This window comes from Trichocoleus sp. FACHB-6 (genome assembly GCF_014695815.1).
GTDB lineage: Bacteria > Cyanobacteriota > Cyanobacteriia > Cyanobacteriales > FACHB-T130 > Funiculus > Funiculus sociatus.
Genome location: NZ_JACJOY010000026.1, coordinates 115,343 through 170,236, shown reverse-complemented (window position 1 = coordinate 170,236; position 54,894 = coordinate 115,343). Strand labels below are relative to the sequence as shown.

Here is a 54,894-nt window from a genome sequence, read left to right as displayed (position 1 = left end):
TATCAGCCTACTCCTGGAGATTTTCCGGCGCTCGCATTGCTTGTTTTTTCACTTCTCAGACCCCAGATTTATTGTCAAGTACAATTTATACCAAATTAGATGAGCTTACCCTGAAAAGAATTGGACAATTACATTGATAACCAGCCAGTCTTCTTGGTTTTCTTTAATAGCGATCGCCTCGATAGCGTTTCTCAGTAAGGTGGAATATTTATATCGCGGTTCTTTTGTTTTCGCCACCTTGGTAGGGACATGGCAATGCCATGTCCCTACAGATGTATCGCACCAAACCCTTGAATTGCTGCCGTCCTAAATGATTCGTGAAGGCGAGATACCCGACTTCTCTTACGAAGTTGGGTATCTGAAGGGTTAGCATCTTACAACTCAAATAGGATTGCTATACCTTCTTCGTAGCATAAAATTTTTCTTACCACTCAGGATTAAAGGGAAAGTTAGAATGTAGCTTAACGCTCACCTTTGTTAATTCCTTGAGATTCTATAAATTAAATTGTCCTTTTTTAGGAAGATAACCGCCAAATCTTGATAGTCTTGTCCTCACTACCACTAACTAAAGTTTGCCCATCTGGGCTAAAAGCCACGGAATAAACTCCCCATGAATGCCCCGTCAGAGTACAGATTTTCTCTCTGGTATCAAGATTCCACAGTTCGATGATTCCGTCTTCTTTACCATCTTCTAGGCTTTCAGAATCAATGCCACCACTGGCCAAAATCTTCCCGTCTGGGCTAAAAGCTAAGCAATTTGACGAGTTAGGGTTCTGTGTAAGAGTATAAATTTTTTCGCCAGTTTTGATATTCCACAGCATAATGTTTGGGGGATAAAAAGTCGCAAAAGTTTCTCCCTCTGGGCTGGCGGCGATGGAAAAAACGCAATCCATACCCTGTTTCCAACTCTTTGCCCAGATTTCCTCACCAGTGGTTAAATTCCACGCTACGGCGTTTAAAGATACAGCATCATCCCCACTACTACTAATGAGAGTATGTCCATCTGGACTGAAGACAAGAGAAAAACCGTAATATACTTTTACTTGCCACTTCAGAGTGCGGATTTCCTTCCCAGTTCTAAGATCCCAAAGTTTAATAGTTGTGTCGTCACTGGCACTTGCTAGAGTCTTCCTATCAGGGCTGATAGCAACGGAAGTAATGTAGTCTGAATGACCAGTGAGGCTGTAAATTTCTTCTCTAGTGCTGAGATTCCATAACTTAATAGTTTTGTCACGACTACCACTTGCTAGAATCTTCCCATCAGGGCTGATAGCAACGGAAGTAATGGAGCCTGAATGTCCCGCGAGGGTGTAGAGTTCTTGTCCAGTGCTGAGGTTCCATAGCTTGATGGTTTTGTCACTACAGCCACTAGCTAAAGTCTGTCCATCCGGGGTAATGGCAACGGAAAGAACGGAGTTGGAATGTCCGGTGAGAGTGTGTATACATTGCCAAGTGGGAGTGTGAGACATAAATAGGACTTGGGATAGGTCGGAGATGCGATCGCATTCTCCCCATCCAACCACAAAAAAAGCCTGCGATCGCAGGCTTCGTTAGCGTAGCCGCACCCTTCGAGGATGCAGGCATAATTAATTAAATTAAACCTTAGCCAACTCAGGAGTCGGACGCTTACTATTACGAATACCTTCAATTGCTTCAGCGTAATCCTTCGCCTTAAACACAGCAGAACCCGCCACAATTGCATTAGCGCCAGCTTCCAAAACCTGCCAAGTATTGTTACCCTTCAAACCCCCATCCACTTCAATCCAGGGATCTAAACCGCGTTCATCGCACATCTGGCGCAGCTTCCGGATTTTCGGCACCATCTCTGGGATAAAACTTTGACCGCCGAAACCGGGGTTAACGCTCATAATTAATACCAGATCGCAAATCTCCAGCACATACTCAATCAAATCCAAAGGAGTAGAAGGATTGAGAACGACACCAGCCTTTTTGCCCAGTTCCTTAATTTGTCCTAGAGTCCGGTGCAGATGCGGTGAGGCGTTGTGTTCCGCATGAACGTAGATATGATCAGCCCCCGCCTTAGCAAAATCTGCGACATACTTTTCTGGTTCCACGATCATCAGGTGGACATCCAGGGGCTTTTGTGTAACAGGACGAATAGCTTCTACAATCAGCGGGCCAATGGTGATATTGGGGACAAAGCGACCATCCATCACATCAATGTGAATCCAATCTGCACCAGCGGCATCTACCGCCCGGATTTCCTCTCCCAGCCTACTGAAATCAGCTGATAGGATTGATGGAGCTACAACAATCGGCTTCTGGCTCATGGCTATTTATACTCTTTTGCGTCCTTGGGTTGTAATAAGTTTAACAAAAGATGTCGCAAGTCTTAAAAAATTGTGAAGTAATGCAATGCGTAATTTTATAGATTAGAACGCAGATTCAGAACCTCCCTAAAAAAGGGGGGCAGTGGGGATCAAAACCTAAGTTCCATCATGTTATATCCCCCACATCAGAACCCCCCCTTTTTTAAGGGGGCTAAGAAAAAATTGCACCGAAGCGTAAGTATCAATCAACCCTTCACACATTCATTGGAGAAGTTTCCTTGACGCAGCAGCAAATTGTCAAAAAACTGGCATGGCTTGTTTGGGGAATCAGTATTCCACTGATTACTGCACCTTCCTCACTGGCTAAAGATACCTCATCACTCGGAGAATCTGGCATTGATGTCCGCAAGCTGCACGCCCCTCCTTATAATTTATTGGGCCGAAAGATTGCTATTGGTCAGGTGGAAATTGGCAGACCGGGGCAATTTGGGTTAGATAAAACTGCGTCCAAGAAGCGAACTTTCTCCCTAATGCGAGTCTTTTATCGCGATACCCCAGCTAAAGCTGATAGCAACGTCGATGCTCATGCGGCAATGGTAGCGGGTGTGATGATTAGCTCGGATAAAGCATTACCGGGAGTGGCACCGGAGGCACGACTATATTCTTCTGCTGTTGGCTCACCCCAGAAAGCAGGACAACCGGAGGAGTGTTTATCTGCTCAACACGTAGCAGTGCAAAATGGGGGCGATGTCCGAGCGATTAATTTTAGTTTTGGCGAATCTTTGGAACGAGACTCGCGAACCGATCCGGTTTTGGATGGCAATGCTTTGTTAACACAATGTATTGACTGGTCTTCGCGGGTTCACGACGTGATTTATGTAGTTGCTGGTAATCAAGGCAACGGCGGCATCCCCATTCCCACTGACAATTTTAATGGTGTGAATATTGCTTACACAACGCGCCGCCAGGATGTTTTTACTAAAGTAGACTTTGCCAACTTGAGTGCTGCACCCGTTGGTATTGGCAGGCGTTTGATTAACCGCGAAATTAATGTCGGGCCCCGCCGTTCGATTAATTTAGCAGCACCGGGGAGCAATATTGATTTATTGAATCTGGAAGGAAAGGTTGATAGTGTCACGGGGACGAGTTTTGCCGCTCCCCATGTTACAGCGTCTGTGGCTTTGTTACAAGAATATGGCGATCGCCAGCTGCGAGCAAAACAGTCTAACTGGAGTCTAGATTCCCGCCGCCACGAAGTGATGAAAGCGGTGCTGTTGAACTCGGCGGAGAAAATCAAAGATAATGGCGATCGCTTACGCTTGGGGATGAGCCGCGATATCTTGACCAAAGATAACCGCAATTGGTTAGAATCTGATGCCTACAAAGACCAAAAAATCCCGTTAGATTTCCAAATGGGTACGGGACAATTGAATGCTTTTCGAGCTTACCAGCAATTTAGTCCTGGGCAGTGGAAACCGGATGCTGCACTCCCGCCGATAGGTTGGGATTACCGGACTGTAAAGGAGTCATCATTTCAAGATTATGTGTTAGAGCAACCGCTGCAAGAACGCAGTTTTGTCTCGGTTACGCTTGCTTGGGATCGCCTGGTGGAGTTGCAAGATAAAAATAAGAACCAGCGGTATGATGTTGGGGAAAGTTTTAGCGATCGCGGTTTAAACAACCTTGACATTTACTTGATGCGCGTCGAAGACGATGACATCAGCAAAAGTATCTGGTCTTCACAAAGCGATGTTGACAGTGTAGAACACATTTTTCACGAAATTCCCGCCACTGGTCGCTACAAAATCCGCGTCCAGTATCGTCAGAAAGTTAATGAAGATACCCAGCCTTACGCTTTGGCTTGGTGGACTGTACCGAAAAAATAAAAAGGATAAATTGTGCTCAGTCTAAATGGCGCTACGCAAACAAAGCCCGGATGGTGTGCGGATTTTATTATAGTCCGGATGGTGTGCGGACTTCGTTTGTGTAGCCGCCATTTCCAATCGCCGGGTAATAATGCTTGGTTTGTGTAGCCGCAATTTTTAATCGCCGGGTAATAATGCTTCTCAATCAGTTACTAAAACGGTAACAGATGGAACGTTTGTGTTTCTTCCCCGTCATTCTAGATATAAAGAATGTTATGGCAAAAAAGCAACACAATGAATCCGCAAATATTAAATCAGCTAAAAGCGATCGCATCTGCAAGTATCATCGTTTTGGGTTTAGTTGGATGGTCAACACTCAAAAATCCTAATATAGCGATCGCTCGTCCCAATCAATTGCAGGCACAGGTGTCTAAGAATAGTTCTGTAGATCAAAAGCTGGTTGCTGCTAATACTAAATTTGGTTTCAAGCTGTTCAAGCAAATTCTGAAAAAAGACAGCGGTAAGAACGTTTTTATTTCGCCTTCTAGTGTAGCGATCGCTCTTGCCATGACCTACAACGGTGCCAGCGGCAAAACTCAACAAGCAATGGCGAACACCCTGGAAATCCAAGGAATGAGTTTACAGGAAGTAAACAGCTCCAATGAAGCTTTAAAAGCAATCCTAGAAAATCCAGACCCCCAAGTACAATTGACTATCGCGAACTCCCTTTGGGCAAGACAAGGAGTTTCTTTTAATCCGGAATTTCTCCAGAGAAATCGCCAATTTTATCAAGCAAAAATTACCGATTTAGATTTTAATAACCCTAATTCCCCATCTGTTATGAATAATTGGGTGAAGGAGAATACTCGCGGCAAAATTAATGAGATTGTAAATGGTTTAAGCTCAGATCAAGTGCTTTTCTTAATTAATGCTATTTATTTTAAAGGCATCTGGACAAATGAATTTGATAAAGCAAATACACTTAATAAACCTTTTTACTTAACAAATGGCGCTCAGAAACAACATCCAATGATGTCGCGAACCGGAAAATATAAATATTATGAAACAGACCAGTTTCAGGCAATAAGTATTCCCTATGGTCAAGAAAGACTGAGTTTTTATATATTCCTGCCAAAACAAAAGTCTAACCTGACAGCTTTATATCAACAACTCAACACTGAAAACTGGGAGCAATGGATGAACAAGTTCACAATGCGACCAGGATTTATTCAAATGCCTCGCTTCAAAATGGAGTACGAAACTTCCTTAGCAGAGTCCCTAAAAGCGTTAGGTATGGAGTCTGCTTTTGACTCAAAAGCCAATTTTACTCAAATGAGTTCTATCCCACTCCAGCTTAACCAAGTCAAGCATAAAACCTTTGTAGAAGTAAACGAAGAAGGCACCGAAGCAGCAGCAGTAACTGCCGTAGGCGTAGTGACCTCATTGGCGCGTAGGCCAGAAGAACCGTTCCGAATGATTGTAGACCGCCCGTTCTTCTCTTGCATTAGAGATAATCAAACTGGAACCGTTCTATTTATGGGGTCTATTGTGGAACCGCAATGAAAGAAATTGACTTGTTGGACAATAAAAACATCAGTAGGGACGAGCTGGAAACCCCACTCTACCAACTATTTATTTATTTGATGCCTGTGGTTGGCTTTTTCCCGGCGCTGTGGACGCTTTACCGACGGGAGGGTAATCGACAACAACAAACCGTGAGCCGACTTTCCGTGACCCTGGCTATGGCTTGGCTGATGGCATACATTTTGGTGGGTGCTGGAGTTGCCCAAACTTCCGAGTTTTTGACCTTGCGCTTATTATTTATCAATAGCCTGCTGACATCGGGTTACTTTTTAGTCAGTTTATGGTTGATGGTGCGTCTATGGCAACGTAAATCGGTGCGTCTTCCGGGTATTAGTCAAATCGCTGAGGGTGTTGTTCGCAAACGCTTATCCTAAATAGCTTTTAGCCTCATTTTGGAATCAAGCCACCTCGCTCTTTTCGTTTCCAACCAGAGACTGGGGATGAAAAAAGTAGAAGCGATCGCCTGCTTATTATTTACTTGGAATCGGGTTATTCTGGTAGCCTAAGTATCTCAAGGGGACAAATTTGAAACTCTTGCCAACCTTTGCCTGATTTATCAACAAATCGGTGGAAAAACTGCTATGAGTGTTCTAGTGCAATTTGCGTAGGAACGGTATTTTTTTTACCTAAATGTCCGCCCCCCAGATTGCTCGATTATGCGCCCCTGTATTTATGGCAGATTTGTGCTAATTTTTTAGCGTGTGTGAGGAAGTCAGTGTCAGCTCGAAAAATTCCTGAAAACCGCCCTTGGGGGCAAAAAAACGGTCAACCAAGCCCAAGAAAGCCAGCTCCCAAAGGGAATCAGGTGAGCTGGCTTTGGCTGGGGTTGGGTTTGAGTGGGGTAGCAATGTTGTCAGCGACTGCGGGAGCAATGCTTGCAGTGTCGCTTTCAAGTACGCCTTTGCTGCAAAGCCAACTGAGTCCTGATGAAGCGGCTGTATTTGATGGCGATCGCATCTCCCGCACCAGTATGCGATTACCAGAACTAACCCGCCCTGTCAATATCTTAGTTATGGGAATAAAGGTTATCTCTTCAGACCTGGATAACCCTCCCCCAGAAACCCAAAATTTGGGATACCACGCCTTAGTAAACTCTTTCGAGGGTCTGTCGGATACGATGCTGCTGTTGCGGTTTAATCCGGAGGCGCAAAAAATAGCTGTTCTCTCCATCCCACGGGATACCCGCACCTATGTGGAAGGAGTCGGCATGACCAAGATTAATGCTGCTAATGTTGAAGGGGGGCCAGCGCTGAGCGCTAAGACAGCCAGCGAACTCCTTAGCGGAGTCGGAATTGATCGCTACATCCGAATTAACGTTCAAGGGGTAGAAAAACTGGTAGATGCCTTGGGTGGTGTCACCGTTTACGTTCCCAGAGACATGAAGTATCAGGATGACTCCCAGCACCTTTACATCAACTTGAAGGCGGGAAAACAACATCTCAATGGCAATCAGTTGCAGCAATTTCTGCGCTTTCGCTATGACAAGTATGGGGATATTGGTAGGATTCAGCGACAGCAAATGGTAATGAGGGCGCTGATGGAACAAGCACTCAATCCCACCACTCTCGCCAGGATGCCAAAAATTCTCTCAGTTATTCAGTCGCATATTGACACCAATTTGACTGTGGAGGAGTTGCTGGCGCTAGTTGGTTTTGGCGTGAAGACAGAACGTTCCCAGGTACAAATGTTAATGGTTCCTGGTGATTTCAGTGGGAACGGACAGCGTGAGGTAAGTTACTGGTTGCCAAATCGCCGTCGCATTCAGACGATGATGGCGCAGCACTTCGATCAGGGTTTGGACGGCGGCGAAGCAAATGACCCTGCTTATACGCGAGTGGCGATTCAAGATAGCACCGGTAATAGGAGGGCTGTCCAATCCTTAATCGAAAAGCTCCGGGAAGCTGGCTACCAAAACGTTTATGTGGACGATCCTTGGCCGGAACCGTTGCGGGTGACGCACCTAGTGGCGCAGCAAGGAGACGGCGACAGCGCTCAAGCTATCAAGCGATCGCTTGGATTCGGAGAAGTGCGCGTAGAAAGCACAGGTAACTTAGTTTCCGATATCACTATCCAGCTGGGTGAAGACTGGTTACAAAGGCAATCTCGTCGGGATTCATATTAATTGGGGACTGGGGATTGGGAATTGGGAATTGGGAATTGGGAATTGGGAATTGGAAGGACTCTTAGCCAGTCCCTAGTACGCAGTCCCTAGTCCCCAATCCCCAGCCTCTAGTCCCCAGACTCCATTATCCAATCCAGCAAAATCGGATTAACCAACTCTGGCGCTTCATCTTGTGGACAATGCCCGACACCTTCTATAGGAATAAACTTTTCCACTTTGGGATAATTAGCCAACTCTCGCCCCAACTCTATAGGCTCCCAAGGGTCTTCCGTTCCCCAGAGCATGATCGCCGGACAAGGCAAAAGCGGCAGTAAATCTTCAGGTAGTGGCCCTTGGGAATAGCGCGTAAAGGCTACAAAAACGTCCACAGCACCCTCATCAAAGGCAGGAGCCATAAGCATATCTACCAGTTCATCTGTGACGGCTTCCGGATGCTTATAGGCTTGCAGGAGAACCTTACGCACTACCTTCGGTTTGGCAAGTTGACTAAAGAACAGTTTGCCAATCCACTTTACTGACAGCAGTTGTTGAACTATCGGTGCGCCAAAGCTGCGATACCAGGGCAGTTGAGCGCGTTTGCGATCGTGTAGCAGTCGCAGGGAACAGTTAAGTAAAGCAATTTTTAAGGCAATATCCGGATTATCCACTGCTGCTTGCATGACAACAATACAGCCGATGGAGTTACCGATTAAATAAGCCTCTCCTCCCACAACCTCGCGGCAAAAATCAGCAAGTTGCTGTCCCCAGGTTTCAAAGGTGTAGGAAATTGGATTTCCTGGTGTGGGTTTAGCTGAACCCCCAAAGCCAATTAAGTCAATAGCATAGACGCGGCACGTTTGCGCTAGGACGGGGATGTTTTTGCGCCAGTGTCCCCAAGATGCCCCAAAGCCATGCACTAGAACAACAGGCGGCCCTTGGGTTCCTTGGGTTTGGTAGCAAATGGGAAAGCCCCGCCAAGTCCAAGTTTTAGTGACGATTTTGGCTTTGGTGGGTGCGATCGCGCTAGGGTCGGAAGATAAGGTCATGGGAGGCGTATCTTTAAATTTCCATCTCCGATCGGGATTTATCGGCTTCCTTTATTTTACTTTCTTCAACTCTTCTATGTACTTACGCACTTTTTAGCAAATAAATAAAAAAGATCCGTAAAAACTCTGATGCTATGTGTAGACACAACTGATAATTATGCGGTGTAAGAAAGCAAAGGGGAAACAAGGTAGAGGGAACAAGGCTTTTACTCTTTTGTCTTGTCTCCAATCCCCAATCCCCAATCCCCGATCCCCTAGTCCCCAATTTTTTCGCTGTGGATGCAGTTAAAGCGGGGAGTATGTCAGTATCTAGATTGGGGAATCGTTGACGCAATTTATTTTGTTGATGAATATGGTGCAAACTTCTACCTCTGTTCTGCCATTCCTGGGCCCTGATGTAGCAACAACCTATGATGCTGCACAGGTGGTCATTCTCCCAATCCCCTACGAGGCGACAACAACCTATCACCGGGGATGCGAAAACGGGACAGATTCCATTCTGGAAGCTTCTCAACAAGTGGAATACTACGACGAGGAGCTAGATGCGGAAACTTGCCAAGACATTGGAATTTACACTTACGAATCTATCGCGGACACACGCAATGGTAGCTCGGTTTCATCCGAGGCAATGCTAAAAGTCACCCCTGATACCGTGTCTAAGCTGATTGCGGATGGTAAGTTTGTCATCGGTTTGGGTGGCGAACACAGCATTACTACTGGCATTGTGGAGGCATATCGAGATTTCTTTACCGATGAACCTTTCACGGTAATTCAAATTGATGCTCACGGCGACTTTCGGTTTTCTTACGAAGGCTCAATTCACAATCATGCTTGCGTGATGCGGCGGATTGTGGATATGGGATTACCTACATTACAGATTGGTATTCAGGCTATTTGCAAAGAAGAAGCTGACCTGATCAAAGAGAAGAATTTGGCGGTGTTCCGGGCGCGAGAAATTGCCACGCAACCGGATTGGATGGACAAAGCGATCGCTAGTATCCCCACCCAACGAGTTTTCCTCACCATCGACTTAGATGGCATCGCTCCTACACTAATCCCCGCCGTTGGTACTCCCGAACCTGGTGGATTAAATTGGTACTCCCTCCTCACTTTTTTGCGGCGAGTATTTGATGGTTACGAAGTCATTGGCTGTGACGTAATGGAACTAGCACTCATCGTAGATTCCGTAGTATCCCAATTTACGGCAGCCAAATTGGTCTATAAACTTATAGGTTATAAGGCATTGCAAACCGGCTAGAAGCTACTGCTAACTAGCTACATTCCTTTTCTAATCTGTTGTGTTCCAATTGTTGATTCATTAAGGCTTGTGCAAATGAGTGTGATGGAAAAAACTGGCACTCCCATTGGTAGTTATGCTCCGGATTTTGAACTGCCAGGGATCGATGATAAAGTACACCATTTATCCCGTTATTTAGAGAGATATCGGGCTATATGTGTCGTTTTCATGTGCAATCACTGTCCTTACGTGCAGTTGTATCTCGATAGGCTAATAGAGATTCAAGCCGAGTTTCAAGAACAAGGATTTACGCTGATTGGCATCAATGCTAATGATGCTTTCCAGTATCCTGAAGACAGCTTTGAAAACATGAAAAATTTAGCAGCAGATCAGCTGAATTTTCCCTATCTGCGCGATACAACGCAGGATGTTGCTCGTTGCTTCGGAGCAACAAAAACACCGGAAGTTTACCTGATAGACAATGCAGGTATACTCCGCTACAGCGGGGGAATTGACGATAATCCCCAAGAGCCAGAAGCAGTACGGGTGCATTATTTGCGAGATGCGATCGCCTGTTTGCTGCAAGGCAATACAATTACTCCAGAGTCCACTGATGCCGTGGGTTGCTCGGTAAAGTGGCGTAATTAACACCCCACTGCCGGATTGGTGGTAGTAGCTAACAAGAGTTAAATTTGCCGAATCATATCCCAAACTACTCCGCTACTGCTATCTTATGGTGGAGGTAATTGGAGTGAGAAAATAGTGTCTGCATGGGGATAACTTATCGACGAATTTTACTCAAGCTTTCCGGTGAAGCTTTGATGGGCAACCTGGGCTACGGAATCGATCCGATGGTGGTTCAGGAAATCGCGACCCAAGTCGCAGAAGTCGTGGCAAGTGGCGTTCAGGTAGCTATTGTCGTCGGTGGCGGCAATATCTTTCGCGGCGTGAAAGCAGCATCGGCGGGGATGGATCGGGCGACAGCAGACTACATTGGCATGATTGCCACAGTGATGAATGCGATGACCTTGCAGGACTCTCTAGAGCAAATTGGGGTGCCAACGCGAGTGCAAACCGCGATCGCTATGCAAGAAGTCGCAGAACCTTACATCCGGCGGCGTGCTATTCGCCATCTCGAAAAAGGACGGGTGGTGATTTTTGGGGCTGGATCGGGAAACCCCTTTTTCACCACCGACACCACAGCTGCCTTGCGAGCAGCGGAAATTGATGCGAATGTAATTTTTAAGGCGACTAAAGTAGACGGGATTTATGATTCTGATCCCAAGCTGAACCCGCAAGCTCATCGCTATCAGAGCATTACCTACGGACACGTTTTAGCTAACGATCTGCGGGTGATGGATAGTACAGCGATCGCCTTATGTAAAGAAAACAATATCCCGATTATGGTGTTTGATTTATCGGTTCCGGGAAATATTCGCCGAGCCGTTATGGGAGAATCTGTCGGAACAATTGTCGGAGGTTTTTGTGAAGTTATCTGACGCTGAAAGCAACATGAAAAAGGCAGTTGAATCAACTCAACGGTCTTTTAATACCATTCGGACGGGACGAGCCAATGCTAGTCTCCTCGACAAAGTAATTGTGGAATACTACGGTTCCCCAACTCCTATCAAATCCTTGGCAAACATTAGTACGCCGGATGCGACTACGATTACCATCCAACCTTTTGACCGTAGCAGCCTTAACTTAATTGAAAAAGCCATTTCGCTGTCGGATGTAGGCTTAACGCCAAACAACGATGGCTCCATGATTCGGCTGAATATTCCGCCATTGACAAGCGATCGCCGCAAAGAATTGGTGAAAATAGCAGCAAAGTATGCCGAAGAAGGCAAAGTCTCTATTCGCAACATCCGCCGCGATGCCGTTGACTCGATTCGCAAACAGGAAAAAAATAGTGAACTTCCCAAGGATGAAGCGCGAGATTTGCAAGAAAGCGTTCAGAAGTTGACTGACAAGTACATCGCCAGAGTTGACGAACTACTAGCAGAAAAAGAGAAAGATATCACCACTGTTTAAAGTGATTAGTCATTAGTCATTAGTTATAGTGAAGGACTAAAGACTAAATTTAATTAGTCAAAAGTTCTAGCAAAAAACTAAGGACTAAAGACTAAAACTTATGCAGGCACAAACACTTGTCCATCTACGCTCGGACGGACAAGGTAGGCAACGTGCATGGGGTAGCCTTGGGAATAAATCGCATCCACGTACCGCAGGGCAGTTTCTCGGTTCGTGCAGGCGCGTAAAATTTTCTCGTTACCGTTGGCGTATTGGATGCGTACTTCCCACATAAGTCTTGACCTCACAGTAGTAAATGCACAGCTTTATCTTGTTTTTAATTTTATGAAGCTTTCATGAACCAATCCTATAAATTATAGGCAATTTTGCACTCAGTGAAATTGATGAATTTATTAAAGATGGCGATCGCGTTGTCTATCGGCAAGTTTAAAAGCAATTAATCGCTTACGTAGTTGAAAACACGGAATTGATTGGGCAAATAAAAGCACAATATAATATCCACACAGCGATCGCTATGCTAAAAAGCTTGAAAGCATTAGATTGCAGGCTTTTTACTGGAACGGGGAAATTACGCAAATAGCCAGTTAGCACCCAAAGCAACTAAGCTTTAAACCAGTGAGTACAAGAGTGAGGATGAGAATTCCATTGCGTGCCAATATACTCCCACGGGCTAAGCCAACCAAGTCTGCGTAGGCAGGCTAAAATTCTTAAGACCGTGCAGGCGATATTTGCTTGCCTAGCATCGGCCCTTTAGAGTGTCCAAAAGTGGGATGCACCTATGAGAATCTAAATTCTCCTTCCAGCCTCAAATTCAAGTGCGTTCAGGAGCAAAAATTAATACGATGTTTGACTGTATTATTGTCGGCGCTGGCCCAGCAGGCGGAACCGCAGCTTATCACTTAGCGAAGCGGGGACGCTCAGTTTTAGTTATAGAAAAAGAATCTCTGCCTCGATACAAACCTTGTGGAGGTGGCGTTTCGCCAGCAGTTGCCGAGTGGTTTGATTTTGACTTCTCCCCCGCCATTTCCCTGAAGGTGAACACGATTCGCTGCACATGGAATATGAAAGATCCGGTGGAAACAGAACTGAATACGCCAGAACCAATATGGATGGTACGGCGAGACGTTTTCGACCACTTTCTTATCCAGCAGGCGCAGCAACAGGGCGCAGAACTTAGAGACAATACGGAAGTGACGGGAATTGAGTTTAAGAACGACGCTTGGCAAGTCAACACGGCAAACGGCCCGGTACAAGGTCGTTATTTAATTGCTGCCGATGGAGCCAAAGGGCCAATGGCTAAGTGGCTGGGCTTTAAAGAGCGCAAACGCCGTCTGGCTGGCGCTTTGGAGGCAGAACCAAAGGCGCAAGTAGAAAACGGTCACATCGCTCATTTTGAATTTGGGATGGTCAAAAATGGCTATATCTGGAATTTTCCCAAAGCCGACGGCTATTCTATCGGGATTGGCAACTTCCGAGGCAGCGAACCGCAAGACTTTAAGAGCCTCCTAGCTGAGTATGCCACGCTGTTTAATGTTGATGTCAAAACCAGCAAGCAGTACGGTCATCTTTTGTGCTTGTGGGACGGCGATCAAAAGCTGCATACCCAAAATGCAGTTTTAGCTGGAGAAGCTGCTTGTGTCGTCGATCCGTTTACGGCTGAGGGAATTCGTCCCTCGATGTTTAGCGGTTTGAAGGCTGCGGAAGCAATTGACAAAGCTGTGGGAGGCGATCGCAATGCTTTGGAAGGATACACCAATGCGATCGCTCAAGAATGGGGATCTGACATGGTGTGGGCGCAACGTTTAGCAGGAATTTTCTACAGAATTCCTGGTATCGCTTATAAAGTTGGTGTTAAGCGCCCCGGTGCTGCTGAAAAAATGGGTCAACTGCTATGCGGGGAAAGCCGTTACTCAGAAGTGGCTGATCGTGCCATTAAGCGACTGAGTAAGAGTATGATCCCCGGTATGGGCGGCTAATTTTTTTTTCCGGTCGTATTTTTTATGGCTGATGGTTTGCTATGAACTATCAGCCATAAACCATGAATAATTTCAATTTGTTCTTGTGTTATATTGGGGCTTTCCTCTAGAAACTCGATAGTTATGTCTTCTAGGACTGCAAATTTATCCAGGTTTGGGCTTTCGATTGCGGTAGCCGGATTCGTAGGCTTCCTGATGGTGGGTTGTGGCAACTCACAGGCTGATGCCAAAAAGTATGTAGACTCAGGAAATGCTCTTGTTGAGCAAGGCAAATTATCGGAAGCGATCGCTGACTACAATAAAGCAGTCGAAATTAATCCCAAAGATGCAGAAACTTACGATAAATTGGGAACTGCTTTGGTTCAAGAAAATAAGTTACCAGAAGCTACAGAAGCTTTCAAAAAAGCTATTGAAGCAAATCCAAAAAAAATAGAATTGTATAGTAAATTGGCATTAATTCAGGTCAATGAAAAGAAATTAGATGAGGCTTCTGCCACTTTTCAAAAAGCCATCGAAGTTGACCCTAAAAATGCAAAAATTTATAATAATTTAGGATTTATTCAAGTCAACCAAGGGAAAATACCTGAAGCGACTGATTCTTTCAAAAAATCCCTAGCAATTGACCCGAATAATGCCAAAACTCACAAAGACTTGGGAGTTGCTTTAGGTGTCCAAAACAATTTAAAGGAAGCAACTGCTGCTTTTAAAAAATCAATTGAGCTTGACCCAAAAAGTGCGGATGCACACTACTTTTTGGGGATTGCTTTAGTCAAACAAGGAAATTTGCCTGAGGGAGTGGCGTCTCTGAAAAAGGCGACGGAGATTGAGCCTAAAGCAGCACAAGCTTACTTTAATTTAGGGTTGGCTTTAGATCAACAAGGTAAGAAATCTGAGTCAATAGCAGCTATTAAAAAGGCTAGAGATTTACTCAGAGAGCAAGGTAGAACTCAGGACGCTGACAAGATCGATGAAGGATTGAAGGCGATGGGACAGAAGTAAAAAGCCTGTGAGATAAAAGGTAATAAAAACTGGAAGTATAGTCTTGGGAGAGAGGGACAAAAAGGGTTGCTTTCTTTGTCCCTCTCTCCCCAATCCCCAATCCCCGATTAGCAAATGACGATTTACTTTTACAAAGTTGACGATCCATATGGATGTTTTTCCAACTTTTCTCCTCATTGCATTCATCTGCTGGGGCAAGACTGGGCGACGGTAGAGCATTACTATCAAGCGCAAAAATTTGTCGGCACCAAGGATGAAGCTTTAATTTTAGAGATTGCTAGCGCCAAGACGCCAATGCAAGCAGCAACATTGGGACGCGATCGCACTCGCCACATCCGTCCCGACTGGGAAAGCCTGAAAACCGAAATTATGCGCGAAGCTGTGCTTATTAAGTTTCTCACCCATTTAGATATTCAGTCTATTTTGCTTTCTACAGGCGATCGCTTACTTGTCGAAGATTCCCAAATCGATTATTACTGGGGCTGCGGTAAAGATAAAACTGGTCAAAATCATCTAGGCAAAATTCTGATGAGCGTCCGCCAAGAAATTCGGCAACGTTTGTAAAAAAGGTTTTTTAAAAATATAAATATTGCAATCTAGATTTTCTTTAAAACAATACTAACTATTTATTTTTATCTATAATTTTCCTGTCTTCGCGAGTAAGTATTGTATTTTACTTTAGATGTAGCTATCTTACTAGGGCTTTATTAAAATATATTAATATTCCGTTTAATTTTAAATTTTTGATAATTTCAATAGTTTCACGAATGTTCTAAAGCGCTTTTAAGGCACAAAATAGACATATACGACCAAAAGAAAAAATTAAAAAATAATAGGCGTGGTGGATAAAGCGAATGGAACTCAGTAATAATACGCAGAATATGCCCTCAAAAATAGAACAAGAAGGGTTACTGCATCGAATCACGAACCGGATTCGGCAATCTCTAGAATTGCAAGAGATATTAATATCAACAGTTGCCGAGATCCGTTCATTTCTAGAAACCGATAGAGTCAAAGTTTATCAGTTTCATGCTGATGGTAGCGGGCAAGTTATTGCTGAGTCGATTTATAACAACCGCCTGCCGTCCCTGCTGGGGTTGAATTTTCCAGCGGATGACATTCCTCCCCACGCCCGCGAAATGTTTATCAAAGCCAGAGGGCGTTCAATTGTGGATCTTGCCACAGGGAAGATTGGGATAAGTCAACTGGATTGTCCCCAAACTGGTATTCCTTTGGAGACGCAAGGTTTTTACTATCGCGAAGTAGACCCTTGCCATATTGAATATCTCACAGCAATGGGGGTGCAGTCTTCCTTAGTGGTGCCGATTTTACAGTACGACGTACAGGTACACAAAGTACAGCCGCAACTCTGGGGATTATTAGTGTCTCACAACACCCAAACACGTACTTTTTCCGAAAGGGAACTGCAAATTGTGCAGTTAGTGGCGGATCAAGTTTCGATTGCGATCGCGCAGTCAAATCTCCTCAGACGCGCTCGCGAACAAGCCATTCGCGAAGCCAAGATTAACCGAGTAGCAACCCTGCTGCATACACTACCATCGATTGAGGTACAACAAGCTCTCATAGAAACCGTTGCCGCCTTTAAGGGTTCCGGTGGCAGACTTTACATAGCCGCAGAAAACCCCAGCTTTGGAGGTAAACAGTTTACCTGCGGCGCTCAACCGATGCTAGTAGGACTCAAGAAAGATTGCCTGCTCGAAGAAAGTCTTGTATGGCAGCAATACTTTAAATTACAAGATCCTGCCTGCAATAGCGCGGTAGCAATTAGGGATATATATAAAGAACCGGGGCTGCGAGTGCTAGCAGCCGCATTCCGCCCAACAAAGATTCGAGGCATGATCGTTATACCCCTGGAGTACCGTCAAGAGTTTCTCGGTTATTTAAGCGTATTTCGAGATGAAATTGAAACAGAAACTTTGTGGGCGGGACGTTTTGATTCGGATGAGCGACAGTGGCAACCCCGGAACTCGTTTGAGGCTTGGCTAGAGCTGAAAAAAGGTCAAGCTTGCGAGTGGACAAAAGAAGACATTGAACTGGCTGCTACCTTAGGCAATCACTTCGCAATGGCAATTGAGCAGTATGAACTGTACAGACAGGTGCAGGCTCTGAATACCAACCTAGAGTGTCAGGTACAGGAGCGCACACAACAGTTGGAACAATCGTTGGATTTTGCCAAAGTCTTGAAGCAGGTTACAGATCAAATTCGTAGCACGCTCGACTTACAGACCATTCTAAAAAGCATCGTGCGAGAAGTACGGGAATTGCTAACCACAGATCGAGTGGTGATTTACCAGTTCACCAGAGGCTACCAGGGGCAAGTGGTCGTAGAAGATGTGACAGACGATGCCACTTCAATTCTGGGACATATATACGACGATAAATGCTTTCCTTTGGACTACGCCTATCGGTACCAGCAGGGAAGAGTTCGGGCTACTAACAACGTACTGGAGTCAGATTTAGACCCCTGTCATATAAAGTTTTTACAGAATATTCAAGTTCAGGCTAACTTAGTCGTGCCGATTAGGATGGGCGATCACCTGTGGGGACTGCTCATTGCCCATGAGTGCTTTAAAACGAGGATTTGGCAGGAGGCTGAAATAGACCTACTGCAACAGCTGGCGGATCAAGCAGCGATCGCTATTCAACAAGCCGAACTCTACCAACAAAGTCGCGCTGCTGCTGACATTGCCACCGAAAAAGCCGAACAACTAGAGCAAGCTGCGGAACAACAGCAAGCATTATTTGCGGTTGTTACCAAAATTCGAGAATCCCTTGACCTGGAGACAATCTTCAAGGCAACAACTACTGAAGTTCGACAACTGCTAGAAGCTGACCGAGTAGCAGTATTTTGCTTATATTCAGCCTCTGGTTCGGAGAATGATGAATTTGTTTCCGAAGACGTGTTGCCAGAGTTTAAGCCTGTTTTAGGAACAAAAGTTTACGATCGTCATTTTTCCCAACACTATGCTCACCTCTATCAACAAGGTCGGATTCAGATAGTTGATGACATCTACAACGCCGGCTTAAATGATTGTCATATCCAGCTTCTAGAGCAATTCCAAGTCCGAGCTAACTTGGTAGTGCCGCTCTTGAAAGGGGATTTACTGTGGGGACTGCTATGTATCCATCAATGCTCTCAATCCCGGCACTGGGATGCCTCCGCTATTGATTTTGTCAACCAGATTGCTGCTCAACTAGGCATAGCTATACAGCAAGCTGAACTCCTAACTCAAACCCAAGAGCAGACAGAACAACTTTCTTGTACTATCAAAGAACTACAGCAAACCCAAACTCAGCTGATTCAGACAGAAAAAATGTCAAGTTTGGGACAGCTGGTGGCGGGTGTAGCTCACGAAGTTAACAATCCGGTCAATTTCATTTATGGGAATCTGGCTCACGTTGGTGAGTACGCACAAGATTTGCTGGATCTGCTGCATCTCTACCAGCGGCGTTATCCCCATCCTGACTCTGAGATTCTCAAGCTGCAAGAGGAAATTGATTTAGAATTTCTGGCTGACGATTTACCCAAGATGCTTTCCTCGATGAAGGTTGGGGCGGATCGCATTCGGCAACTGGTGCTGTCACTACGCAATTTTTCTCGCCTAGACCAAGCTGAAATGAAGCTGGTTGATATCCATGAGGGTCTAGACAGTACGCTGTTAATCTTGCAACATCGACTTAAGGGGAAGGGTAACGTTCCCAGTATTGAGGTTGTGAAAAGCTATGGCGATTTGCCCTTAGTTGAGTGCTATGCTGGTCAGCTCAATCAAGTGTTTATGAACGTTATCAGCAATGCGATTGACGCTCTGGACATGGGGACTCTTGATTTAGGACTGGCAGAAGAGTCCGCCCAATCAGCAATCCCTACGATAGAGATTAGTACCAAAGTGCGAAATGGCGATCGCGCACTCATTCAGATTTCCGATAATGGTTCTGGAATGCCAGAAGGAGTGCGATCGCAAATCTTTAATCCCTTTTTTACCACTAAGCCAGTTGGTAAGGGAACAGGTTTGGGACTATCCATCAGCTATCAAATTGTGGTGGAAAAACACGGCGGTGTCTTCCAGTGTTCTTCCCTACCAGGCAAAGGTACTCAGTTTTGGATTGAGATTCCCATCCAACAAGGAAATTAAAAATTTAGAGGGTCAGCATTTTAATAAACTGCTACCCTCTTAGGTTTTATAAACTCTGTTTGTGCAGAACCGATTAGCCCTATTCTTCAACTTATCGCGCTTCGGCAACTTCCGACAAAAGTATCAAACAAGAGGCAAATTCGCCTTTAGCTAACTCTTAGGCGCTACCTGTGAAGCCAACTTCCGGAAATTTCGCCTGAGCGTCAGCTATAGAACGGCGTTTGCCTTCCTCTTGCCAGTAGTTAATTACTTCTGTGGCTTTGTTTAGAACCTCGACGCGCTCAACCTCAGAAATCCAGTGCTTGGCTTCCAGCTCATTTTTTAGCTGTTCCCAAGCATCGTTCCGAGGCCAGAAAAAGTAAGATGTTAGAGGGCTGGTGCCTTTGCCTACTACTTGGTCAACGGCTAATGCAACGTTCTCTTCCAGCCAGAGAACCTTTAAAATAAACCTCGACAATCACACCTCCAGGGAAGTCCCAGCCTTGTTGAATACTGTACAAACGACTATTCTACACCCTGGATATAGTGCATGAGCAAAAGATTATAAGGTGCGGTAAGAGTGGTGGAACAATCCAGTCCCAGTTTAGTTGTGTTTGATATTGACGGTGTAGTACGCGATGTCGGGGGATCTTACCGCAGAGCGCTTGCTGATACGGTGGAGCATTTTACGGGCGGTGCCTATCGACCGACTCCAGAGGATATAGACAAGCTGAAGTTGGAAGGAATTTGGAATAATGATTGGGAAGCGTCGCAAGAGCTAGTTTATCGATACTTTGAGGCTCAGGGGACAAAGCAATCGCAAGAGAGGGATACCGCAACGCGATCGCAACTCCAACTCAACTACGACACTCTGGTTGCCTTTTTCCAGTCCCGGTATCGAGGGACAGATCCAGAAAATTGGACAGGTTATATCTGCGATGAACCGCTACTCATGCAGCCAAGTTATCTAGAGGAACTGACAGCAGCAGGAATACCTTGGGGCTTTTTTAGCGGTGCTACCCGTGGTTCAGCGACTTATGTTTTGAGCAAACGCTTGGGTTTGAAGTCGCCATTGCTAATTGCGATGGAGGATGCTCCGGGAAAACCGGATCCTACAGGGCTGTTGGCAGCTGTACAACAGTTGGAACAGCAATTTTCCGTTAACCCCGACACGCCAGTTATTTATGTCGGGGATACGGTAGCTGATTTGTACACAGTAATACAAGCACGTAAATGCGAAGCGGCTTCTAGTAAATCGCTTAAATCACAGCGGTGTTGGATTGGCGTGGGCATTTTGCCACCACACGTTCAGAAAACCCAGGAACAAAGTGATGCCTATGCAGATGCTCTTAAGGCTGCTGGTGCTGCGGCAATTTTCAGCAATGTGCAGCAGTTAACTCCTGTGCAGATTCGGCAACTTGTAGATTCAGAAAGTAGTAGTAGCGTTTAAGCATCTAATTGAGTGGGCATCCTTGGGGCTGAAAAACTGGAAATGTCAGAGGATGTCTCACAAGTGTCAAAAGTTGGCTTGATCCCCCCTAGCCCTACTTTTCAAGAGGGGAGAATCAAGTCTTAGTCTCCCTTTTTAAGGGGGATGCAAGGGGGTTCACCCTCTAAGCGTCTCGATTATGACTTTTCAGACATCCTCTGAGTTTCACATTTGTTTAAGCCAGCATTTTAGCCGGGACGCACTACTACAAATTACTGAAATTTCCAATTTTCAATTAATCACTTACTTGTAGGTAACGGTTCTTACCTCATCCTAATGGGTGAGTAGTTAAGGTGAGATTAAATACACCTAACAGGGCGAAGGTGTACCTTGGCTTTCAAAACTACATTGGAAGAGTAGAAACACACCTCAAGGAACATTAATTATGCAATCTGCAAAAGAGTTTGAAGCCATGACTCCCCAAGCTGCTGCCGCTACTGCTATCCAAAAACCAGTTCTTCGCAGGGGTTCTCGCGGTTCCGCAGTGCTTGAATTGCAACAACTATTAGCACGCTGGGGATATTACGCCACTCCCTTTGATGAAGTCTTCGATGTGCCAGTAGAAAATGCCGTTAAAGCTTTCCAGCACCGCGTATTCTTAGTAGAGGATGGCATTGTTGGTGCTAAGACGTGGCAAGGTCTGTTCTCCGGCGCGCCCGTTGATATGCCTGTTCTACAGTTGGGAAGCCGTGGTGAGGCTGTCAAAACTGTTCAGAAAGTCCTACAGTTGAATTCTGATGGTATTTTTGGCCCGATTACCCAGAATGCTATCAAAACCTTCCAAACTTCTCGTAACTTGGTAGCTGACGGAATTGTTGGTTCTCGCACCTGGTTCGAGTTGAGCAAGTTGCCTCACTAAGGGGATTAGGGAGGTGGGGAGTGGGGGAATTGGCAGAATTGTTTCTCCCAAGTCTCCCGGTCGCCTCCAACCCAAAACTGAATATGGAACTTTTACAGATAGCGATCGCTCTATAACTATAGGGGCGATCGCGCTTTTATTTATTTATGAATCGGCTTTTTGTGTATCTATCTTTGGGCATAAAATCAGCACAATTTTTCCAGTACAGTTTTGCTGACCGCGTTTCCCCATGTATATTAGGAAACGACCAGAGAATTGATGTCTAACAATTCTTCCCGTTACTCGGTAATTAATTTTTATGTTCTCTGCTCAAAAAACAAAAACGATTATTAGTGCTATGGGTGTGGTTGCCACAGCGATCGCTACTGGCGTTATCATTCAACTTGGTGACATCAAGACACAAGCAGCCCCAACTGATACAGCTGTTTCAACAATTGCTGATTACTGGCGAAACGCTCAACTAGAACGCACCCTCAGAGGACATACTGATTGGGTAAACTCCGTCGTCATCACGCCTGATGGGAATAATGTAGTCAGTGGCAGTTTCGACAATACAATCAGGATGTGGGATTTTTCCACTGGTCAGTTAATTCGCACCTTTAGGGGACATCCGAAACCTGTTTATGCGATCGCTATCAGCCCAAATGGGCAATTAATTGCCAGTGGTTCTCAGGACAACACAATTAAAATTTGGAATCTTACCACTGGTGAGTTAATTCGCACCTTGAGGGGTCATGCTAGTTCAGTTTTTGGAGTTGCCTTCAGCCCCGATGGACAAACCATCGCCAGCGGCAGTAAAGACGATACAATCAAAGTTTGGAATGTTGCTACTGGCGAACAAATTTACAGTCTCACAGGGCATACAAATTGGGTTGAAGCTGTTGCTTTTAGTCCCGATGGACAAACCCTTGCTAGTGGATCTCAAGATAAAACCATTAAAATTTGGAATCTTGCTACTGGTCAATTAGTTGGCACCCTAAGCGGTCATTCAAATACAATTAATTCTGTTGCCTTCAGTCCGGATGGACAGACCATTGCCAGTGGAGCTTTTGACAAAACGATCAGAATTTGGGATCTTTCCAGACGTCGGCTGATTCGCACCGTTAGGGGGCATACAGACATGATTTATTCTGTTGCCTTCAGCCCCGATGGAGATACGCTTGCTAGTGGCTCTCAGGACAACACAATCAGAATTTGGGACTGGAAAACAGGGAGACAAATTAGCACTCTCTCAGGTGATACAAGCTCGATTTATTCGGTAGCTATCAGCCCGGATGGAAAGTCTCTTGCCAGTGGTAGTTATGACAGAACTATTAAAATTTGGCGGACGCAGGGAATTAATTAAAAGGCAAAACTGAAGAATTACAGCGTTTCTCAGTTGGGTGGAATATATCGCGGTTCTGACGTTCGGTCTACCTTGGTAGGGACATGGCATTGCTATGTCCCTACAGATGTATTGCACCCAACCCTTGAATCGTTGTAGTAGTAGGTTGGGTAAGGTTCCAAGGGGCCACCCTACTAGCTTTTTATCGTTCCATATGCGCTTCTAACAACTTTTGCGCTCTTGGCTTGTAAATCAAATAGAACAATGCCTCAAGATAACGCAGCAAATCCTCCCGTTTTTCCTTAGAGGTAAAGTTCCAGAAACCATAAATTCGAGCTAGAGATAGCAGCTTGGTGGTGTGAATTTTCCACGTATAGGTGCTGTAAACTCGATCGATAGCCCGCGTAGAAACTTCATACCAGTAGTTAGGATTCTGGTCGCACTTGGAGACAAACTCCAGCATGATCTCTGCCATTTCTTCTAAGTTCGTCGGGTTAATGTAGAACCCGTTAAACTTATTCTGAATAATTTCCAACGGCCCACCAAATTGCGTGGCAAAAGTTGGTAAACCGGAAATCATTGCTTCCAAAATTGTCAAACCAAAGGCTTCAAACAAAGCTGGTTGAACAAAGACACCTTGACGATCGGCAATTACTCGGTAAATTTCACCAGAGTCGCTTTTCGATAGGCGGACGGCTAACCAGCGAATTTTACCTTGCAAATTGTACTTTTCAATGATTTGGTAAAGCTTTTCAATTTCGTCGCGTTCTTCGTTGTCACTGGAATCTTCAACGCGCAATTTACCTGCAACTAAAATTAGGTTGCAATGTTCTTGCAATGCTTCACTTTTACCAAAACATTCTGCTAAACCTGTGAGGTTTTTGATGCGGTCGAGACGCGCTATTGAGAAAAGAGGGCGTTTGGTGGGGTCATCAAGTTTACCCAAGGCTTGCTCTGGGTCTTCAAGGGTGAAGAGCAATTCGTCCAAGCGATCGCGATCGCTCATCACCCGATCTTCCAGGCGCGAGTATGGAAAATAGTAACTCTCGTTTACCCCAGGCGGTACCACGTTGAACTTAGGACTATATAGCTCAATCCCGTTCACCACATGATACAAATCTGGCATGGTGAAACACTTGTAAGACTCATACTGTCCCACACTATCTGGCGTTCCCACAATTTCCTGATAGGTACTGCTGATGATAAAATTCGCCGCATTCATCGCAATCAAATCGGCGGTAAACTGTAGGGAAAAATGATATTTCTCATCTAAGTCTTGCCAGTAAAGGTTACTGAAAAGATATTTTGATTTTTCCAGTGCGTGGGCAATGTTACACTGAGTTACTTTCAAGCGACGTGCTAACAAAAATGCAACTATGTTGCCATCAGTGTAGTTGCCAACTATCAAATCTGGCTTGCCTTGAAATTCTGCCAGCAGTTCTTTTTCTGAATCAACGGCGTAGGTTTCCAGATAAGGCCAAAACTCAAACCGGGAAATCCAGTTATTAGTCAACTTGGGATTAAATTCCCGCAAAGGCACCCGCAAAATCCAGGCATTTTCTGTGCCGTGAACTTTTTCTAAACGTTGGTTACACAGGGTGCCATCACTATTAGGAATCAGACGGCTGAGAATAATTACTTTTGCTTCTACACCCAGGATATCCAACCCAGCTAACGTGATATCTTCCTGTAGTTGCTGTTCTAAGCTTTTAGCTTGGTCGAGGACGTAAACTACTTGTCCGCCAGTGTCCGGACGCCCCAAAACTCCTTCTTGCCCAAACCAACCATGAGCAGACACCAAGACGATCCGAAAGACCATCGGGATGCGGGAAACGAAGGCTTCTAGGGTTTGGTGATCGGGAGAGTCGATGAGTTCATCGAGGATTTCTAGAGTTTCCCGTACACGTCCGGCGGTGTTACCCCATCCGGGTTCAAAACCGAGGACTTGCAACTCATAGCGGAATTCTTCGTAAGGTTGCTCGGGTGGGCGATCGCTTACAAAGGCGATCGCTTTCTTGATCCCATCTGAGAGTTGTTGCTGCGATTTAATCCGCCCGTTGATCAGTAGTTGCAGTCCGTTGTAGGAGTGGACGCTAAGAAATTCATACAAACTCTCCAGCCATTGTCTGGGGTCTTGGAAGAGTTTGCTAGATAAATATCGGTTGAGATACTCCACCCCCTTCCCAATGTTTTTGGGGTCGCGGATTGTCGGGGTGTAGTCGTAAAACGGTTGAAAATCTAGTTCGAGGATATCGCCTTCGCTGGGATGGAAGCGGTTAACCAAGCGATCGCGCACATCCAGCAATTCCTGCACCGTCATCTGGTCTACGCTCAAATCTTCCGACAGCCGATACACTTCTTGAGAAGCAATCGTAGGACGAACAATCAGGCAAAAGTTTCCATCCTCCTGAATAATTTCTTGGGTGTAATAAATCAGTTTTCCCAAATGGGAGGAGTGGTAAAAATGTTCCGGCTTCTGGTGCCTGGTGCAATATTCCCCAAACGCATTAACGATATCGTTACGCAGTAAGTATCGCTTTTCCTGTTGACGTAACTCGCTGATAAACTGACGGATATCACTTTTTTCATCACTGTCGAGAACGGCCTGGATCAGCTCTGACATGAAAACTCCAAATTGATGAATAGTTTTACAAGACTAAATTACATAATCCCATTGGTAGTCATCCTCCCTCTGGAGGATGGAGAGTAGGGAGGTAGGCAGCACCCATATAGTTATAACACCTATCATAGGGTGTAAATTTTGCTACCAGTCCCAATACTGTTCGCATAGGGTGAGGGGGAGATTTCCGGATACGGGATCTGGGTCATAGGGTTCGGTTAGAAGCTGAAAACACCGACGTTAGCGTTGGAAAATGGGAACCAAGTTTGTACGCGGGAGCATGGCGTTTAAACAGCGGATGCTGTTGATGTTTTATAAACCTGATTAGTTCGTAGAAATGGTTAAGTGATTACAAAACCCAACGAATTCATAAGTGTTGTTTAGTTTCACCTTGTTCAACCATCCCTTACTAGGGCGTCGTAAAGGCTAGGAGCGTGTAATATTTCGTACTCAGTAATCCCCCCTTTTGAAGGGGAAACAGCCTCAAAATCCCTCTTTTCAAGGGGGATTTAGGGTTATCTTGTACGGATTGATGCAGCGAGTGAGACTTTTAAAACATCCTCTAAAATGCTGGGTTCTTAAAATTCGCCGAATAAAAATTTATTATTTATAGTAGGCATTATTTTAGCCAACAAATTAGCGTTTTTGGGTCACTTTTACTAAAGTTTAGCGTTTCTCAGTTGGGTGGAATATATCGCGGTTCTGACGTTGGCTCAACCTTGGTAGGGGGTCATGCCATGTCCCTACCAAGGTTGAGCACTTTTCTAGTGCCTTTCGCATTGCGGCAATCAATTTGTAGCAAATCCGAAAAATATTGGTTTGGCAAAACAATGGGAAAGCGGTTTTTATCTAATCTAAAGTAACAAAACAGCGATAAAATCCTTCCGTTTGGGCGTTCCGTATCAGGGGATTGGAACCCCAAACTGTGCTTAACTATTTAGCCGCTTTAACTGGATTCATCGAACGCTCTAAGAAACTAAAAGTGCGTGATGAAAGTAATGTTAATGCCAAATAAATTAAAGCAACGGCAGCGTAAATTTCAAAGGCGCGATAGTTATTTGCTACAATTAATCGCCCTTGTTGGAATAATTCCTCAAATCCAATCACCGCTACTAAGCTAGTGTCTTTGAGTAAGGTGATAAACTCATTGCCCAAGGGGGGCAGCATCCGCCGCAAGGCTTGGGGAAAGATGACATAGCGCATTGTTTCCACTCTTCCCAACCCCAGCGACTGGGCGGCTTCTGATTGCCCGATGTCAATAGACTGGATACCTGCGCGGACGATTTCAGCAATATATGCGCTGCTATTGAGACTCAGCGCTATCACTGATGCTGTTAGTCTTCCCAAATTGAAATTGATGCCAAAGCTTTGCATGAGGGCAGGTATGCCAAAGTAAATCATGAAAATCTGCACCAGCAAAGGCGTTCCCCGGAAAAAGTCAATATAGGCTCTGGTTGCCCAACGCAGGGGCGCTATGGTTGAGAGGCGGGCAATTCCTAAAAGTGAACCGCCAATCATTCCTAAAAAGACGGAGAATGCTGTTAGATATAGCGTCACGAAAACTCCCTGCAATAAGTAGGGCATTGCGTTTAAGATGACGTTAGTAGCTTTTAGGGGAGTTGTTGATTTATCAAAGTTGATTGTTTCTGGAAGTGGCGGCGCTTCGGCATTAAACCACTTTCGATAAAGGCGATTGTAGGTGCCATTTCCTAAGATAATTGCCAGTCCTTTGTTGATGTCATTTAAATAGGGAGAACCTTTAGGAGTGGGGATGCCATAGTATTCTTCTGTAAGCAGTTGATTGATAATTTTGATTGACTTGAGGTTGTTTTCTTTGATAGCGTAGAGAGTTACGGCAGCATCATTAATGGCGGCATCTACATTGCCGTTGATTAATTCTTGAAGCACTAGCGGTGAAGAATCGAAGGTGCTAATTTTGGCACCAGGGATTTTTGCTGCTTCGGCTGCGCCAGTGGTGCCGATTTGTACAGCTACCTTCTTGTTTTGGAGACTTTCTAGGGAAGTAATTTCTGTGTTGTCAGCTTTGATGGCGATCGCTAACCCGGATCTGAAATAAGGACGGGAAAAATCTACCACTTTCTGACGTTCGGCGGTGATCGTCATGGCTGCGATCGCTGCATCGACGGTTTTCGCCTGCAAAGCTGGAATCATCCCGTCAAATTGCATCGTTACAAATGCAATCTCGAAATCAGACGCTTGCGCGATCGCTTTAAACAAATCTACATCAAAGCCGTCTATCTCGTTGTTTTCCCCCAGCAACTCAAACGGCGGATATGTAGGCTCTACTGCTACCTTAAGCGTGGTTTTTGCTTTGGCGAAACTGGCACTCAACACAAAAATGCCCAAAATCAGCAGACAACTCAAGCCAAAAACTAAACCTTGGCGTCGCCAACGTGACTGAATGAATTTGTGCATTTGCCTTACCTGGGAGTGCAATTTCTACTAATGACGCGAAGTCGATTTGCTAAATCTTACAAAAATTCCGTACCCTAATATAATTTAATAATTACAATTACACCAGAAAAAACTATGGAGGATTCCACCCCGGCAATTATCTTTGAAGGCATTGAGAAAAGCTTTGGTTCTCTCAAAGTCTTACAAGGAATTAGCGGTGAAATCCACCGGGGAGAAGTGGTGGCGATAATCGGCTCAAGTGGTTGTGGTAAGAGTACGCTGTTGCGCTGCTTCAACCGTCTGGAGACGATTAACGACGGGCGTTTAGTTGTCAATGGGATAGATTTGTCGCGTCCGAAACTCAATCAAAAGCAATTGCGGAGACTACGGGCGCAGGTGGGGATGGTTTTCCAGCAGTTTAATCTGTTTCCTCATTTGAGCGTGTTGGAAAATTTGATGCTGGCTCCGCGTTTGGTGTTAGGTAAATCTGGCTCTCAGATTGAGGAGCAGGCGCGATTTTATTTAGAGAAAGTTGGTTTGGTGGAGAAAGCAAAGGCTTATCCAGAACAGCTCTCTGGAGGACAAAAGCAACGAGTAGCGATCGCTCGCAGTTTGTGCATGAACCCCCAGATTATGCTATTTGATGAACCCACTAGCGCCCTCGATCCGGAATTGGTGGGGGAAGTCCTGGTGGTGATGCAGCAGCTTGCAGAAGAAGGCATGACGATGGTGGTGGTGACGCACGAGATGCAGTTTGCCCGCGATGTGGCGCATCGAGTATTCTTTATGGATCGAGGCTGTGTAGCGGAACAAGGTTCCGCAAGGGCAGTTTTGACTCAGCCAAAAAGCGATCGCTTGCGTACTTTCTTGAGCCGCATGAATTTCGCTGAGAATTTATCAAATTAAGACATCTGCGTAATTAAGGAACTAACAAATGCTCATGTTGTTTTGGTTCTCCCTATTTAGCTCTACTTAATCTAAAATCATTATGTTTTGCCCACCATTGTCTACTAATTTCAGCAATGGTGGGCTTTCTAAACATGGTTAAATTGTTACCTGAGCTTGCAACAACCTCATCGCAAATTTTCCGGGATATTCTCAGGTACAGTCCAGTAGTAAATTGTGTGCTGACGAGCAGGGCCTTGCACCTGTACCACACGCTCAGGTTTCCATTCTCCCATGTCGAAGTCATGGGAAACAATGCGTGTGCCTGGTTTGAGTTCTCTTAACAGCTTGGGCCGAAGTTTCACGTTAATATCAGGAAGCAGATAGAGCGTCACTACTGTGGCATCGCTCAAATTAGTCTGAAAAAGGTCTTGTTGTAAAAATCGCACCCGGTCAGCTACACCCGCTTTTTGGGCATTGTCTTTACTTTGCTGAACCAGCTCTGGATTAATGTCTATGCCAGTGCCACGAGTGCCGAATTGTTTTGCTGCGGTAATCACAATTCTCCCATCGCCACTGCCGAGATCGTAGAGTACATCGTCACCTTTGACTTGTCCTACTTTTAGCATTTGGGCTACAACTTCATTTGGCGTGGGTACAAATGGTACATCAGGGGTACGTTCTTGGGTTTGAGGGGTGGGAGTAGGTGCTTGGGCTTGAACATTGGGTTGGGCTTGTGCATCGAATTCTCGTTGTTGGCTACAACCTGCAATCCCCAAGCTGACAATACTCACACTTGCAATTAATAACTTCGTGATTTGTTGCATTTGCATAGCATTTTTCTCCGTTTAAATTATGTGGAAAACTGCTGGCATTTTGGGTAAGGGAAGCATTTTGAGGAGGGATGAACCGCAAAGATGCTATAGAGCAAGGGAGGGAACAGAGGAGAAACTTCAATGTTTCGTCTCTACAGGGGTAAATAGAATTTTGCCGTTCTAATGCCGCCACCGATTCCAGAGCAACATCGGTACACCTGCTATCACTACGCCTACGCCTACAAGCGCCCCAATACCTGTATAGGCAAGGCTGGAATAAAGTAAATAACCGCAGATGAGGCAAAAAAGTATGGGTGTCAGGGGATAGAAAGGGACGTGAAACGGTCGATTTATACTTGGTTCCCGCGCCCGTAAAACTAACAGCGATACACCTGTCAGCAGGAAGAAGAACCAGAAGACAGGGGCGGTGTAGTCTACCATTGTCTTAAAGCCTTCGCGGGTGAGGGTGCCAAGTAAGACTAAGGCTAAAGCGATCGCGCCCTGCACTAACATTGCATTAGTCGGCGTGTTGGTGCGACTTTTCCAGGTTCCCAGGAAGGCGAACAGCCCAAAGTCCTTTCCTAGTGCGTAGTTAGTACGCGCACCTGTAAAAATCGTGGCGTTGATAGCACCCAAGGTAGAAACAGCAATTAGTAAGCTGATAAACCATGCACCAGTTTCGCCAACCGCATTACGCATCAAATCTGCTGCTACGGCTTCGGAACTTGCCATTCCCGCCAGTCCTAACCCTCTGATGTAAGCGAAGTTGATCGCTAAGTATATCGCCGCGATGATACCGATACTCCAAAGTAGCGATCGCACCATGTTTCGTCTGAGATTTTGCAACTCTGCCGAGATATAAGCCGCTTCGTTCCAGCCGCCATAAGACAACAGCACGAAAATCATCGCTAAGCCCCAATTTGTTTGGGATGTCGGTGCAGCAGCCACCTCAGTAACGGGATTTCCAGCAGAAGTGAGTCCGACGACTATAACTAAGAGTAAGCCGAGGATTTTGGCGACTGAAAGCAAATTCTGCGCCCACTTTCCTTGCTGAACGCCGATGATGTTTAAACCTGTCAAACTGACAACTGCGATCGCGGCGTAAAGTGATGGGGAATAATCGCCTAGTCGAAATAACTGGGAAGCATAATCTCCAAACACGAACGCCAAAAGCGCAATTGAACCTGTTTGAATCACTGTCATCCGCGCCCAAGCAAATAGGAAGGCAAGGTTTTTGCCGAAGGCACGCATCAGATAATAGTAATTGCCACCTGCGTGCGGATACGCCGTTGCCAACTCTGCGTAGCACAAAGCGCCGACCAAGGACATTCCGCCGCCCAATAACCAAAGCAAAAGGGCGAATCCTGCACTACCCGCATTGGCAGCAACAAGGGCTGGTGTCTCAAAAATTCCTGCACCGATGACGATGCCAACAATCAGGGCGATCGCGTCTACAAATGCCAGCGTTGGCTTGGGGGAAGCTGCATTGCTCATTACTAAGGCTTGATTTGTCGAGCTATAGTTCGCACGTCTGCTCATGAATTGCACCATCATCCTTAAAGAGCGATCGGTTTTTCAAGTCGCTTTACAATCCGGAGAAAGTGTAACCAACTCCTACTAAAAGTCCCACCTCTGTTTCATCAACAAAACCGACATTCACGGCAGCCGTCGCGGTAAATTGTGATGATAGCGGAACATCTACACCACCAGTAATTAGTGCGCCAATGGTGCTATCGTCACCAGTGGAAATTGCCACACCGCCACCGACATAAGGGGCTACACTAAATCTAGTTTCTTGTACTCCTTGAGTCGGGAAATCGACAGTTACGGGAATCAAAAACATTACATCATCGCCAATCAAAGCAGCGGGACGCAAAGACAAAGTTCTGGTAATTCCAATTTTGCTAATGACAGCAAAGGCACCTTCACTTAAAGTAGTATCGCCGCCAAAACCGATGTTACCAGCCACCCCAATATAACTAGGGCCAGAGCGTGTGGCTCTACCCGGTGTTACATTAACTTGAGCTACTTCAGGAGCAGCCGTTTGATTATTGGTGGCTTCTGGGATTTGAGACTTTGTTGGTTCAGCCCTAAGAGCCGATGCCGAATTGAGAACTGTTTTGTCTACAATTTGCTCTGGTTTTACAACATTATCGGTATTTATTGTTGTTTGTTCAGGATTCAGAGCAATGTCAATTTGAGCTTTGTTAGACTCTGCTGATGCAGTGGATTCTTGCATATTCTCTGGCAATTCTGTCTGAGTGGCAACAGAATCAACTTTTTGTTCAACAAAATCCGGATCTTGGTCTGATTTGAGCGGTGCCGCCTCTAGATTTTCAGCGGGTGAGGTAGCGATCGCATCCGTCTTTGGGGTGAAATCGCTAGTTTCAGCTAAAGCTGCAAAACCACTACCAACAACAGCTAGAGCTGTCAGACTGATTACGGAAGCAGTGCGTCTGAAATACATAATACTTTTAGTGAATCCTGAAACAAAAGTGTGTTAAAAAAAACCTTACCCAATCAGGAACGTGAGGGGAAATTGCTGGAGAAACCAGCACCCTCGCGTTCCTGATTGGGTAGGCAATCTCCAATTCCTGCTATTTTTAAGTGTTAAAAACAAATGTGACTAGAAAGTGACAGAGGATTAGGAATTTAATTTGAGCGGCAGTTCGATTTGAAAAGTTGACCCTTGCCCGACGACACTGGAGACATAGATCCTACCCTTGTGTGCTGCGACAATTTGTTGAGCGATCGCTAACCCCAAACCAAAACCACCTTTAGCGCGAGAGCGATCGCTATCCGCCCGATAAAACCGTTCAAAAATATGGGGCAAATCCGCAGAGGAAATTCCAATACCAGTGTCGGAAACTTGAATAATAGCCAGACGCGATCGCGTAAACAGTTGCAGTTGAACTTGACCACCAGCCGGAGTATATTTACAAGCATTACTCAGCAGGTTCATCACCGCCTGCCGTAATAAATCTGCATCCGCTTGCACCTCCACACTTTTAGTCAGTAAATTACTAGCGAAATTAAGATTTTGTGCTGCGGCTTGCGTTGCATAGTTGTCTGCTAGATCCTGTAGCAAAATAGTTAGATCAATCTCTTTGACACATTCAGGGGACAATGACCCATCATTACGAGCCAAAAACAGCAGATTACTAACCAGAGAACTCATTGATTTAGTAACATCAACAACCTTCTCTAACCGAAGACGTTGCTGTGAATTATCATCAGACAGCAACCCAACTTGTGCATTAGTCAAAATCGCCGCCAAAGGTGTCCGCAACTCATGAGAAGCATTCGCTGTGAAACGTTGTAGTTGGTCATAAGTCTGGCGAATCGGTCGCATCGCCAGTCCCCCCAAAAACCAACCAGCGAGGCTAATTATCCCCAAAGTGACAGGAACCGCCAGCGTTAAAAATAGCCGAAAATTATCCAGCTTAGCTTGACTGGACAATAGCCCAGTTGCAACCTGGAGATAACCAATTAATACACCCTTCTCGTAAACGGGTAGCGTTACCTGACGCAGCCAGGATTTAGTACCTATTCCCAATATTTGGTCGTTGGCAATTTTGATTGTTTCAAATTCAGATGTCAGTCTCAGATGCTTTGTGGGAGGTATGCCAAAAAATTGCACCAGTTGCCCTTGAGCATCGTACCAACGCGCATACACCAGTTCACTATCCTGTGGCTGTAGGTTATTTCCCAACAGCGGCACATTTTCTAAATCTACCTCCCACTTACCATCGCGACGCTCATAATTCACGCTGGCTGCCATCACTTTAGTTTGTTTGTAAAGTAATTGATCTAGAGCTAAGAGCGTATCTGCAACTTCCAGATGGTAGACCAGTCCCGCAAAGACAACCAAAATACTCCCCATTGATAGGGTGAACCAACGAGCCAAATTGCGACGGCTACGACCAAACATGAAAAATGAGGGGATTGGGGATTGGGAATTGGGAATTGGGAATTGGGGATTGGGGATTGGGAAAAAGTCTTACCTAGTCCTTAGTTCCTCGTCCCCAATTCCCAGCCCCCAGCCCCTTCATTTTTTACTTGCGGAAGAATTGATACGATAGCCCATACCATATACTGTTTCAATCCAGTCGGCTGCACCAAGTAACTGCAAGCGTTGCCGCAGCCTGCGGACTAGGGTGGTTACAGCGTTGCTTTCCGGTTCTGTACCCCACTCCCATAAAGCTTGTTCAATCTGGTCGCGAGTTAAGACTTGATGAGGGTGACGTAGCAGGTACTCTAGCAACTGAAACTCGCGGGCTGATAATTGGACAGTTGTCTGTTCTCGTTCCACTGTCAGGCTATTTAGGTGGAGTTGTAAATCTTCCATGCGAAGGATATCTCCTTGCCAAAGTGGCGATCGCCTTCCCAATGCCCGCACCCGCGCCAACAGTTCTACAATATCTGTGGGTTTAACTAGATAGTCATCGGCACCAGCATCCAAACCCGTAACTTTATCTGGCGTGGTGTCTTTGGCAGTTAGCATCAACACAGGTGCGGTTTTACCTAAGCGTCGGTACTGGCGACAAAGGCTCAACCCACTAACTTTCGGTAACATCCAGTCTAAGATTAACAAGTCATAGTCTTTTTGAGACAGCAGCCATTGGGCAATTTCCCCATCTTCAATACCATCAACAATATGCCCAGCTTGCAACAAAGCAGCGTGCAGTGGTTCTAATTGTGCCGGGTCGTCTTCTACCAATAAGATTTTCATAAAGAGCTTTAGTGAAAAGTCTGTGCAAAAGAATCACCTACTATGTTGTTCAGGGTAAAGAAATTTATGACCTCAGTACGTCTTCCACCAGTCATAATTTAAGCAAACGCACAAGAAAACAAACTGTTTTCGGTGAATATTCTTTTTCTTTTACTTTTTCACCTCTCGCCCCCTATCCCCTCTCCCTATGTCCTCGCCCCGCTGGTTACAAAAATTGCATTCTTTAGGGCTAGAATTTTGGTTGTCTTTACCCTTGTTGGGAATTGCTTTTTGGGTTGGGGGTGGGATATTGACAGACAAGGTATTGAGTCGTCCCTACAGGACAGTAGACAAGCTGCAAGCTGATACACAACTAGAGGTGCAGCTTTCGGTAACAGTGCTAGTAATCAAAGCTGAAATTAAAAAGAGTGAAGGGTTTACCAGAGTACAGGTTAAAACCACAGATTCTGCACTCAAAAAGTTGGAATTTGAGTTTCCGGTGACAGATTTAAGCGGGGTGGAAGCGATGATTGCTCAAGAACTAAAATTGTCTCGTGAAGATGTTAGGAAGCTGGTGCGTTATCAAGTGAAATACTAAGTCAAGTAGGTTGGGTTGAGGTGAGCGTTACCCAACACTAATATTAGTAGGTTAGGTTGAGCGATAGCGAAAACCAACCTACAGTTTTTCCTAACCGAGAAGTATTGTATTAAGAGTGAGTTCCCCGACAGGGAGACAAAAATAGCTAGTAGGATACTCGTTCCTAGCTAGAGGCTAGGATTGCTATATACACCCATAAGTTTTGTTTGTCTGGGGCTAAACATGCCTAATGATGAATAATTTGATGCAGCTGATCTGCTTCTTCTAATATTTTTTCAACTCCACCTTCGGCAATTCCTCTAACATAGTTGATTTTGATTTCTTCTAACATATCTACAAGTAAGGATTGAATTTCTTGAAGGTTATGTTTTTTCTGTAACTCCTTCTCTAAAGCATCTCGAAAGTTTTTGAGAAGACGGCTGGATAGTTCTCCCACAACTGGATCTTCAAGAGCTTTTTTCAGATTACTGTATGTTGACTGAGATAAATCTTTCGCCAATCTCTCAGTAAACTGAGTAGGAAGTTGATTCAGTCCAGGGATATTCTGAAGTTGTTGGTAAACTGGGGATTGATTTAGGGTACTTTTAAGAGTGTGATGCACTAATGCTTCTATGTCAGGCTGGATTTGGGGTAGAACATCATAGACGCTGAGATTGACTAGACGGGTAGCGATCGCTTTCACCTCATCTGTATTATTTACCTGAATATAAGGGCGGCGAGTTTCCGGATGCAATAGCCAGCGTGCAACATCACCCCGCCCAATTGACTCTTGCATTTGAGCTATTAATCGGATGCCTACAATTTCAGTTATTTCCTCAGCAAAATTAGCAACCAAATCATGATTAATTTCTCTTCTTACAAGCTCTAAATTTAATAAATCAGCTTGGTGAAGGCGAAGTGTTACAGGAATGACTCGTAGCCACCGCAAAAAGGGAAGTAGCAAGAAAATATCATACCATCGCCGCAGCATTCCTTTTAACCAATTTAACCCAGGAGAACGGCGACTGATAGAAAAAGTCCGAATTAAAAAGTCTAGAGCAAATACAATAACAAACGGCAAGTCAATCTGCCAGAAATTATCAATAAATTTCCCATTTGTTCCAATATTGCGATAGTAGTTAGTCTGAATTAGGGGACGAGTTTTGGTATTGAAAAAATTCAGCTCTTCTTGCCAACCTGCTTGGGATAGATATTCTTGACTCCAAAACAAGGCAAAGGCTTTATGGGAGGACTTTATGTGAACGCGATCGCGTATCTGATTTTTAATCTTTTCCAAAATGCCACTTTTATTCGCCACCGCAAACGGATTATCCTCAATCATTTCATTGCTGAGGCTACGCAATTCCTGTAATAAGTTTTCTACCGGAGACGACTGCAATCCATTTTGCAAAACTTGTGTTTCAAGTTCATCCACCTTATTGAGGTAGTTCTGCGTTTCTCGGTGCGGTTCAATACCTTTGATGGGGTCGTAAACTTGGATAATACTTGCCCAGTGGTGAAGATAAAAATCGCGCCAAGACACATAGCTTAGGTCAAATATGACAAAGCAGAAATTTACCAAGGCAATGATGGCGATTAATTTTACCAGCCAGCGATTCCGAGTTTGATCGGGCTTAGTTATAGCCGATTTCGTTGTCATGATTTAAGTGATTCATCAAAACTAAGTAAGGCTAAACGAGTAGGGTTTTCTATTAGGTCATTCGCAACTAAAAAACCTGCAATAGTCCACGTTTGATAATTCTTTGATTCCTTCCCAATCAATCGAGCATTCTTGCTATCGTAGTATTCCGGCCACCGATCCTGGCTTAAGCGATTTTGGGCAAGATCAAAGGCTTTCTGGGCAAGCTCTATCCTACCCGTTTTCAGAGCCGCCGCCGTTAGGAAACAAAGTAAAACAGGCCAATTACCGCCATTATGATATGACCAAGGTGTATTTTTAGGATCGCAACCCGTGATGATTCGCCACTCCTCACCGTCAAGCGCGGGGAAACAGATTTTCATTGGCATATATCCTACCAGATCGTCCCAACGTTGCTCGATTAAATTCATAATGCTTTGCGATTCCTTTTCGCTGGCTAGAGAGGTGACAATTGCCATCAGGTTTCCCAGAGCAAAAAACCGAAAATCCATCCTTCCAGGACCAAGATTACCTGCTAGATAACCTCCAGTTTGTGGTAGCCATTCAGTTAACCAGCCAGGAATAGATTGGGCATAAATATTAAATCTATTTGCTACTTTTTTACCAAACTCATCGCCCTTATAGCGATAAATTTCATTTAAGCGCTTGAGGTCAAGCCAGTAATATTCTCGAACATGGTAAGTAAGGGTTTGCAACCGCTGATTAAGACTATTGATGCAGGAATTATTGCTATCATTTGGTAGGAGCAGTTCACCAGCCGCACGTAAAGCTGCATAAAACAGCACCTGGATTTCTAAAGGATGTTCGTAGACACCCATACGGCGGTCAATCATAAAAGCTCCATCGGGAACTAACATCGTTGGGTACATCGCAAATCGATGAACTAAACAGAGTTCCAAAATCAATCTAATTCCTTCTTGGAATTCAGGTTGATGAGCAAAAGAAATATCGCCTGTGGCTTTCACATAAGCACGTAATAAGAGAATCCACCACAAGCAGGAATCAACAGGCGGAACTCTAGCGATCGCATCTTCCCCAAAATCAGCAGTTAAATAATATTCGCCATTTTGTCTTGTCTCAACTTTGAAGCTGGCTGGCATCAATCCTGGACCTGGCTTAAAAGAGTCCATTTGTGGTTCGTGACTCTGCAAAGCTAAAGTTGCCAGCAAAAAATTGCGGACAATTTCCGGCTTCCCGGCAATCAAAAAAGCCAGCGCTGAAGAGACAAAATCTCGAACAAAACACTGATCGTAATTTAGCGCCTCCGACTCAGGATCGTTAGCGGCTATCATGCCAATCGGACGACCATCATAATAAACAATAGACTTTTCAAGCCTTTCCCAAGCTTCTTTCAATAGTTCGCTTTTGGTATTCATCAATTACTTAACCTTTTTTTATCGTAGAAAACATATACCGTAAGCATCCTAGGAAAAATGCCTGAAAGCTAAATTCAAGGTGTTGCAGCGTTGCTAGATAACCCTCTACTCGTTCTATCCTTTGTTGCTCCGGTTGCTGTGCTATACCGGGGAAGACCATAGCCAGTAGGAACCCCAATAATAACCCGCCTGGGTTTGTTCTTGCTTTCACGGTATCTTTCTGATGCGTCTTTTCTTTATTGTTGAAAAATAAGGCTTAAGTTCAAATTTTATTACTTTCAATTGAAGCGTAATATCAGAGTTTACAGTAAAGCATTCAAGAGGCGATCGCATCTTGCTAATGGAGGAACGATTGCTTTGAATGTTACTGAGCAACTATGCCAATAGTTAGAGTTAAGAGTCGTTATAAACTGGGACAATCCTTGTGAGGAGAAATGGAAAGATGTCTGTCTCGTTAGGTAATTCCCCAGTCATTAATGGAACGATTATAAGTGTCTACTCAGCTGTCTTTACATCGGTTATTGTGATTGAAGTTCCGGATTCGATCGCGATCGCTCAACCCTAAGTTGATGAAACTACGCCGCCCAATGAATGAGCCAGAAAATCCGTTATTTGACGAGTAACAGGACGCTAACGACCCAATTCCCTCAGTTTCCCAGCTATATGACCTACAACCTGCTGATTGGGCTTTTCAAGCTTTAAAATCCTTGAATCAGCGGTAGGGTGGCATTGCTGGTTATCCGGATAACACTTACCTCGGTAATCAAGTGCTGAGTCGCTACGAATTGGCCGCTGGTTCAAATGGTTGCTTAAACACAATTAATCAGCAGCTTGGGATGCTTTTAGAACTTTCTTTATAAGACATCGCTACTCTTAAACAATGGTGATATTTTTGTTAGTACAATTATGATATTATTTAACTTTTAACCCATTTCAATAAGTCCCAATGTCGGGTAAAGGGTATAAACAAGCGCGATCGCGTCTCTAGGTAAACCCCATCTAGAATCGAAAATCGCATAACTCTGAATTTTAAGTCAATCTATCGATAGAGATAGCACTAATTATATTTGGGTAAACTTCTAATAGTGACCTTCTGAGTAGTCAATCTTGAGGAAGGCACAGGAATTTTGTCTAACTAAAGCTTCCACCCATCGTCAATTTGAAGTCGATTTCTGGGAATAGGGTGGGCAAAATCTCAATGGACATAAATCATTTGTTAGGTGCTTTTTACCAGAGGTAAAAGATATGTATCATAATGAATTTTTAAAAGAATATGCAGCACTTAATGAAGCAACATTAAGTGAAGAAAGAGTCAATGAGACACAATCCGATGTGGTCTCCCCGCCGGATTTGATATTTTGGAGTCCCATTGGCTTTGTCGTAGGCTGGGCAGTTCTTTATTTTATGCTGTCAAAAATTGGGATGGCTGCACGAGATGAAATTGCTGTTAACATAAAGCGCTTACATCAAGCTCCGTGTAATAAATGTCAATTTTATTCAAACAACCATTATCTAAAGTGTGCTATACACCCTTCTACTGTTCTCACTGAAAAAGCGATCGGTTGCTGTGATTATTCCCCAAAATAGCAAACCTTTCAGCTAATATAAAGCGGCATCACCAGAAAACATAGGCGATGAAAAATTTGCCTATGTTTTTTGTCACTCCTTTATTTTCATTCAGCAATGGCTGGTCAAAAGTGGCGTTCTCTCATCTCAAAGACGCGCCGTAATATCGACTTCATCAAGCCGGGAAACAACTGATAGGCTGTTTTCGATAGTTTAGTTGTGCCAACAAGTACATCAGACCGTTGATGCTTAAGTGCCTTCCAAATTGCCTGAGCCACATCTTCAGGATTCTCTAGCACGGGACTATTTAGCGCTTTATCCACCAGTTGATAACGAGCGCTAGCAGTCTCCTCATTTTTACCGCGAAAGATTGCTCGCTCTGTTAGACGAGTGCTGATAAAATTTGGATAAATTCCACAAACCTGAATACCCTTGGGTGATAATTCTGCGTGCAGCGATTTGGTCAGCCCAGTAATAGCATATTTGCTAGTCGTGTAAGGTATTTGGTAAGGAATCGGCACGATCCCACCGATAGAACTGACGTTAATAATTGTTCCGGTATGCCGCTCCAGGGAATGGGGCAAAAGTGCATGAATTGTGTGAATATAGCCCCAAACATTCGTGTCTATGACCCAATACAGTTCAGTTAAGGAATATAGTGGAGACTGTTCTCAATAAGAACAAGAAAAGTAACCTAGGAGTAAGGCTTCCAACACCTCTGAATTCTTCATTCATCACTAACTGAACCGTATTGGTCTATGACCTGCTGCCAATCACTAAGCAGGAACTCCTCCACAGGGCCTAATGTAAAAATTCCTGCATTGTTGATCAGCACATCAATATGACCAAAATGAGCGATCGCTTTCTCAACCAAATTGTTCACCTGTTCGGGATATCGAACATCCGTGGAAATGGCGATCGCTTCTCGACCAAGCGATCGCACCTCAGAAGCGACAGCTTCTAAACGGTCAATTTGACGAGCCGCCAGTATAATGTCATAGCCTTGACGGGCAAACAAAAGCGTTGTTGCTTTGCCGATGCCTTGAGAAGCACCTGTAATCAATACCGTGTCAGCCATATTATTCTTTAATGAGAATGCTGTCTTCCTCTATAGAGTAAGTTCCGCATTGCCCGGTCTCCACTGTCTTAGGAATTATTCAACATAAATCTGACGGTTCATGTGAATTTTTTTTCCAAAAGCACAATACTTGCTTGAACGTACTTGAGGACTAATTAAATAAATCTCCTGGAGAAAACTGCGATCGCATAAACAATTGCGTAATGTAATAAGTGTTACCTTCCCGCCAAACCCCGATACCAGTCTCAGCGTATTCTGAACGCAGAATATTCGCACGATGTCCAGGGCTATCCATCCAGCCTTTCACTGCTAACGGCACTGGTTGGGGAGCGTTGGTACTCTTAAACAAATTCTCTCCCACTACCCAGTAAAAAATTCCCCCAGCACGCACCCGTTGAGACAGGGTACTCCCCCCCGGACTAACGTGGCTGAAGAAGTTTTCACGAGCCATTTGCTGGCTGTAGTTGCGTGCAACCTGTGCTAATTTTTCGTTATTTTTAAGTTGATTCAAGCCATTTTGCTGACGAATTTCGTTGATACGCTGACGGACTTGCGCTTCATCCCGTGCAGTGGCAGGTGATTGAGCTACGCTGTTGGGTAATGGCGGTTTTTCGGTTACGTCCTGCCCAGGTAAGCGCGGTAAAAAATCGATGACAGGTTGGCACCCTGCCACAATTAAAGCGATGAACGCGCCGGATATCACAGCTAGTCGCTGACGAATTATTTTCACACTCAAACTGTTGGCAGGCATACTCTTTGTTAACTACCGTTGAAATAAGCGATCGCGCTTATGGGAAGCATTCTCCTTAATTACATGGTAAATAAGATTTTGCAACTACCGCATTTATTTTCTCAGCCTTGGGAGTATTAGATATTCTCGATAAGTGGCAAAATGCTCCTGCTTAAAAGTTATCCTATTGGCTGGCGCGGAAAGTGGATAACTAACATAGAAATATCTGCACGACTACGCGCGATCGCTTCAGGCGCAATTCCTACGGCTGGCAAACCAAATCTATCCGGATGGCTCCCACCAGTTAATATTAATAAATCATCCGTTTCCAGCATTCGAGAAACCTTTCCCACAAAGTTTCCCTGCACTCGCACAATTGGAACTTCTGGGCCAAATCCAGTTACTTCTAAATTTGAATTTGAGGAACGCCCAAAAGTTGTCGTTACCTGTAACAATTGCAGTGATGCCTTTAGTTCCACGGAAAGAGTTCGTGCCAGCTTCTCCGCTTGCCCAAATTGAGAGGATAATATTTCTCTTTCAGTGAATGCTAAAAATACCCGTTTTGTATTCTCAATTGGGTGAGAAAATCGGGCGACTAACACTGGCACTGTTGCTCGACGCACTACATTATCAATTACACCGCCGAAGAAATTATCTCGATAGTTAGAATACCCTTTCCAACCACAAACGATTAAATTAGCATTACGCTCTTGGGCAGCTCGTATAATTCCCTTATCAACTGAGTCATCCACTCTGCCAATTGGCTCAACTGAGGTTACAGAAGCATGAGCAATAGTTTCTGCTGCCGCTAATAACTGTATTTGCTGCGCCTTGGCATCAGCTGAAATTGGCCCCAGATTGTCAGTTAAAATGTGAAGCGGTAGTAAAGTTCCCCCAGCATTTTTAGTCAAAATCAGAGCAAGTTGCAATAGATTATCTTCAGTGTTGGGGTTAGCTACGGGAACTAAAATGCGATCGCCTAACTGCTGTTTTCCTCCGCTAGCCGGACTTGCTACCTCTGGGTTCATATCTCGCCCCCAACGGGCAGTAACCCAAGGCGAAGCAATACAGGTAAACAAAATCATGGCAATAATGCCATTAACAGTGACCTGATCCACCAATTTAATTTGGTAAGCTACCGTAACCGCTGCTAAAGTCGATGCAGCTTGGGCAACGGAAAGGCCAAACATTACCATAACTCCGGGAAACTTGAAGCCGAAAATTTTACCAGATCCCCAAGCTGCGGCAAATTTACTAACTATTTCCGCCAAAATCATTACTGCGGCTACTAATAGCGATCGCGGTTCGCTAACTAATATCCCTGGATTAATCAACATCCCTACCGAAATCAGAAAAAATGGCACAAACAAGGTATTGCCAATAAACTGAATTCGATTCATTAGCGGACTAAGTTGGGGAATGATTTGAGTAATCGCAATTCCCGCTAAAAATGCCCCAATAATCGGCTCAATATCAATTAATTCAGCCGCATAAGATACCACGAATAAAGTTGCTAATACAAAAGTAAATTCTGCCCCTTCATCGTTACCAAAACGCCGGAAAAACCAACGACCAATTTTAGGAACTCCCCATAAAGTTGCAAAGGTATAAATGCTTAAAGCCGGAATCAGAAATAGCCAAAAACTAAGGTTGAGGCTGCCTTGGTGAGCTTTAACAACAACGGCTAGAACCAGAAGCGCTAACACATTAGTAATTAAAGTTCCTCCCAAAGTTGCGGTCACAACCTGAGTTCGCATAATTCCCAATTTTGTAACTACTGGCAATGCCAAAAGTGTATGGGAAGCAAAACAAGAAGCAACCAATATTGCTGCTAAAAAACTGTATCCTAAAAGCAGCATGGCAGCTGTACCCAATACCATCGGCAAAGCAAAGGTTGCTATTCCAAATATGGCTGCTTTATCTGCGTTGTATTTCAAATCGTCTAGGCTGGTTTCGAGTCCAGCCATAAACATAAGAAATAGCAATCCGACGGTGCCTAATAAAATGATGGTGCTATCTCGTTCTAAAACACCTAATCCATACGGCCCTACAACCACTCCGGCAAGGATTAAGCCGACAATTCCAGGTAGTTTAATCCGCTCAAATAATAGCGGTGCAACTAGCATAATTGCCATAATGGTCAGGAAAACTGGAACCGGATCGGTAATCGGGCCAGAGAACACTGAGGGAGTCAAAAACTCAGTAAGCGATCGCCGCCAGTTTTCCAGGTTGATCAAAATATTTCCCATAAATTTTCTAATTAGTTTTTACTTACAAACACTTGTCATGTATACAAAGTTAGATGTATAAGCATCTCTCTGGGACTATTTTTTGCAACAACAAACGTCCAGATTACCAAAAGTCTTACCGCAAAATTTACATCTGAGGTTAGATTGATTGATTGCATAGAACTTAACTATATAGGTAGACATAATTAAACTAAATATCTGCTCCATGTTGGGCCCTTGGAACCGCACCCAACAAACCCATGCCTACAAATAATTAGATACATCTACTTACCTGAACTAATCCCTACCCTAACTTGCTTAGATTGGATTTGCAGCATTGCTGTCATCTTGTTGTCATATTTGTTTGCCAAGATGTAAAAATCTGGGGATATTCATAAGTAGGCAATAAACCCTAGCCGTGTAATTTTTCATTAAACTGCTAGGGCAAGCATCTTGGAGCAAACAATATGATAGCAATAGCCAAAGAAAAACTGCTGGAACAACAGTGGCACCATTTGCCTGCGCCGGAAATTAGTAGTGAGTTAAACAGTAATTTAGAAACAGGTTTAGCATCTGCTGAAGTAGCAAAAAGGCAGGAGCAGTTTGGCTCTAACGAACTCAAAGGTAAAGCCGGGAAAAGCCCTTTGGTGAGATTTCTTTTGCAGTTTAATCAACCGCTGCTGTACATTTTGCTAATTGCTGGTGCGATTAAAGCATTCTTGGGAGAGTGGGTAAATGCTTGGGTGATTTGGGGCGTTACGCTAATTAACGCCATCATTGGTTTTGTTCAGGAATCCAAAGCCGAGAGCGCGATCGCTGCCTTAGCTTCCTCAGTAAAAACAGACACAAATATCATCCGCAACTCATCAAAAGTACAAGTTCCTTCTACTGAGTTAGTACCAGGCGATATTGTACTACTCACCTCTGGGGACAAAGTGCCAGCGGATTTGCGTCTCGTACAAGCGCGTAACTTGCAAATCAATGAATCAGCCCTCACAGGCGAGTCAGTTGCTGTTGAAAAAGACACTCAACCAATCCAGAAAGACGCACCTCTGGCAGAGCGAACCAACATGGCTTATGCTGGCAGCTTTGTAACATCTGGCACCGGACGCGGTATTGTGGTTGCTATTGGAGAGGCGACAGAAACCGGGCGCATTTCCCAGTTAATGGATCGAGGAACGAATCTAACAACTCCGTTAACCCGCAAATTTGATAAATTCAGTCGAAAATTACTGTATATCATTCTGGGGATAGCCACACTAACGTTTGTGATAGGGCTGGGGTATGGCAACTCGTGGGTGGCAATGTTTGAAGCTGCCGTAGCCTTGGCTGTGAGTGCGATTCCCGAAGGATTACCAGCAGTTGTAACAGTGACGCTGGCGATTGGCGTTTCCCGCATGGCTCGCCGTCATGCGATCGTCCGTAAGTTGCCTGCGGTGGAAACTTTGGGCGGTGCTACAGTCATTTGTTCTGATAAAACTGGCACTCTAACTGAAAATCAAATGACGGTTCAAGCTATCTATGCAGGAGGTGAGAATTATACAGTTAGCGGTGGTGGGTATGTTCCAGAAGGGGAAATTTTCTTACATGAAAAGCCAGTTAATTTAAAAGATTTCTCTGGACTTCAGGAATGTTTAAAAGCTGGAATTTTATGCAATGATTCGAGACTGGAAACAAAGGATGGGCAATGGAGTGTTATTGGCGATCCAACTGAGGGAGCATTAATTGCTCTCGCTAAGAAAGTAGGATTTTCTGAGGAAAATGTAGAACGGGAAATGCCCAGATTGGATGTTATCCCGTTTGAGTCAGAGTTTCAGTACATGGCAACCTTACATAAGGAACCTGGAGAGGTTGCTCAATCCAAAAGTCAAAATCAAAAATCAAAAATTGTCTATGTTAAAGGTTCAGTAGAAGCAATTCTTAATCGCTCTGAACAGATGTTGGATGCACGAGGAAATCTTACACCTGTTGATAAAAATGCTGTACATCAGGAAGTTGATGCAATGGCAACCGAGGGGTTACGGGTGCTGGCTTTTGCTAAGAAAAATGTCGATGTTAATCAGAATTCTTTAGAGCATACAGATATTGAAAATAATCTGATTTTTATCGGATTGCAAGGCATGATCGATCCGCCTCGAAGCGAAGCTATAAAAGCTGTGCAAGCCTGTCAAGAAGCGGGTATTCAGGTAAAGATGATTACGGGCGATCATGCAGTCACCGCACAAGCGATCGCTTCTCGCATGGGATTTAACAAAGATCGGGAAGTTCTGGCTTTCACCGGGCAAGAACTCACCCAAATGAATGAACAAGAATTGGCAAATGCGGTAGAAGATGGAGCCGTGTTTGCCCGTGTCGCCCCAGAACAGAAACTTCGTCTCGTTGAAGCCTTACAATCCAAAGGTGAAATTGTCGCCATGACAGGGGATGGTGTCAACGATGCACCCGCACTCAAACAAGCAGATATTGGAATTGCAATGGGGGGTGCTGGGACTGAGGTGGCGAAAGAAGCCGCTGACATGATCTTGACCGATGATAACTTTGCCTCGATAGAAGCTGCTGTTGAGGAAGGTCGTACAGTTTACCGCAATCTAATGAAAGCGATCGCTTTCATTCTTCCAGTAAATGGTGGGGAATCGATGACGATTTTGCTCAGCGTGTTATTAGCTAGAGAATTGCCCATCTTATCTTTACAAGTTCTCTGGCTAAATATGGTGAATTCCATCACCATGACTGTTCCCTTAGCTTTTGAGCCTCCATCTGGGCGGGTGATGCAACAACCCCCGCGCCACCCCAATGAACCCTTGCTTTCGCGTCGTTTATTACAGCGAATTCTGGTAATTTCTGCCTTTAACTGGATTGTTATTTTTGGCGTATTTGAATGGATACGGCAAACTACGGGAAATCTCGCTTTAGCCCGCACGATGGCAATCCAAGCTTTAGTAGCTGGTAGAATCTTTTATCTATTAAGCATTAGCAAACTCGGAAGCTCTATCATTGAGAAAATCAGTGGGAGAATTCAACAAATTAGCGATGCTCCAGCTATTCTTATTGGGATTATCTGCACTGTAATTTTGCAGATAATCTTCAGTCAGTGGAGCCTGATGAATAACTTATTCTATACAGCACCACTGAACATAAATCAATGGCTAATTTGCCTGTTGGTGGGTTTGCCAATGATTGCAGTAGCGTCCTTAGTTAATCGCTTTGACCCTCCTAACTAAGTCAGATGGAATACCCAAATGCTACGCCTTAACTAACCTACGCGGAATCCCCTCACCTTATCCGAACGGTGGATAACTGTAGTAGCAAGTAGGTGGGATTGAGGTAACGAAACCCAACGCTAATAGGAGGTTTGTTGGGTTTCGCTATTGCACGGGTCTAACCTACAATCCTCAAGAAAAATCGCTAAATTTGTGCTGAATATACTGGATAAATGGTTCAATGCTCAACTCTTTGCCAGTGACGCGCTCAACCAGTTCAGCAGCTGTATATTTGCTACCGTGCTGGTAGATATTTTCTTTGAGCCAATTGTGCAAAGTGTGGCAATTTCCTTGCTCAATTTGGGTGGGAATTTCTGGATTAGCTTTGAGTGCGGCTGCAAAAAATTGGGCGCTCATAATGTTGCCAAGGGTGTATCCTTGGAACATTCCCCCGATCGTGCCAGTGTACCAGTGGACATCTTGCATCACGCCTTCGCTGTCGTTTTTCGGAACAACACCGAGGTCGGATTTGTAACGCTGGTTCCAAGCTTCGGGAAGGTCGCGCACTGCGAGTTTACCTTCTAAGAGTTCCAGTTCTAAATCGAAGCGAATCATAACGTGCAAGTTATACGTTACTTCGTCAGAATCGGTGCGGATAAGCGATCGCGAAACTTTATTAATCGCCCGGTAAAATGTCTCTAGGGAAACATCACCGAGTTGATGGGGAAAAACCTCTTGCAGTTGCGGATAGAAGAACTTCCAGAAGTTGCGGCTGCGTCCCACCTGATTTTCCCACAGTCGAGATTGACTCTCATGCACACCGGATGAGGTTCCTCCAGCTAGGGGTGTCCCTTCATACTTAGGGTTGATACCTTGCTCGTACAATGCGTGTCCCATCTCGTGGATGGTGCTAAACAGTCCCTCATTCAGATCGTTTTCTCTGATCCGGGTAGTAATTCGCACATCTCCAATCGAGAAATTTGTCATAAACGGGTGCAGCGTCTTATCTTGTCGCCCCCGATTAAAGTCAAAGCCTAACTGTTCAATTAACTTGAGGCTAAAATCTAGCTGTTCTGCTTCCGAGAAACTTTGGCGTAAGCAAGTATCATCAGCTACAGGTTGGGAAACAATCGCCTCGACAATAGGAACCAGTTTTTCGCGCAATTGGGAAAAAAGCGATCGCATACTCGTTGCTTTCATCCCGTAATCAGCACCATCAATCAGCGGATCGGCGATATGGTCGTAGCCTGGGAAAAAGTTAGCATATTCCTGACATATTTCCAGTGTCTTTTCCAGATAAGGCTGCACGGCGGCAAAGTTATTTTCGCTACGAGCGATTGCCCAAGCGTTATAAGATGCGGTTCGATGCAGAGACATTTTTGCCATAAAATCAGCTGGCACTCGCACTGCGCGATCGTAGTTGCGCCTAGTGATGCGAATCAGGCTGGCTTCATCAGAATCGTAGGGCAAACTCTCCTCGTAGGAGAGTAAATCTGACAACAGTTGCCCTATAGTTGGATCGCTAAACTTAGTGTGGGCAATCTGTTGCAGAGTAGCCATTTGACGACCCCTTGCAGCTGCGCCACCAGGAGGCATATAAGTAGCTTGATCCCAGTAAAGTAACGAAGCAGCTGAGTAAATGTCGTCAACTTCGGTGAGGAGAGTTTTTAGTTCTTGAAGTTTAGGGTGAGTCTTTTGGAGAGTTTGCATGATTAGCTGAGGTATGCTTGTTTTGTATAATGTGACGCAGAAGAGCCAAGCTCAGACCAGCACCCCGTCTCGATTGTTGCTATCCTGTAGACTGCTATTTTGACACATTTTTCTGAGTTAGACAGCACTATTATCGCTGCAACAGTATTTCCTAAATTATTTTTTAGCATTAAAGGTTTAATTTTCTAACTTTCATAAATTATGATAAATTTAATTAAACCATCTTTATGAAAAACGAATAACCTATCTGATTTTCTATCATAACAAGTTTTAGATAACCTGGCTTTTCTTATAGCTGACAACAGACAAAAAGAAACAATCAACAAACGTAGTGTAGCTAGAGAATGCGGATTGTTTCTTTTTTAGCTTTACGTTTTAATTTTTAATTATACTAGGCATCTTTTAGCTAACCTAGAAATAAAAAGAGAAAATTCTATTTCTTGCGGCTTGATATCCCTAAGCCCTATATTACCCCTTAATGTCTCCAATCAAAAGCTGAAATCGCTTATTTTTACGCAGACAATCTAAATCTGGATCGGTTTTAGCCGCAGGTAGATATTTAGCACGATTTAATTGAATTGCTTGTTGCAAATAATCGACGGCTAATGTGACTTTTCCCTGCAAAGCATAACAGTAACCTTTGTTGTAAATTCCGTTAGCATGATTGGGATTAACTTCTAATGATTTATCGATACTTGTCATCGCATCTTTATACTTACCCAATTTTGTCAGGGCATAACCGCGATTATCCCAAGCTTCATAATTATTTGGGTCGCATTGTACAGATTTGTCGTAACAGGCGATCGCTTCCTTTATTCGCCCCAATCTCCGCAGCACTAAACCACGATTGTTCCAGGTGTGAGTCTCGTTTGGATCTATTTGTAGGGCTTTATCGTAGCAGGCGATCGCTTCTTGCTGGCGACCTAACTTAGACACTACCGTACCTTTGTTAGTCCAAGCACTTGTATGGTTTGGCTTGATTTCTATGGCTTTGTCATAAGCCGCGATCGCATCTTCATCGCCGCCCGAAACCATAAAACAGCAGCCCAAATTATACCATACTTCCGGGTCATCAGGATTAATTTTTAACGCTCTTTTATAACTAGAGATTGCCCGTTGATGTTTGCCTAAATTAACCAGCGCATTGCCGCGATTGCTGTGAGCTTTGTAATAATTAGGATTGATTTTTGTAGCTCTGTCATAGCAAGCGATCGCTTCTGGATTTCGCCCCAACATGGCTAGAGCATTACCTTTATTTGCCCAAGCTTCGTAATTGTCTGGTTGAATCTCCAGTAATCTGTCATAGTTAGCGATCGCTTTCTCATGCTGCCCCCATTCATCCAGTGCAATACCTCTGTTTAGCCATATACGAATATCATTTGGATTAAACTCAAGCGCCCTGTCAAAGCTATCAATCGATTCTTGATAACGTTTTAAATGTCCCAGTGCCAGCGCCCGACAAGCCCAGGCATCTGCATGATAAGATACTAGCTGAATTACTTGGTTAAAATAAGTAAGCGCAACTTCAAAGTTTTTTGCCTCTAAATAAGCTAAACCTTGACTAAAAAGATTTTTAGCTTCTTCTATGTAGTTTGTCATTTGGCGGCACCTACGCGCACAACGCTTTTATCTCAAATTCTATCGTTTGCTTCTAAAAAAAGAGCAGCGCAGTATAGCGTTTCTCAGTTGGGTGGAATATCTCACGGTTCTGACGTTCAGTCCACATCTGTAGGGACATGGCAATGCCATGTCCCTACAGATGTATGGCACCCAACCCTTGAATTGGTATCCTAGGGTGGACATCGAAAACTCCTTTTCTAAAAAGAGAGAACTTCCCTTTTCTAACGTTTTTAGTTTCTAGCCTGTGACTGGGAATGCCTACTATCAAGCTCTACCTGATATTATTTTATGGGAGGCAGAGCCTGCCATAATGGGTTTCTAGTCAGAGACTAGAAACGAAAAAGCAAAATTCAAACATACAAATTTGCTACATATTCCCCATAACCGTTGTAAGGGAGAGTCGGGCGTTTTTCCCATGCCAGCTTTGGCCCTTTACTGACAAATTTTTCGGTTGCTTGCGACCAGCGGGGATGAGGTTTTGTGGGATTTACATTCGCCTCAAAATCGTATTCATGCGAGTCTAGTGTGTTCCAAAATGTGGCGGGTTGAGTGTCAAGAAATTCGATTTTGGCGATAGATTTTGCGCCTTTAAAACCATATTTCCAAGGCAACACGGCTCTTAGCGGCGCACCGTGCTGTTTTGGCAGGATATGATCGTAAACGCCTACTGCAAAAAACGCTAATTCGTTCGCCATTTCATCAAGGCGCAAACCTTCAGTATAAGGCCAAGGTAATTTACCTAAGTGGAAGCTAGGGCCAGTGGTAATATTTTTGTCGTAATATGAGGTAAAACGAACGAATTTGGCTTGGCTGGTTGGTTCGACGGCGGCGATAAGCTCACGCATCCCAAATCCAATCCACGGAATCACCATTGACCACGCTTCCACGCAGCGAAAGCGGTAAATGCGCTCCTCTAGAGGAAATGTTTTCTTGATATCGTCTAAGTCGTAGGTGCGGGGGTTTTTCACCAAACCGCTGACTTCAACTTTCCAGTCATCGGTTGGTAATGCCTGCGCTGCGGGCCAAATCGATTTTGTGCCGCCAAATTCATAAAAGTTGTTATATTGTCCAGCTAGAGATTGGTCAGTGACAGGACGATCAACTGCTGAAAAAGCGGGATTTACATTTGCCTTTAATTTTGCTGTATTTAATGTTTTTTCTAGTGCCATGTTTTCAGAAGAATCATCGCAGCCGAGAATTGGCAGGATAGTAGCTCCCACACTGGCACCTATCAGCGATTTGAGAAAGCGACGCCGATTAAAAAATGCGGCTTCTGATGTTACTTCTCGTTCTGGAATTTCCCAGGATTCGGGTATGCGAATTATTGCCATTTGAAAGGTAAAAGTTAGTAGTGAGGATTAAAGTTAAGAGTTAGGATTTCAAGAATAAAGAACTCCTAACTCTTAAATCCTAACGCTTTAATCAGCACTCTTGACTTCTCATCTCAGCAGACAAGGGCTGGTTAAAAAGAGGTATATCCTTACGCAATTGTGGAATGCGAAGCTCGACTGAGTTAAATAATAGATCCTTAATAGGGATTTAAGCCAGATATAGATCCATCTGTGGCAGGGTCGAGCCTGGGAGCCTCAACCGTGCCACAGATGGAAATAATAAATAAAACAAGGGTTTAATCGCTTTCGGCGAGTATGAGAGCTTCAAACGGCTTTGAGGCTCGAATGTTGTCAAAATCTGAATCGTGTTTTGCCAGATGGCGGTATTTTTCTGGAGATAGACTTATGGCTTGTTCTAAGGAAGCGATCGCTATCTCAATTTGGCTAACCTTGGCGCTGTAACAAGCTTTGTTATACCAGGCAGTGGGATAATCCGGCTTAAGTTCTAAAGCGCGATCGCAACAGGCGATCGCTTCGACGTAGCGCCCTAATTTCCCTAGAGCAACGCTTTTATTAAACCAAGCTTTGTAGTAGTCGGGTTTAATTTCTATAGTTCTCTCGAAGCTGGAAATTGCCTTTTCATAGTTGCCCCAGTCACTCAGGGCAATGCCCCGGTTGTGCCAAGCATTGGCGGAATCCGGCTTAAACTCAATCGCTCTATCAAAGCTGTTGAGCGCTTCGAGGTATTTTCCTAAGCTGGATAGGGCATTTCCTCGGTTGTACCATGCCCAGTAAGCATCTGGTCGCAGTTGCAGGGTACGGTCGAAGCTCTTGACTGCTTTTTCATACTGACCCCAGTCAACCAGTGTAATGCCGCGATTGTGCCAAGCGGCGGAAGCGTCCGGATTGAACTCAATGGCTCGGTCAAAGCTGTTTAGCGCTTCGTAGTAGCGGCCTAATTTTCCCAGGGCAATTCCCCGGTTGAACCAAACCCAGGAGGCATCTGGCTGAATTGCCAGAGCGTTTTCAAAAGAAGCGATCGCTTCTTCGTGGCGACCTAAGTTTCCTAGAGCAAAGCCCCGCTGGGACAAGGCATCGGTATAATCGGGCTTACACTTCAGGGCGTTGTCTAAACTAGAGATTGCTGCCTCAAATTTTTCTGCCTGGAGCTGGCGCAATCCCTGCTGGAAAAAGAATTCTGCTTCGAGTTGTATAGTTTGTGTCATAGAATCTGGCATCTTTCTTTAGGATGATCTCATATTTATGATTCCCAAAACAATAACCTGACTCAACATTCCGGAAAAAAATTTTGGATTGGGGGTTGGGGGCTGGGGACTAAGGACTAGGGACTAGGGACTAGGCGCTGGGGACTAGGCGCTGAGTAAAATTCTTCCCAATCCCCAATCCCCAATTCCCAATCCCCAATTCCCAATCCCCAATCCAAAATCGGTCAGACATGGGATGATTTCATCTAAAAGAGGGATAGACAACGGATATGACTCAAACAACAGGTTCAACCTACCGGATTGAAAAAGATTCAATGGGAGAGCGGCAGATTCCTGAAACTGCTTACTATGGCATTCAGACACTGCGGGCGATGGAAAATTTTCCGATAAGTGGGCTGAAGCCTTTGCCTACCTACGTCGATGCTTGCGTGTTGATTAAGAAAGCAACTGCGATCGCTAACGGGGAACTTGGCTGCATTCCCGCCGAGATCAGTCAGGCAATTGTCCAAGCAGCTGATGAAGTCCTGGCTGGGAAGTTCCGCGATCAGTTTGTTGTGGATGTCTATCAGGCGGGTGCAGGAACGTCGCACCATATGAATGTCAATGAAGTGCTAAGCAATCGGGCGCTAGAACTGCTGGGGGATGAGAAAGGCAATTACAAGCGCGTCAGCCCCAACGACCACGTAAACTATGGTCAGTCTACTAATGATGTGATTCCTACAGCGATTAGAATTGGGGCGTTGGTGGCTTTGGAAAAAACACTTTTCCCTGCATTGTCGGATGCGATCGCTGCTTTAGACAACAAAGCTGAGGAATTTCAGGATATCGTCAAATCTGGCAGAACTCACCTACAAGACGCAGTTCCAGTGCGACTCGGCGAAAGTTTCCGCGCTTGGGCGCAAATTCTCTCAGACCACTTGATCCGCATAGAGCGAGCATCTGAAGATTTGATGATACTCGGTTTGGGTGGCTCGGCGGCGGGAACTGGACTAAATACCCATCCTCAGTATTGCGACCGCGTTGCCCAATTATTGTCAAGATTAATCGACCAACCCTTGCGCCCCGCCCCGCATCTGATGGCGGCAATGCAGAGTATGGCACCTTTTGTCAACGTTTCCGGTGCGATGCGGAACCTAGCGCAGGATTGCGTCAAGATATCCCACGACTTACGACTGATGGATTCGGGGCCAAAAACTGGTTTAAAAGAAATTCAGTTACCGCCAGTGCAACCGGGATCTTCGATTATGCCGGGGAAGTATAACCCAGTGATGGCAGAGATGACGACGATGGTGTGTTTTCAGGTGATGGGATATGACAATGCGATCGCGCTTGCTGCCTCTGCCGGACAATTAGAGTTAAATGTGATGATGCCGCTGATTGCTTATAACCTGATTCACAGTATCGAAATTTTGGGCAATACTCTAGCAGCACTCACTACACGATGCTTGGAGGGAATTACCGCCAATCGCGATCGCTGTCTCGCCTACGCAGAAGGAAGTCTCGCCCTCGTCACCGCCCTCAATCCTCACATCGGCTATCTTAATGCCGCTGCCGTTGCCAAAGAATCCCTCGAAACTGGCAAATCTCTAAGACAAATTGTCCTAGAACGAGGTTTGATGAGTTCTGAAGAACTAGCCCAAGTTTTAGACTTAGAGGAAATGAGCGCCATGCCAGAAGCCAAGATTAATTAGTTTTTAGTCATTAGTCAGTAGTCCTTAGTGCTGCCATAATAACTAATGACTAATGACTATCTAACCAGGAGTATTTTTAATGCACAGTCAATCAGGTGCAACACAATTAACCTTTCATTATATCGACGGTAACACAGAATCATTCACTATCTATGAACCAGCTGAGGCTATAGAAAGTCAGCAGGAAATGCGGCAAGAAGTCCGCCGTCTTTTAGATAAATCATGGTGGATTCTTCATCTGGCTGAAGAAACAGTTTTTATCAACACAGCCAATATTATCAAAGTTGAAGTAAAGCCTTCTATGCCTCACCTCCACGGAGAAGATGTTTTCGCCAATGCCGAAAGAGTGACTGCTTTAACTCGTGGCAACCGAAAATAGTTTTGAGTTTTGATTTTTGAGTTATTGATTCAAAATTTAAAATTCAGAAATTGAGTAGGCTGGGTCTTTGGAACGAAACCCAGCACTACAGGTTCTTTTAAGTTATACACGCTAGCTCAATCCAAAATTCAAAATGAG

Annotated in this window: 46 protein-coding genes and 1 pseudogene (1 of these 47 running past the window's edge); 24 read left to right on the top strand and 23 right to left on the bottom strand. The window is 44.7% G+C overall.

Annotated features, from left to right (window positions below; all coding sequences use genetic code 11):
* Positions 1-105: 105 nt before the first annotated feature.
* The 3 genes from H6F66_RS28775 to rpe all read right to left on the bottom strand — a co-directional run bounded on the left by H6F66_RS28775 (position 106) and on the right by rpe (position 2,291).
* The gene (locus H6F66_RS28775; RefSeq protein ID WP_277873955.1) at positions 106-237 is read right to left on the bottom strand and encodes a hypothetical protein; all 132 of its coding nucleotides are present in this window, start codon (positions 235-237) and stop codon (positions 106-108) included.
* Positions 238-515: 278 nt separating this feature from the next.
* Positions 516-1,523 (bottom strand): WD40 repeat domain-containing protein, encoded by a 1,008-nt coding sequence (locus H6F66_RS05555; protein ID WP_190419035.1) that lies wholly within the window; start codon positions 1,521-1,523, stop codon positions 516-518.
* Between the two features lie 72 nt (positions 1,524-1,595).
* Positions 1,596-2,291 (bottom strand): ribulose-phosphate 3-epimerase, encoded by a 696-nt coding sequence (gene rpe / locus H6F66_RS05550; RefSeq protein WP_190419033.1) that lies wholly within the window; start codon positions 2,289-2,291, stop codon positions 1,596-1,598.
* 293 nt (positions 2,292-2,584) lie between these two features.
* Here rpe and H6F66_RS05545 point away from each other — a divergent pair, with 293 nt between their 5' ends.
* The 4 genes from H6F66_RS05545 to H6F66_RS05530 all read left to right on the top strand — a co-directional run bounded on the left by H6F66_RS05545 (position 2,585) and on the right by H6F66_RS05530 (position 7,862).
* Positions 2,585-4,177, top strand: coding sequence for a S8 family serine peptidase (locus H6F66_RS05545; RefSeq protein WP_190419069.1), 1,593 nt, complete (start codon positions 2,585-2,587; stop codon positions 4,175-4,177).
* Positions 4,178-4,450: 273 nt separating this feature from the next.
* A complete protein-coding gene (locus tag H6F66_RS05540; protein WP_190419067.1) occupies positions 4,451-5,719 on the top strand; it encodes a serpin family protein in 1,269 nt (422 codons plus the stop codon).
* The gene (locus H6F66_RS05535) at positions 5,716-6,114 is read left to right on the top strand and encodes a hypothetical protein (protein WP_190419031.1); all 399 of its coding nucleotides are present in this window, start codon (positions 5,716-5,718) and stop codon (positions 6,112-6,114) included. Before H6F66_RS05540 ends, H6F66_RS05535 begins: the two co-directional genes overlap by 4 nt.
* 341 nt (positions 6,115-6,455) lie before the next feature.
* Complete coding sequence (locus tag H6F66_RS05530) at positions 6,456-7,862, top strand: LCP family protein (protein ID WP_347269342.1); 1,407 nt, start codon at positions 6,456-6,458, stop codon at positions 7,860-7,862.
* 107 nt (positions 7,863-7,969) lie between these two features.
* Here the strand turns inward: H6F66_RS05530 and H6F66_RS05525 are convergent, their stop codons facing one another.
* The gene (locus H6F66_RS05525) at positions 7,970-8,887 is read right to left on the bottom strand and encodes an alpha/beta fold hydrolase (protein ID WP_190419029.1); all 918 of its coding nucleotides are present in this window, start codon (positions 8,885-8,887) and stop codon (positions 7,970-7,972) included.
* A 346-nt stretch (positions 8,888-9,233) separates the two neighbouring features.
* Between H6F66_RS05525 and speB the strand changes: the two genes are divergently transcribed.
* From speB to frr, 4 genes are all read left to right on the top strand, one after another.
* Positions 9,234-10,145 (top strand): agmatinase, encoded by a 912-nt coding sequence (speB, locus tag H6F66_RS05520; RefSeq protein WP_190419027.1) that lies wholly within the window; start codon positions 9,234-9,236, stop codon positions 10,143-10,145.
* A 75-nt stretch (positions 10,146-10,220) separates the two neighbouring features.
* Positions 10,221-10,772: a thioredoxin family protein gene (locus tag H6F66_RS05515; RefSeq protein ID WP_190419025.1), complete on the top strand. Its 552-nt coding sequence runs from the start codon at positions 10,221-10,223 to the stop codon at positions 10,770-10,772.
* A 122-nt stretch (positions 10,773-10,894) separates the two neighbouring features.
* On the top strand, positions 10,895-11,623 hold the full coding sequence (gene pyrH, locus H6F66_RS05510; RefSeq protein WP_190419023.1) for a UMP kinase: 729 nt from the start codon (positions 10,895-10,897) through the stop codon (positions 11,621-11,623).
* Complete coding sequence (frr, locus tag H6F66_RS05505) at positions 11,610-12,158, top strand: ribosome recycling factor (RefSeq protein WP_190419021.1); 549 nt, start codon at positions 11,610-11,612, stop codon at positions 12,156-12,158. The genes pyrH and frr overlap by 14 nt, the downstream gene beginning before the upstream one ends.
* A 98-nt stretch (positions 12,159-12,256) precedes the next feature.
* On the opposite strand, the gene H6F66_RS05500 is transcribed toward frr, so the two are convergent.
* Positions 12,257-12,430 carry a family 2 glycosyl transferase gene (locus H6F66_RS05500; protein WP_190419019.1) on the bottom strand — a complete coding sequence of 58 codons (174 nt, stop codon included), beginning with the start codon at positions 12,428-12,430 and terminating at the stop codon, positions 12,257-12,259.
* A 570-nt stretch (positions 12,431-13,000) separates the two neighbouring features.
* Between H6F66_RS05500 and H6F66_RS05495 the strand changes: the two genes are divergently transcribed.
* From H6F66_RS05495 to H6F66_RS05480, 4 genes are all read left to right on the top strand, one after another.
* On the top strand, positions 13,001-14,134 hold the full coding sequence (locus tag H6F66_RS05495; protein ID WP_190419017.1) for a geranylgeranyl reductase family protein: 1,134 nt from the start codon (positions 13,001-13,003) through the stop codon (positions 14,132-14,134).
* Between the two features lie 123 nt (positions 14,135-14,257).
* Positions 14,258-15,133 carry a tetratricopeptide repeat protein gene (locus H6F66_RS05490; protein ID WP_190419015.1) on the top strand — a complete coding sequence of 292 codons (876 nt, stop codon included), beginning with the start codon at positions 14,258-14,260 and terminating at the stop codon, positions 15,131-15,133.
* Positions 15,134-15,247: 114 nt separating this feature from the next.
* On the top strand, positions 15,248-15,697 hold the full coding sequence (locus H6F66_RS05485) for an NADAR domain-containing protein (RefSeq protein WP_190419013.1): 450 nt from the start codon (positions 15,248-15,250) through the stop codon (positions 15,695-15,697).
* Between the two features lie 290 nt (positions 15,698-15,987).
* Positions 15,988-19,287 (top strand): GAF domain-containing protein, encoded by a 3,300-nt coding sequence (locus tag H6F66_RS05480; protein ID WP_190419011.1) that lies wholly within the window; start codon positions 15,988-15,990, stop codon positions 19,285-19,287.
* Positions 19,288-19,444: 157 nt separating this feature from the next.
* On the opposite strand, the gene H6F66_RS05475 is transcribed toward H6F66_RS05480, so the two are convergent.
* Positions 19,445-19,744 (bottom strand): 30S ribosomal protein PSRP-3, encoded by a 300-nt coding sequence (locus H6F66_RS05475; protein ID WP_190419009.1) that lies wholly within the window; start codon positions 19,742-19,744, stop codon positions 19,445-19,447.
* A gap of 102 nt (positions 19,745-19,846) precedes the next feature.
* Between H6F66_RS05475 and H6F66_RS05470 the strand changes: the two genes are divergently transcribed.
* From H6F66_RS05470 to H6F66_RS05455, 4 genes are all read left to right on the top strand, one after another.
* A complete protein-coding gene (locus tag H6F66_RS05470) occupies positions 19,847-20,716 on the top strand; it encodes a TIGR01548 family HAD-type hydrolase (RefSeq protein WP_190419007.1) in 870 nt (289 codons plus the stop codon).
* A 424-nt stretch (positions 20,717-21,140) separates the two neighbouring features.
* Complete coding sequence (locus tag H6F66_RS05465; RefSeq protein ID WP_199295435.1) at positions 21,141-21,614, top strand: peptidoglycan-binding protein; 474 nt, start codon at positions 21,141-21,143, stop codon at positions 21,612-21,614.
* Positions 21,615-21,627: 13 nt separating this feature from the next.
* Positions 21,628-21,831 carry a hypothetical protein gene (locus H6F66_RS05460; RefSeq protein WP_190419005.1) on the top strand — a complete coding sequence of 68 codons (204 nt, stop codon included), beginning with the start codon at positions 21,628-21,630 and terminating at the stop codon, positions 21,829-21,831.
* An 81-nt stretch (positions 21,832-21,912) separates the two neighbouring features.
* A complete protein-coding gene (locus H6F66_RS05455; protein WP_190419003.1) occupies positions 21,913-22,959 on the top strand; it encodes a WD40 repeat domain-containing protein in 1,047 nt (348 codons plus the stop codon).
* A 181-nt stretch (positions 22,960-23,140) separates the two neighbouring features.
* On the opposite strand, the gene H6F66_RS05450 is transcribed toward H6F66_RS05455, so the two are convergent.
* Both H6F66_RS05450 and H6F66_RS05445 read right to left on the bottom strand, forming a co-directional pair.
* On the bottom strand, positions 23,141-25,561 hold the full coding sequence (locus tag H6F66_RS05450) for a sucrose synthase (protein ID WP_190419001.1): 2,421 nt from the start codon (positions 25,559-25,561) through the stop codon (positions 23,141-23,143).
* 930 nt (positions 25,562-26,491) lie between these two features.
* Positions 26,492-27,994: an ABC transporter permease subunit gene (locus H6F66_RS05445; RefSeq protein WP_190418999.1), complete on the bottom strand. Its 1,503-nt coding sequence runs from the start codon at positions 27,992-27,994 to the stop codon at positions 26,492-26,494.
* 114 nt (positions 27,995-28,108) lie between these two features.
* On the opposite strand from H6F66_RS05445, the gene H6F66_RS05440 reads away from it, so the two are divergent.
* On the top strand, positions 28,109-28,879 hold the full coding sequence (locus H6F66_RS05440) for an amino acid ABC transporter ATP-binding protein (protein ID WP_190418997.1): 771 nt from the start codon (positions 28,109-28,111) through the stop codon (positions 28,877-28,879).
* Positions 28,880-29,046: 167 nt separating this feature from the next.
* On the opposite strand, the gene H6F66_RS05435 is transcribed toward H6F66_RS05440, so the two are convergent.
* From H6F66_RS05435 to rppA, 5 genes are all read right to left on the bottom strand, one after another.
* Positions 29,047-29,691 (bottom strand): methyltransferase domain-containing protein, encoded by a 645-nt coding sequence (locus H6F66_RS05435; RefSeq protein ID WP_190418995.1) that lies wholly within the window; start codon positions 29,689-29,691, stop codon positions 29,047-29,049.
* 162 nt (positions 29,692-29,853) lie between these two features.
* A complete protein-coding gene (locus tag H6F66_RS05430; RefSeq protein WP_190418993.1) occupies positions 29,854-31,212 on the bottom strand; it encodes an amino acid permease in 1,359 nt (452 codons plus the stop codon).
* Positions 31,213-31,258: 46 nt separating this feature from the next.
* Positions 31,259-32,140: a hypothetical protein gene (locus H6F66_RS05425; protein WP_190418991.1), complete on the bottom strand. Its 882-nt coding sequence runs from the start codon at positions 32,138-32,140 to the stop codon at positions 31,259-31,261.
* Positions 32,141-32,317: 177 nt separating this feature from the next.
* Complete coding sequence (locus H6F66_RS05420; RefSeq protein WP_190418989.1) at positions 32,318-33,604, bottom strand: ATP-binding protein; 1,287 nt, start codon at positions 33,602-33,604, stop codon at positions 32,318-32,320.
* A gap of 117 nt (positions 33,605-33,721) precedes the next feature.
* Entirely contained in the window at positions 33,722-34,405 is a 684-nt protein-coding gene (rppA, locus tag H6F66_RS05415; protein ID WP_190418986.1) for a two-component system response regulator RppA, read from the bottom strand.
* 187 nt (positions 34,406-34,592) lie between these two features.
* Here rppA and H6F66_RS05410 point away from each other — a divergent pair, with 187 nt between their 5' ends.
* Positions 34,593-34,982, top strand: coding sequence for a hypothetical protein (locus H6F66_RS05410; protein ID WP_190418984.1), 390 nt, complete (start codon positions 34,593-34,595; stop codon positions 34,980-34,982).
* A gap of 226 nt (positions 34,983-35,208) precedes the next feature.
* Here H6F66_RS05410 and H6F66_RS05405 read toward each other — a convergent pair whose 3' ends face one another.
* Together H6F66_RS05405 and H6F66_RS05400 are read right to left on the bottom strand one after the other, a co-directional pair.
* Positions 35,209-36,621, bottom strand: coding sequence for a hypothetical protein (locus H6F66_RS05405; protein WP_190418982.1), 1,413 nt, complete (start codon positions 36,619-36,621; stop codon positions 35,209-35,211).
* On the bottom strand, positions 36,618-37,997 hold the full coding sequence (locus H6F66_RS05400) for a glycoside hydrolase 100 family protein (protein WP_190418980.1): 1,380 nt from the start codon (positions 37,995-37,997) through the stop codon (positions 36,618-36,620). Before H6F66_RS05400 ends, H6F66_RS05405 begins: the two co-directional genes overlap by 4 nt.
* A 442-nt stretch (positions 37,998-38,439) precedes the next feature.
* Here H6F66_RS05400 and H6F66_RS28770 point away from each other — a divergent pair, with 442 nt between their 5' ends.
* Positions 38,440-38,562 carry a hypothetical protein gene (locus H6F66_RS28770; protein ID WP_277873956.1) on the top strand — a complete coding sequence of 41 codons (123 nt, stop codon included), beginning with the start codon at positions 38,440-38,442 and terminating at the stop codon, positions 38,560-38,562.
* 680 nt (positions 38,563-39,242) lie between these two features.
* Positions 39,243-39,584 (top strand): hypothetical protein, encoded by a 342-nt coding sequence (locus tag H6F66_RS05395; RefSeq protein WP_190418978.1) that lies wholly within the window; start codon positions 39,243-39,245, stop codon positions 39,582-39,584.
* A gap of 104 nt (positions 39,585-39,688) precedes the next feature.
* On the opposite strand, the gene H6F66_RS28765 is transcribed toward H6F66_RS05395, so the two are convergent.
* From H6F66_RS28765 to H6F66_RS05375, 4 genes and pseudogenes are all read right to left on the bottom strand, one after another.
* The gene (locus H6F66_RS28765) at positions 39,689-40,204 is read right to left on the bottom strand and encodes an SDR family NAD(P)-dependent oxidoreductase (RefSeq protein ID WP_190419043.1); all 516 of its coding nucleotides are present in this window, start codon (positions 40,202-40,204) and stop codon (positions 39,689-39,691) included.
* Between the two features lie 113 nt (positions 40,205-40,317).
* A pseudogene (locus H6F66_RS28760) lies at positions 40,318-40,641 on the bottom strand (SDR family NAD(P)-dependent oxidoreductase); the annotation flags it as partial.
* 151 nt (positions 40,642-40,792) lie between these two features.
* Positions 40,793-41,392, bottom strand: coding sequence for a CAP domain-containing protein (locus H6F66_RS05380; protein ID WP_190418974.1), 600 nt, complete (start codon positions 41,390-41,392; stop codon positions 40,793-40,795).
* A 158-nt stretch (positions 41,393-41,550) separates the two neighbouring features.
* Complete coding sequence (locus tag H6F66_RS05375; protein WP_190418972.1) at positions 41,551-43,620, bottom strand: cation:proton antiporter; 2,070 nt, start codon at positions 43,618-43,620, stop codon at positions 41,551-41,553.
* A gap of 446 nt (positions 43,621-44,066) precedes the next feature.
* Here H6F66_RS05375 and H6F66_RS05370 point away from each other — a divergent pair, with 446 nt between their 5' ends.
* A complete protein-coding gene (locus H6F66_RS05370; protein WP_190418971.1) occupies positions 44,067-46,820 on the top strand; it encodes a cation-transporting P-type ATPase in 2,754 nt (917 codons plus the stop codon).
* 171 nt (positions 46,821-46,991) lie between these two features.
* Here H6F66_RS05370 and H6F66_RS05365 read toward each other — a convergent pair whose 3' ends face one another.
* From H6F66_RS05365 to H6F66_RS05350, 4 genes are all read right to left on the bottom strand, one after another.
* Positions 46,992-48,509 (bottom strand): carboxypeptidase M32, encoded by a 1,518-nt coding sequence (locus H6F66_RS05365; protein ID WP_190418969.1) that lies wholly within the window; start codon positions 48,507-48,509, stop codon positions 46,992-46,994.
* Between the two features lie 468 nt (positions 48,510-48,977).
* Complete coding sequence (locus H6F66_RS05360) at positions 48,978-50,108, bottom strand: tetratricopeptide repeat protein (RefSeq protein WP_190418967.1); 1,131 nt, start codon at positions 50,106-50,108, stop codon at positions 48,978-48,980.
* A 371-nt stretch (positions 50,109-50,479) separates the two neighbouring features.
* Positions 50,480-51,460: a protein-methionine-sulfoxide reductase catalytic subunit MsrP gene (gene msrP, locus H6F66_RS05355; RefSeq protein WP_190418965.1), complete on the bottom strand. Its 981-nt coding sequence runs from the start codon at positions 51,458-51,460 to the stop codon at positions 50,480-50,482.
* A gap of 296 nt (positions 51,461-51,756) precedes the next feature.
* Positions 51,757-52,686, bottom strand: a complete 930-nt coding sequence (locus tag H6F66_RS05350; protein ID WP_242023756.1) for a tetratricopeptide repeat protein — start codon at positions 52,684-52,686, stop codon at positions 51,757-51,759.
* 269 nt (positions 52,687-52,955) lie between these two features.
* On the opposite strand from H6F66_RS05350, the gene H6F66_RS05345 reads away from it, so the two are divergent.
* From H6F66_RS05345 to H6F66_RS05335, 3 genes are all read left to right on the top strand, one after another.
* Positions 52,956-54,377 (top strand): aspartate ammonia-lyase, encoded by a 1,422-nt coding sequence (locus H6F66_RS05345; protein WP_190418961.1) that lies wholly within the window; start codon positions 52,956-52,958, stop codon positions 54,375-54,377.
* A 79-nt stretch (positions 54,378-54,456) separates the two neighbouring features.
* Positions 54,457-54,756, top strand: coding sequence for a hypothetical protein (locus H6F66_RS05340; RefSeq protein WP_190418959.1), 300 nt, complete (start codon positions 54,457-54,459; stop codon positions 54,754-54,756).
* 133 nt (positions 54,757-54,889) lie between these two features.
* Positions 54,890-54,894 carry the beginning of a DUF362 domain-containing protein gene (locus H6F66_RS05335; RefSeq protein ID WP_190418957.1) on the top strand. Its footprint extends 961 nt past the window's final position, so only the first 5 of its 966 coding nucleotides appear in the window; it begins with the start codon at positions 54,890-54,892; its stop codon lies beyond the right edge, outside the window.

Excerpts from the sequence above, each read along its gene's own strand:
- H6F66_RS05360 (WP_190418967.1), bottom strand. The coding sequence starts at position 50,108 with ATGACAAACTACATAGAAGAAGCTAAAAATCTTTTTAGTCAAGGTTTA.
- H6F66_RS05450 (WP_190419001.1), bottom strand. The coding sequence starts at position 25,561 with ATGTCAGAGCTGATCCAGGCCGTTCTCGACAGTGATGAAAAAAGTGAT.
- H6F66_RS05340 (WP_190418959.1), top strand. The coding sequence starts at position 54,457 with ATGCACAGTCAATCAGGTGCAACACAATTAACCTTTCATTATATCGAC.
- H6F66_RS05455 (WP_190419003.1), top strand. The coding sequence starts at position 21,913 with ATGTTCTCTGCTCAAAAAACAAAAACGATTATTAGTGCTATGGGTGTG.
- H6F66_RS05525 (WP_190419029.1), bottom strand. The coding sequence starts at position 8,887 with ATGACCTTATCTTCCGACCCTAGCGCGATCGCACCCACCAAAGCCAAA.
- H6F66_RS05430 (WP_190418993.1), bottom strand. The coding sequence starts at position 31,212 with ATGAGCAGACGTGCGAACTATAGCTCGACAAATCAAGCCTTAGTAATG.
- H6F66_RS05485 (WP_190419013.1), top strand. The coding sequence starts at position 15,248 with ATGACGATTTACTTTTACAAAGTTGACGATCCATATGGATGTTTTTCC.
- rpe (WP_190419033.1), bottom strand. The coding sequence starts at position 2,291 with ATGAGCCAGAAGCCGATTGTTGTAGCTCCATCAATCCTATCAGCTGAT.
- H6F66_RS05395 (WP_190418978.1), top strand. The coding sequence starts at position 39,243 with ATGTATCATAATGAATTTTTAAAAGAATATGCAGCACTTAATGAAGCA.
- H6F66_RS05420 (WP_190418989.1), bottom strand. The coding sequence starts at position 33,604 with ATGTTTGGTCGTAGCCGTCGCAATTTGGCTCGTTGGTTCACCCTATCA.
- H6F66_RS05495 (WP_190419017.1), top strand. The coding sequence starts at position 13,001 with ATGTTTGACTGTATTATTGTCGGCGCTGGCCCAGCAGGCGGAACCGCA.
- H6F66_RS05515 (WP_190419025.1), top strand. The coding sequence starts at position 10,221 with ATGAGTGTGATGGAAAAAACTGGCACTCCCATTGGTAGTTATGCTCCG.
- H6F66_RS05365 (WP_190418969.1), bottom strand. The coding sequence starts at position 48,509 with ATGCAAACTCTCCAAAAGACTCACCCTAAACTTCAAGAACTAAAAACT.
- H6F66_RS05465 (WP_199295435.1), top strand. The coding sequence starts at position 21,141 with ATGCAATCTGCAAAAGAGTTTGAAGCCATGACTCCCCAAGCTGCTGCC.
- H6F66_RS05400 (WP_190418980.1), bottom strand. The coding sequence starts at position 37,997 with ATGAATACCAAAAGCGAACTATTGAAAGAAGCTTGGGAAAGGCTTGAA.
- speB (WP_190419027.1), top strand. The coding sequence starts at position 9,234 with ATGAATATGGTGCAAACTTCTACCTCTGTTCTGCCATTCCTGGGCCCT.
- H6F66_RS05435 (WP_190418995.1), bottom strand. The coding sequence starts at position 29,691 with ATGCAAATGCAACAAATCACGAAGTTATTAATTGCAAGTGTGAGTATT.
- H6F66_RS05480 (WP_190419011.1), top strand. The coding sequence starts at position 15,988 with ATGGAACTCAGTAATAATACGCAGAATATGCCCTCAAAAATAGAACAA.
- H6F66_RS05445 (WP_190418999.1), bottom strand. The coding sequence starts at position 27,994 with ATGCACAAATTCATTCAGTCACGTTGGCGACGCCAAGGTTTAGTTTTT.
- msrP (WP_190418965.1), bottom strand. The coding sequence starts at position 51,460 with ATGGCAATAATTCGCATACCCGAATCCTGGGAAATTCCAGAACGAGAA.
- H6F66_RS05405 (WP_190418982.1), bottom strand. The coding sequence starts at position 36,621 with ATGACAACGAAATCGGCTATAACTAAGCCCGATCAAACTCGGAATCGC.
- H6F66_RS05370 (WP_190418971.1), top strand. The coding sequence starts at position 44,067 with ATGATAGCAATAGCCAAAGAAAAACTGCTGGAACAACAGTGGCACCAT.
- rppA (WP_190418986.1), bottom strand. The coding sequence starts at position 34,405 with ATGAAAATCTTATTGGTAGAAGACGACCCGGCACAATTAGAACCACTG.
- H6F66_RS05425 (WP_190418991.1), bottom strand. The coding sequence starts at position 32,140 with ATGTATTTCAGACGCACTGCTTCCGTAATCAGTCTGACAGCTCTAGCT.
- H6F66_RS05490 (WP_190419015.1), top strand. The coding sequence starts at position 14,258 with ATGTCTTCTAGGACTGCAAATTTATCCAGGTTTGGGCTTTCGATTGCG.
- H6F66_RS05375 (WP_190418972.1), bottom strand. The coding sequence starts at position 43,620 with ATGGGAAATATTTTGATCAACCTGGAAAACTGGCGGCGATCGCTTACT.
- H6F66_RS05345 (WP_190418961.1), top strand. The coding sequence starts at position 52,956 with ATGACTCAAACAACAGGTTCAACCTACCGGATTGAAAAAGATTCAATG.
- H6F66_RS05410 (WP_190418984.1), top strand. The coding sequence starts at position 34,593 with ATGTCCTCGCCCCGCTGGTTACAAAAATTGCATTCTTTAGGGCTAGAA.
- H6F66_RS05540 (WP_190419067.1), top strand. The coding sequence starts at position 4,451 with ATGAATCCGCAAATATTAAATCAGCTAAAAGCGATCGCATCTGCAAGT.
- H6F66_RS05380 (WP_190418974.1), bottom strand. The coding sequence starts at position 41,392 with ATGCCTGCCAACAGTTTGAGTGTGAAAATAATTCGTCAGCGACTAGCT.
- H6F66_RS05440 (WP_190418997.1), top strand. The coding sequence starts at position 28,109 with ATGGAGGATTCCACCCCGGCAATTATCTTTGAAGGCATTGAGAAAAGC.
- H6F66_RS05535 (WP_190419031.1), top strand. The coding sequence starts at position 5,716 with ATGAAAGAAATTGACTTGTTGGACAATAAAAACATCAGTAGGGACGAG.
- H6F66_RS05500 (WP_190419019.1), bottom strand. The coding sequence starts at position 12,430 with ATGTGGGAAGTACGCATCCAATACGCCAACGGTAACGAGAAAATTTTA.
- H6F66_RS05350 (WP_242023756.1), bottom strand. The coding sequence starts at position 52,686 with ATGACACAAACTATACAACTCGAAGCAGAATTCTTTTTCCAGCAGGGA.
- pyrH (WP_190419023.1), top strand. The coding sequence starts at position 10,895 with ATGGGGATAACTTATCGACGAATTTTACTCAAGCTTTCCGGTGAAGCT.
- H6F66_RS28770 (WP_277873956.1), top strand. The coding sequence starts at position 38,440 with ATGTCTGTCTCGTTAGGTAATTCCCCAGTCATTAATGGAACGATTATA.